Origin of the sequence: Actinoplanes solisilvae (assembly GCF_003999975.1) — a bacterium.
In the GTDB taxonomy this organism is placed as follows: domain Bacteria; phylum Actinomycetota; class Actinomycetes; order Mycobacteriales; family Micromonosporaceae; genus Actinoplanes; species Actinoplanes solisilvae.
Genome location: NZ_RJAC01000008.1, coordinates 57,672 through 114,665 on the forward strand (window position 1 = coordinate 57,672; position 56,994 = coordinate 114,665).

Genomic DNA, 56,994 nt, shown 5'->3' on the forward strand with positions numbered 1-56,994 from the left:
ATATCCGTCCGACCTGTCCGACGCCCGCTGGGCCCTGATCGCACCCCGGCTGACCGCGTGGCGCCAGGCCCGCACCGACGCCCGTACCAGACTCGGGATCAAGGGCCGCACTCCCACCCACGACCTGCGCGAGATCTTCAACGCCATCCTCCACGTCAACCGCACCGGTATCGCCCGGCGTCACCTCCCGCACGACTTCCCTCCACACGCGACGGTCTACGGCTACTTCGCCCTATGGAGCAAGGAAGGGATCTTCACCGAACTGAACTATCAGCTCACCGGACTCGTCCGAGACCACCACGGCCGCACCATCGAGCCGACAGCATCCATCATGGACACCCAGAGCGTGAAAACCTCCACCAACGTCCCCCTCGGCACCCAAGGAACCGACGCCGGCAAAAACCGTCGGCCACAAACGCGGCATCATCACCGACACCCTCGGCCTGCTGCTCGCCGTGATCGTCACCGCCGCCTCGCCCGACGACTCACCGACGAAACAACCCCAACCTGGCGAGAACCACAAATCACATAACACCGCAAAATACGTTAATCAGACGTCCTCTGAAGTCAACCGTCATTTTCGTTCTGTTCGCGGGCGACTCGTGACACGGCGAGGCGCGACATCTCACCGATCGGCGTGAACGAATTGCCGACGCCGGCGTCTAGGTGTCAGAGAACGAGGTGGAGGCGAGCGGTGTCGGATGTTGTGCCACTCGACCCTGACGCGGGCGCCAGGCGGCGGCAGGAGATCCGTGTGATGTCGTCGCGGACCTCGCCATCTTCGGCAAAACCCGGCATCCGCTCGCGCTACTCGACCCCAGCCACTTCACGGAGGTAATCACGTCGTGACCACGCCCTCGCTGATTCCGACACTGCCCGGCCACTACTACACCGACCCGGCTGTCTTCGCCGTCGAGCAGGCCCACGTCTTCGAGCAGATGTGGTTCTGCGCAGTCCGTTCTTCCGACGTCCGGACGCCCGGGCAATTCAGGACGGTCCAGGTGGGCCGGGAGAGCATCCTGGTCACCCGGTCGTCGTCCGGCGACGCCCGCGCGTTCCTGAACGTCTGCCGGCACCGAGGAGCCCAGCTCTGCGCTGAGGCCGAAGGCGAGGTGAAACGTACTTTCCGGTGCATGTACCACGCGTGGGCGTACGACCTGGACGGCAGGCTGGTGGCTGCCCCTAATCTGGTCAAGATGCCGGACGTCGACCGTGTCGAGTACGGGCTGCGCGCGGTACATGTGCGCGAGTGGCTCGGTTACGTCTGGCTCTCGCTGGCCGCCGAGCCGCCGTCCTTCGAGGACGAGGTGATGGGTGCCTGCGTCGAGCGCCTCGGTGATCTGGAGTCGATCGAGCGCTACCGGTTGGATGAGCTGAGTGTCGGGCGCCGCATCCGCTACGACGTGGCCGCTAACTGGAAGTTGCTCGTCGAGAACTTCATGGAGTGCTACCACTGCTCGACCATCCACCCCGAGCTGACGCATGTCATCCCGGAGTTCGCCGCCGGGTATGCGGCGCAGTCCTTCGTTGGGCACGGCGCCGAGTTCGGTCCGGCGATCGAAGGATTCACGGTCGACGGCCGCCCCGGGGTCACGGCCATCGACACAATCGCCGAGGCGCAGGACCGCCGCTACTACGCGATCACGATCAAGCCGCAGGTCTTCATCAACCTAGTGCCCGACCACGTGATCCTTCACCGGATGTTCCCGCTGGCAGCTGACCGCACCATCGTCGAATGCGACTGGCTGTTCCGGCCCGACGTGGTGGCCGCCGGCACCGATTTGGATGCGTCGGTCGAGCTGTTCGACCGGGTCAACCGACAGGATTTCGAGGCCTGCGAACGCTGCCAGCCAGGCATGTCCTCGCGCGGCTACCGGGCAGGCGGGGTGTTGGTGCCCAGCGAGCACCACATCGGCGCCTTCCACGACTGGATCAAAGCCCGGATCGAGCGACTGGTCCGGTTTGGGCAAAGTGAATCCTGATGTATCAGCGTCGGTGGGTCGACACCGGGTCATGCTTGAACCCGGCGTCGACCCGCGCTCCGGTGAACCGTCGGGGTGTGTTCGACGACTTCTCGAGCAAGCGTGAAGTAGTGGTGAGTGCCGGACGTCGACGGCAGGTCAGCGGGATTCCGGGTTGTGCCACACCCAGTCAGGGCGTTCGTACAGCCGGGTCAGGCCGGCTCGGAGCATGTTCGACATTGACGGGTTATGCCCGCCGGGCAGCGGCTGAAATGCCTCGCCGGTCAGCCATCGGCATCCCGCGGCGCGACCGGCCTCGGCGCGAGCGGCGATCAGGGCCGACTGCACGCCTCGATTGCGATGACTCTCCAAGGTTCCGCCGGCGCTTGTCGCGGCTATGTCACCGTGGATGAAGAGGTTACCCCCGCCGACGATGGTGTCGCCGTCCCAGGCGGCAAAGGGACGGAAGTTCTCCTGGTGAACCGTGCCCGCGAGCATCTCGGCGGTTTCACCCAGTCCGAGAGTGCCGAAGACAACGGCGGACCATGCCGTCGCGTCCTCCGGTGCGACCGGGGCGATCCGCAGTGTGGTCCGTCCCTGGGGGTTGATGGCGTCGAGTGGTCCGGCAAACTTGACCATACTGGCTCCTCGCACGAGCCCGTGGTCGTCGGCGATGTAGTCCCAGTCTGCCGGCAGCAGTGCAGGTGCGAACTGGAGCGTCGCCTTGTCGATTTCCGCTGTGCGGAAGCGGTTGATGATCTGCTCGACCAGGTCCGCGGTGACAGGTCCGGGAAAGCCGAGGGCCTTGTTGAAGAAGTGACTCGGGTCGTTACGGGCGTACATGATCATCCCGCCGGCGATGCTGTCGGTCTCGATGCCGAGACGTCGACGCACGGACGGTGCCGCCTGGGCGCCATAGGCTCGCATAAATGTTGCTTCGGCGGTCTCGGTCTCGGCCTGGGTAGGTGCCGTTCCGTTGGAGCCCGGCGCCGGCGTCGCGGCCGGCACAGTTGCGGCGGTGGCTGCGTCCCTCATACGACGTTGCTGTGACACGTCGTGTCCCTTCGTTTGCGCGAAGTTCCGTTCGTGGGCCAGACGTCGTGGCGAGCGAGAAGTTGACGCCGCCGCTCGCTATTTATCTGTGATAATGCTCACTTTTGAAGGCGGTCGCGGTCCGCAATCTCTGGCGTTGGAGGCGATCGGCCGGTTCCGGGCGTTGACCGAGCCCGGCTACACGGCACCGGCGAGCCCCAGTGTGTGCGTTCGATCGGGGATCCCGGCCGGGTCTGGATCGATGGTGTCCTGGTCAGCGCCGTGCCCGGCCTGCTGGCCTCCTACGACCTGCCCCTTTCGGACAAGGCGCTGCAGAACCTGGACCGGACCGTCATCGAAGCCACCCGCCCTCAGGGATACGGGCCATCCTCGCCAACAGCCAGGACCAGGCGGTCATCGACCGGTTCGCCACCCGCGGACTACCCGACCACCACACAGATATGTCGTGATGCGGCTGCTGGGCGTCGCCGTCGCCCGCGAACGGCAGCAACGGCACCGCGAACAAACGCGGACAAGACGACTTGGGTGGCATTGCGCTCCCTTACCACAGCGCAGCGCACAGCACTGGACGACGGCATCCAACTCGTCCGCCAGGCGATCGGCGCGTTCGCTCTCGACCGGGTTCGGGTCTACTCCGCCTCCGAGCAAGTTCCGTGCTCGCACGGCTTCTACAGCCCGCTCAGCGGCGACGTTGCTGCGCACGCCGACATTCTGCTCAACCGGTTCCGGCTGCTGGGAACACCGCTGCACGAGGCCGCCCACCGCGTCACCCACCGCGGCAGCGGCCGATGGCTGCCCTCGCGTGATTACGCCGACCGGTGCCGCGGCTTCGAGTAGACCCTCACCGATTTCACCGCCCTGCTAGTGCAACACCTGACCGACGGCGGTCTGCCCGCCGCTCCCCCGCAAGTGAATAACACGATGCCGGAAACCGGGATACGCACGCGCGCGGCCGATGACCCGGCAGTGCCGCTCACCCGCCGCCGGCTGGCCGACCAGCTTCCCCGCATCTTGGCCACCGGCACGTACCGCTCCGCCAAGGACCTGCTCGCGTCCGCCGCAGTGAGCTACGACATCTGGCGGACTCTGACCAAAAGTGGCCGGTACTGCGCGTGGAGCGGCGGTCACGCCTGGAACTACGACAAGGTCGCCCTGATCGCCGAAGCCCTCGGTCTACACCCACCCGTCGTGTGGCTGGGCTACAACCTGTGCGAAGGTCCGCTACACGGCCGGCTCCGGGAGAAGTGGGGCCACCCCGGACCGTGGGGCAACCGCATCCGCGAGACGACCCTGCGCGCGTGTGCCGACCTGACACTGCTCGGCGGCGTCTACGCCGAGCAAACCTCCGCCCTCGAAGCCCTAACCAGCGGCCAGGTTCCGGTGACACCAGCAGCGTGTCGATGCCCGTTCGCCGCGCCCGCGCCGGCCTGGAGCAAACGTGACTGAAGCTTCAACCGGCACGCCCGTTAGTCAAGTGTCGGATGTGACCGCTGGAATAGTTCGTGGGCTACGGCCCCTGTCCTCGGGGACCAAGACCGGGAGAGCTGGATATCTCAAGCTTCCACGCGGACATTGGCTTGGACAACCGCTGTTGGTGGTTGCACCGGCAACAAGGTGACCGAGTACGTGACAGTGCAAGAAATCAACGGATCGGAGGATCCGGCAATGACAGCAATGACGGATGGACGCTTCGCCGGCAAGGTCGTGATCGTGACCGGGGGCGGTGCGGGAATCGGCGCGGCGACGGCGCGGCGTTTCGCGGCCGAGGGCGCGACGGTGGTTGTCGTCGGGCGGACCCAGGAGACGCTGAAGCAGACGGCTGCGAACGCCGAGGGTGTGGTCGAGGTCGCGGTCGGCGACGTCTCGGACCAAGAGGCCATCACCGCGATCATCGACGGCGTGGCGGCGCGGCACGGGCGAATCGACGTGCTCGTCAACAATGCGGCCATCGCGGCGCTCGGGACCGTCGAACAGCTCGACGCCGCGACGTGGCGCCAAGTCATGGCGACCAATGTCGACGGTGTCTTCTTCTGCTCCCGGGCCGGGCTGCCGCACCTGCGCGCCGTGGGCGGCTGCATCGTGAACGTAGGGTCGGTGTCCGGGCTCGGCGGGGACTGGGGTCTGGCCGCCTACAACACGTCGAAGGGCGCGGTCACCAATCTGACGAACGTGATGGCGCTCGACCATGCGGCCGAGGGCGTACGGGTCAACGCTGTGCACCCGTCGCTGACCGTCACCGAGATGGCGGCGCCCAACCTGGAACGGACGGAAGTCCTCAACGACTTCATGGAACGGATCGCGATGCGCCGCCCCGCCCAGCCCTCGGACGTCGCGGGTGTCATCGCGTTTCTGGCCAGCGACGACGCATCGTTCGTGACCGGCGCGCACATCGTGGTCGACGGCGGGCTCCGCGCCTCCAGCGGGCAGCCGAACATGCGCATCTCCTCGCTCTTGGGATGAGTCGAGGGCGCCCGTCCCCGTCTACCTCAAGCCGACGGCTGCCGTGTCGGGCTCGCTCAGCATCGCAGCGATCGCGCTCATGGTGCCGACCGCGCTCTTGGTAATCCTCGCCCGAGATCACGCGTTCCCGCCTCAGAAACCGGTCAGCGCCTGAAGCTGGTAGTAGCTGAAGCCCTCTGACCCAGAGCCAAAGCAAAGTCGGTTGGTCACTGGGTGGTTGCGTTGAGTAGCGGGGGATGACCATCTTGTTGGCGTGGTGTCGTTCCATGATCTGTTTGATGCGGGTATGGCCGGCGAGGCGGATCAGGGCGATGGCGAGGTTGCGTAGGGCGGCCATGGTGTGGGCGACGTTGCCGAGGTAGGCGTGGTGGGTGTCTTCGCCGAGGAGGACGTCACGGATCCAGTGGACGCGGTTTTCGATTCCCAGTGTCCGCGCACGTGGGCGGCGATCTCGGTTGCGGTGCAGGTCCGGCTGGTGACGCCGTGCAGGATGTGTTTGCTGCGGCGTTGGCAGTCGGGGGCGTAGGTGTCGCCGGGATGCGGAAGACTTGGGCGGCGCCGGGAAAGCTGACGCCGTCGGCGGGTGCGGTCCAGATGGTGCGGGCAGTGTCGTGGCTGGGGTGTGCGGCGTCGGCGGTGATCGTCATGCCGGTGATGTCGATCGGGTCGAGCAGGGCGGCGATCTGGGTGACCTCGGTGGTGTCGGCCGGGACCTGGATCTGGGCGACGACCACGGCGGTGTCGTGGCGCATCGCGGAGAACAGTTGCACGTACAGGCCGGTCGTAGTGCCGGGGCGGGTGTTGCGGACGGTTTTGCCGTCCAGGGCCAGTCCGATGCCGGCGTGGGCGTCGAGCAGGGTGTTCAGCCAGATCCAGATCAGCCGGTCCCATGACGGCGGCGTCGATAGCCTCGCTCAGAGGGCACAGAGTGTCACGGCCGGGTGGGATCCGGATGCCCAGGACCGGCTGCCGGCGCGCCCCCGCGGCTTCGAGCAGGGCTTCCGGGAGTTCCGCCACCCGGTCGGCGGCCTGCCGGAAGTCACGGGCTCCGCACAACAGGGCCATGGTCAGGACCGTCAGCACCGCGGCGAGGGGATGCCGGATACCCTTCGGCTTACGCGGATCGCTGACCTGCGCGAACACTACGGCCAGCGCGGTGACCCGGCCGAGGTCGACCTCCCCAGCCTTGTTGGTGACGACATCGGTGACCGCATGCGAGACTGACACGAGCGGCCTTTCTGGTAGACGACGGTCAGCGAAGAGAACCGCCATCGTCTACTAAGGAAGGCCGCGTCCGTACCTGCGCTCATCAGGAACAACGAAGATCAACCAACTTTGCTTTGGCTCTGCCCCCTGATCCCGACCCAAACGCGCTCGCAGCCTCACACCAAACTGCATCCACGCCAGCACAGCTGAGCCGTTTTCCTGCTCACCGAGTTCTTTCAGGTCATCCAGGACGCCCGCCCATCGGAGGCGTATCTACGGAGAAATGCCATGGACGCCGTCACCGATCGTGGTCGGCCGCCGGCCGGTCTGATCGGGGACTGGGCCGACAGTCTGCGGCACAGTGTCTCCCCCGGCGTGCTGATCCTCGCGGCTCGGCCGGGTAGCCACCTGTTGGGCCGAGCCGCCAGACGATAGTGACCGTCAACCCCGTGAGCGCCTCCGCCGCGGGCTCTTCGTCCCGGCGAAGGCGTGCGCCGCGTCGCCGACCAGCACGGTCAGGATCGCACGCCCATAGTCGCCCAGCCACGCCGTCCAGGCCTGACCTCGCCCGCCTGGCGCGACGAAATACCAGCAGATCTGCCCGAGGAAGCCTTTCCCCGCGAATGCGGGCTCACCCGGCTCGGGACGACGGAGTCGATGCCGTCGGCGCCGACGGCATCGACTCCGTCGTACGTTCCCGCCTCGGTGACGCCCCGCCGAAGCGAACATCGGAGGAGCCGACCCCCTCGGGCAATAGCTGGTTCGGCAACGAGTTGCCAGCGGGATCAGTGAACCAGCGTGCTGATCCAGCCGCCGTCTACGCTCAGGAGTTGGCCGGTGACGAACGAGCTGGCCGGCGACGCGAAGAACAGGACGGCCTGGGCGATGTCCTCGGGTTCGCCCAGGCGACCCAGGGCGTACTGCGCGGTCAGCGTTTTCCTCAATTCGGGGTCGGCGAAGATGGGCGCCGACATGTCGGTGTTGGTCACGGCAGGACGGACAGCGTTGACGCGCACGCCCTTCGGGCCCCACTCGGCGGCCATCGCGATTGTCATTCCGTCGACCGCTGCCTTCGTGGTCCCGTACAAGGTCTGGTTGGCGATGGCCCGATCGCTGCCGATGACCGATGAGACGTTGACGATGCTGCCGCCCCCGCGCGACGCCATGTGCTCAGCAGCTCGGCCGGCCAAGATCAGAGGGGAGCGGGTGTTCAGCCGCCACAGGTCGTCCGCCTCGGCCTCGGTGAGTTCTTGACTTTGGGTGAAATTGAGAGCACCCACGTTGTTCACCAGGATGTCTAGATGGCCCAGGCTGGCGAGGGCAGCGTCGAAGAGGCGCTCCGTCTCACCGTCCCGTGACAGGTCGGCGGGGATAATCGCGGCGCCGTCCTTGAGGCTGTCGGCGATCTTACGCAGCGACTCCTCCGACCGGCCGGTCAGCGCGAGCCGGGCACCGGCAGCGGCGAACAAATTGGCGACGCTCGCGCCGACGCCGCGTCCACCACCGGTGATCAGAACGGTACGGCCAGCCAGCGGGTGAGTCGGTAGTCCTTCGTTCACTTTCTTCTGCTCCTCAATGAGTTGGTTCGGGGTGGGCGGCGGTAGGCGCCGTACCACCAGATGTGCCCGAGTTCGCGGGCGAACGCGGCGTCGCCGCCGCCGTCGTCGACTTCGATATGTCTGGCGATGGCCTGTCCCCCACCCCAGACGATCACCCGGCTCGCCGCAGCCGCGTCCAGGTCAGCCGGGGTCTTTCCCGAGTGCTGCTGCTCGACCAGTGTGCTGAGCACGGCCTGGTCGAAGCCCTCCAGATCGGCGGTGTAGAAATCGCGCACCGTCTGTTCGTAGCTCGCGACCTCCCGCAGCGCCGCCAGCATCAGGCCTTTCCTGCGGTGCAGAGCGATGACGTCGGCGAAGAAGCGGGTGTATCGGTCGGCGCCGTCCTCGCCTGCTGTGGGGTCCCATCCCTGGGCCATCTCGAGCAGCCGCTGCCGCAAATCGGCGGTCAACCGCACGATCAGGTCGGTCTTGTCCCGGAAATGCGCGTAGAAGGTCGCCCGGGAGACGCCCGCCTCGGCCAGGATCTGCTGCACCGAGATGTCGGTGTAGCGCTCGCCGCGCTCGATCAGGCGTTCCGTCGCGGCCAGGACTCGGGTCACGATCGTCGGCGTCTCGGCGTCCGCCTTAGCTCGCCGAGTGAACGAGGCCATCGATCTCGACCAAAACGTCAGCGAACTCGGCGGGATTCGACCAGAACGGCGCGTGGTTGCCGGGCACGCGGAACACCCGGTCGGCGCGGGCGGCCATCTGCTCGGCGATCGTCCCGGTCAGGGAGATGTCATCCGACGGGATGACATAGCTGTTGGGCACCTCGCGCCAGCCGACCCGAGTCACTGTCTCGAAATCGGCGCGGGCGCTCTGGGGAAGCAGCCGCGCGATCGCTGCGGCGGTCTCGGGGTTGGTCGGGTCGCCGTCGTAGAAGGCGAGGGGCAGGTTCAGGTCCGGGTTCTCGGCGGGGCGCAGGCCACCCAGCGAGTCCGGCGTCGGCACGCCGTGCGTGCCGAACATGCTTTCCCCGGTGTCGAGCATGTAGGCGGCGACGTAGACGACGTGAACGACCCCAGACTCTGCGGTGATCGCCTCGGTAACGGGTACCCCCGCGTAGGAGTGGGCCACTACGACGACGGGACCGGGGATCTCGGTGATCGCCTCCCGGATGACCTGGGCATCGTCGTACATGCTCGGATAAGGCTCGCCGGACGACGCGTCCGTCACCGCGGTCGGCAGCGTCACCGTGTGGGTGGCAAGACCACGCTCCGCCATAACTTTCTGCAAAGGGCCCCAAACCCACTCGCCATGGTGGCCACCGGGCACGAACAGAAAAATCGCGTTGCTCATGAAGGCTACTCCGAAGCTGGGGAAATCGAGCAGGACCCGAGTGTACGACGCGTCTATACATGATGTTTAGCCGTGGCCTGGAATTGGGATGTAACTTCGATCACGGCTTCAGAAAATAGCGTCACACCGAGGCGCGCGGGAAGCGCGAGACAACATCGGATCCACTGACGAAAGTTCATCGGCGAAAACTGAACATCGATGTCGAACCTGCGTCTGTAAACACGACTATGTCGAGAATGCCATTCTGCGAAAGCGACAAGTGCCTTCAGAAGACAACAACGACGGCGCAGCCGGCGTCGCAACACTGCTGATGCTTGCCGTCGGGCTGGCTTAGATACCCCGCTGACCGGCCTAGGCATAGTGAAAGTGGCTCTTTGAACCTGAGCAGGGTGCGCTGATCGGTCTGCCCCGGAGATAAGGGCTCACAGCCCTTCGGTGATCATCTGAGCGTCTAGATCGGATAGTCACAAGTAAAGAGCTGCGAGCATGGTCAACGATACGACCCGGCTGCTGGGCCTGGATGGCCTGATCGCCGAGCGGGTCGAGCTGCACCCGGACGGTTCCCCCGTCGTCCACCTATCCACCAACGATGAACAGGCACGATGCTGCGCGCAGTGCGGGATCCGGGGCACCCGGGTCAAGGGCTGGGTGCTCACCCGGCCGCGGGATCTGCCGGTAGCCGGACGCACCACCCGGTTGCGGTGGTGTAAACGCCGCTGGCATTGCGACCAGCCCGGATGCCCGCGCATGTCGTTTACCGAGCAGGTGCCACAGGTCCCCGCGCGGGCCCGGATCACCGTCCGGTTACGGCAGGCGTCCGGCGCGGCGGTCGCCGACGGTAACCGCACGATCGTGCAGGCCGCCCGTGACCTGGGCATGTCCTGGCCGGTCGTCGCGGCCGCGTTCATCGCGCACGCCGCGGCGGTGCTGCCGGCCGAACCCGAACCGGCCAGCGTGCTGGGCATCGACGAGGTCCGCCGGGGCAAGCCCCGCTGGAGCTTCGACGAGGTCACGCAGTCGTGGACCACCACCGTCGACCGCTGGCACGTCGGCTTCTGCGATCTGGCCGGTGGGCAAGGGCTGCTCGCGCAGGTCGAAGGCCGGACCGGTAAGGCGGTGACAGACTGCTCACCCAGCGCCGCGCCGTCTGGCTTCAACAGGTCCAGGCCGTCGCGATCGACATGTGCACCGTGTTCAAAGCCGCCGTCCGCGAGGCAGTGCCCCACGCGACGCTGATCGTGGACCACTTCCACATCGTCCAACTGGCCAACCGGGCCGTCACCGAGGTCCGCCCCCGCATGACGATGACCCACCGCGGCCGCCGCAGCCGGGCCACCGACCCGGAATGGCAGCAACGCAACCGGCTGACCAGGTCAGTCTCCCGCATGCGCGGCGAACCCGTCGATCGACTGACCGACACCCTGGAAAGCCTTCCCACCAAGATCGGCGCACCGATCCTGACCGCCCAGAACGCCAAAGAAGACCTGCTCGACCTGCCCGCCCTCGCCCGCACCCACCCGAACCGGGAGACCGCCGCCCGGCTGCTGCACCGGTTCTACACCCGGTGCGCCGACTCTGACCTGCTCGAACTCCACCGGCCCGCCACCACGATCGAGACCTGGTGGCCCGAGGTCCTCGCGTTCCTGCACACCGGTATCACCAACGCCAGCTCAGAAGGCACCAACCGTGTCATCAAAACCGTCGACCACGACGCCTACGGCTTCCGCAACCCGAAAACCAACGCCTCCGCACCCACGCGCCCACCACCCGCAGCCATCGCGGACACCTCAACCCCGCTTAGCTTCGAAGAGCCGTGAAAGTGCGGTCGAAACTCGCGGAGACTGATCAACGGGAGACTCGATCAATGGAGTCAAACTTCACGAGCCGCCGGTGTCGATGGTCGCGGGCACAGCCAGACGTTGGCTCGGTCAGCAGTGGACAGCATCTGGCAGAGGCCCTCCCCCACTCCCCTCAAGCCCCGGGGCTGCCTCGGTCGTTGAGCACCGCGCCGGAAATCCCGCACTCGATGCAAACGAGTTGCGAAGGCGGACATTCAGGCCAAGGTCCTTTTTGTTCTTAGCATCACCTCGCCCATCCATCGCACTGTCAAAGTCCGTAAGACAAATGGCAGGGCCCGACAGAAGGGTGAGGTTTGATGAAACGTCGTAGTTTTACGAGACTGGCGCTGGCATCGGGTGCAGTGGCGGCAACCGGCTTTGGAATGATGAAACCCGCGGAGGCAGGTACTAGCGCTCTTCGGAACATCGTTCTGGTGCACGGCGCGTACGCCGACGGGTCGAGCTGGTCCGAGGTGATCCCACGGTTGCAGGCTTGCGGCCTCTCGGTGACGTCGGCGCAGAATCCGCTGACATCACTTGCCGATGACGTCGCCGCCGTCCGACGGATCCTTGATCTCCAGACCGGGCCCACATTGCTCGTCGGGCATTCCTGGGCCGGAACAGTGATCTGCGAGTCAGGCACACATCCCCAGGTGGCCGCGCTGGGGTTCGTCTCCGCCCGCGGACCGGACGCCGGCGAGGATTACGGTGCGCTGGCCGGCCAGTTCCCGACCCCTCCGGCGAGCGCTGGCGTCGTGCGTCAGGGAGGCTTCGCCTGGCTGGGGGAGGAAGCCTTCCTCCACGACTTCGCCAACGGAGTGGACAGAAACCGTGCTCGCGTGCTGTACGCCGTCCAGGGCCGCATCGCCGACTCCCTGTTCGCCTCGCGGACGACAGTCGCGGCCTGGCGGTCACGTCCGACCTCCTACCTGGTGACAAGCCAGGACCGAACCACGGCGCCGGAGTTGCAGCGATTCGTGGCCCGCCGGATGGGCGCGCGGACGACCGAAATCGCGGCCGGGCACCTCTCGATGATCAGCCATCCCGTCGATGTCACCAACTTCATCCTGGAAGCCGCGCGCCGCGGCGCCCCGAAGTAGGCGATCGCTGAGGGTGGCGCCGGGCCACCGGCAAGAGGAGCCGGGTATGCCACTCACCCGTGGCGGCATACCCGGCTGCACGCCATCGATCAAAATCGCGATATTCTAGAAGCTACGAACAAAATACGGCCACCTCCGCAGATGTTTGATGAAACGTTCGCTCAGTCCGTTGGTGAGAAGGTATTCCTCCGTCACCGGCGTCTTCGGGCTTTCGTACTGCGGGTGCTGCCTCACTTGAAGAGGAAAATCCCGCCGAAGGATGCCGGCCCTGCCGATCAGCACGAAGTCGCATCCCTCATCCAACAACTGCCCGACACGTTGAGCACTCATGATCTTCCCCGCCGTACCCACACGCACGCCTCGGCGAGGAAGACTGGTAAAGACACTGAGCATGGTTTGCCCGCGAAACGCGCCCTCCTGAACAATCTGAGCGGAATCCCACAGCGCCAGGTCGAGATAGTCGATCAATTCCCGGTCAAGGATGTTCGCTGCGATTTCCCGCAGCTCCTCCAGACGAAGCCCATAGCGCTCGACCGAGATGCGCCAACCGATCTGGAAGTCGGGGCCACAAACCCGCCGAATTCCCTCGATGACCTCGAGGGTAAGCCGGGCCCGATTCTCGGTGCTACCGCCATATTTGTCTCTACGATCGTTCAGCAGCGGGGACAGGAATTCCGACAGGATCCACCCGAACGCGCCGTGGAGTGATACGCCGTTGAATCCGGCCAGTTCCGCTCGCCTCGCGGCTGCGATGAAGCTGTCCCGGATCCGCTCCACCTGTTCCGTGGTCAGAGCTCTGACGCCCGGCACCGTGAAGCTGGAAGCGGGAGCTGGAATTCCGCCAAATCTAGGATCGGCGCGGTGCCCGGCGTGGTGCAGCTGCACCGCGGAAAGCGCGCCCCCCTCGCGGATCGAGGTGGCCATCTCGGTCAGTCCGGCCACCTGGGCATCGCTATGAATACCCAGCTGGCGCTCGTATCCGATTCCACCGGCCTCGACGTAGGTGGCACCAGTCTGGATCAAGGCGTATCCGCCCTGCGCCAGCTGCCGCATCCAATCTTGATCGAAGATCGACGGTGAACCGTCATGCCCGCTTTGTTGATTGACGAGCGGTGCCATCATGAAACGGTTCCGCATCGGCGGACCATGCAGGAGGGTAAGCGGTTCAAACATTTCTGCGACAGACATGAATCCTCCTGATAGGAATGACGGCGAGCACATCGGCGCTGACTAGCTTTGGGGCGTGACGCCTCGGCTGCAGCCATCGGCGGACGTCGATTTTCCACCCCAGCGCGACCCGGGCCAGGGCATCTTGGACTTGACGGATGCCGTGCAGCGCTATGGGGCCCGGATCCCCCGCTGGCGGTGTCAACGGATCACAGGTCCGTTCAAGTCGTGCGCTGGGCGATCCAGCCACTGACCGGCCTGCGGGTCGGGAAGGCGTGGCCGTAACCGAAGATCGGCGCGAGTGAGGTGTAGACGATGGTGTGCGTGGTGATGGGTCCCGCAGTGAACAGAGCGATCACGGCGGGACCGGCAGGCGTTCCGCGGACGATGAGCGCGGAACGTCCAGTTGTGCGGCGGACACGGGGCTTCCTCATCTGGGCGGCGCTCGGCAGGCGCTTGCGGCCCCTGCCGAACGGAACAGTCGCGATTGCGGCGGCTCGACTATCGTCCAACCTTCACATTTGTGTCATGGCAAGTACGATGAGGCGCAGGTCACGCAGGTCGAACGGATCCGCAGCCCATTCGGCGCCGCGCTGACCATCGAGATCATCCGCGGGATGTTGCCCTGCCCCGCGGAGGCGACGAGCTCGCAGCATCCCGTGACGCCTGCCACCTCGGCTGCGCTCGAGGTCCACGGGGAAGAACGCATCGAAGTCTTCGAGCTGAGTTGAAGATCGCATGTTCTCGCGCATTGAGCGGATAGCAATCAAGGTGCGGAGTGGGCCGGTCCCACGCCGCACCTTGATGGTCAACGACAGCCGCGTGAGATCACAGGCGCGACGGCCGGAGATCTCCGGAGCCCTCCTTCACGACCTGACCTCGTTCCCGTCCAGCAGCGTGAGGGCCCCGGCGGTCGCGGCGTCGGCGGAAGACTGCCGTCCGGTGGCTCGTGCAATGACGAACGCACCCTCGACGACAGCCAGGAGAGCAGCAGCGGTCTGCGCCGGATCCAGCTTCGACGACAGAGAGCCGTCTTCCTGACCTTCTCGAACAACGCTCTCAAGAAGATCGGCCAGCTCGATGAACGCGGCACCGAGAGGCTCCTTCAAGGCAGGTTCGGCGAGGACCCCCGCGTCGTATGCAAAGCCACCGATCTGGCATCCGCTGAGCGCATCGCCGGCCGACCCGAGGAACGCGACCAGGCGGTCGCGACCGGTCGCCAGCCCTTTCATTGCCGCGCGTACGGATGCGATCAGGTCGCGGCCGTTCTCGCGGATCACCTCCTGGCCGAGCTCGGGCTTGGTCGGGAAGTGGTGATAAAAACTCCCTTGTCCGACACCTGCATCAGCCATCACCTGCTTCGGGCTCGTCGTTGAGTACCCGCGATGCCAAAAAAGCTCCTTGGCTGAGTCGATGATCAGCCGCCTGTTGTCCATGACACAAGACTAGCAAGCTTCATACCTAGAGGTAGGGTTGCCTCCATACCTCAAGGTATGTATGGTTGCACTCGTCCGACAGTTGAAGAAGGGATCGCCATCATGACCACCACACCGTTCGTCCCTGTAGTGCAGTACAAGACCGAAGACCTCGACGGCTTCGAGATGTTCTACCGAGAGGCCGGCCCCGCCGACGCGCCCGTCGTGCTTCTCCTGCACGGCTTCCCGACCTCCTCGCACATGTTCCGCGACCTGATCCCGTACCTCGCAGACCGCTTCCACGTCATCGCGCCCGACCTGCCGGGCTTCGGGCAGAGCGCCGCACCCGACCGCGCCGAGTTCTCCTACACCTTCGACAACGCCGCGAAATACGTGCAGAAGCTGCTGACCAAGCTCGGCGTGACCAAGTACGCCGTCAACGTCTTCGACTACGGCGCACCCACCGCCTGGCGGCTCGCCCTCGCGAACCCCGACGCCATCACCGCGCTCATCGTGCAGAACGGCAACGCCTACAACGAGGGCCTGGACAACGACTTCTGGGCACCGATCAAGCGCTACTGGGCCGACAAGACCCCCGAGAACCGCGACGCCCTCCGCGGCCTCGTCACTCTCGACACCACCAAGTTCCAGTACACCGACGGAATGGCCCACCCCTCGCGCATCTCACCCGACAACTGGATCGCCGACCAGGCCCTGCTCGACCGACCCGGCAACGACGAGATCCAGCTCGACTACTTCCTCGACTACGGCACCAACCCCGCGCTCTACCCGCAGGTGCAGGAGTGGCTGCGCCGCACACAGCCGCCCACCCTGATCGTGTGGGGCGCCAACGACGTCATCTTCCCCGCCGAAGGCGCACACCCCTACAAGCGCGACCTCAAGGACCTCGAGTCCCACCTCTTCGACAGCGGCCACTTCCTGCTCGAGGACCGACCCGACGAGGTCTTCCCGCTCATCCACGACTTCCTGACCCGCAAGCTCGGCTGATCGAAGCCGTTCGTGGGAGGCCCGGTCGCGACATCTGCAGCGGCTGGGCCTCACAAACCCTCAACGCTGTCCTGGACGTCCTCATTTGAAGTAGCCGATGCCAACGACGTTAGGCGGTGTAGAGGATCGCGGCGTGATTGTCGCGTCCTTCGTCAGGAAGGTCGCTCGCCTGGCAGGCAAGACCCGGTATCGAAAACTCCGACCGAGACGGTCCCTCTGAGGATGGGGTCGTTGCACACCTATTCCGCACGATCAAAGGAACCCCCATGTATACCGTCAACCCGTCCATCGATCGCCCTACCGTCGTACTTGTGCACGGCGCCTTCGCAGACTCCACAAGCTGGAACGGGCTGATTACCCTGCTTCGCACGGAAGGCTTCCCAACAATCGCCATGGCCAACCCGCTCCGCGGTGTTGCGCACGACGCGGCGCACCTGCGGGCGCTTCTCGAGACCATCTCCGGAGACATCGTGCTGGTCGGACACTCGTACGGCGGACTGGTAATCTCCGAAGCTGCCGACGGGAACGCTCAAGTCAAGTCTCTGGTCTTCATTGGCGCCTTCGCCGCATTGCCAGGGGAGAGCGCTGCGGACCTCTCTGGCAAGTTCCCAGGAGGCACTCTGGGCGAAACTCTCATCCCAGTCGCTCTCCCCGACGGTGCGACCGATCTTTACATCGCCCAGGACAAGTACCACTCGCAGTTTGCGGCGGATTCCCCGACGGAGGTCGCCGCCGTGATGGCAGTAACCCAGCGGCCTATCACGGAATCGGCGCTGAATGAGCCCGCGCGCCATGCATCGTGGAGGTCGAAGCCCTCCTGGTTCCTCTTCGGCTCCGAGGACAAGAACATCCCTGTCGAGAGCCACCGATTCATGGCAGAACGCGCGAACTCCCGTGGGACGGTAGAACTGGCTGGCGGCTCCCACACCGTGGGGATCCCCGAGTCTGCCCAGGTGGTCGAACTTATCCGAGAAGCAGCGGCCGGGTCGACCCGATGATGCGCTCCTAACCTCGGCGCTTCGTTAAGAGCTGTCCAAGGACTGGGCCGATCACCGAAGGAGTCCGGGAAGCCATCCGGGCCGCGCCCGGCTGGATCCCCGCCATCGACACCGACGGCGAGCTGCGGGACCATGCCGAGGTCTGCGAGATCACCGGATCGTTCGACGCCGCCGGCTGGCCGGAAGGCACAAGGTTTCTCGTCCGCCGGGAACGCCCGCACCCCGCCGCCCAGCTGTCGCTGTTCGACACCATCGAAGGGTGGCGGCATCAGGTCGTCGCCACCGACACCCCGCCCGGCAACGGCAGCATCCAATTCCTGGAGGCCCGGCACCGGGCCCACGCCCGCGTCGAGGACCGCATCCGCTGCGGCAAGAACACCGGCTCCGGCCGGTTCCCGTCCCGCATCTTCGCGATCAACCAGGCTTGGCTCCAGTTGGCCCTGACCGGCATCGACCTGCTCGCCTGGACCCAAACCCTGTTCCTGAACGGCGAGCTGGCCACCGCCGAACCCAAGAAACTGCGCTACCGGCTGCTGCACGTCGCCGCCCGGATCACCCGCACCGCCCCGGGATCAGAGAGCGAAGGAAAGCACGCATGAGTAATAGCCAGCAACGAGAAGAATGGCACGCCGGTGAGGAAGCGATGCACCGGCTGCTTCACGTGCCGCACGGTAGAAACCCGACGATCCACGGCCTGCCACAGGCATACGGGCAGTGGATGGCCGAAAGCCCGCTGCTCGCCCTGGGAGCCAGCGACCGCGACGGCCGGGTCTGGACGACCGTGCTCGGCGGTGCGGCGGGCGTCACGCGTCCGGTCGCGCCAGGGGTGCTCGTGGTGAGTTCGGCTGCGCATCTGACGTCGACTTCTGCAGAGCGGGGACGGGGATGGATCGGCCACGATCCCGTCCTCGAAGCGCTGTTCACCGATGGCAGCGCTGCGGCTGTGCAGAGGGACACGGAAGCAGGTGACCCGGACGGTCACCGACTCGTCGACCACGGGAAGAGGGGCAAACTCGTCGCCGGCCTCGCGATGAACATGGAGGACCGGACGCGGGTGAAGCTCGCCGGGCGCATGATCCGAGGCATCGTCCTCGACGGTCCGCAGGACGAGACCCGTGAGGCGGAGCCGGACCGGATGGACGTCCAGCTGGCCGTTGCCATCGATGAGACGCTCGGGAACTGCCCGAAGTACCTCAACCGGAAGGTACTCTGGCCCCACGAAGCGTCCCCGACACTGGTCGGCGATTCCCTCCCCCTGCCGCCCGAGGCGCTCGCCCTCATCGAGAAGGCGGACATCTTCTTCCTCTCGAGCCGGCACGGCGATGAGAGCATGGACACCAACAACCGGGGCGGATCTCCTGGGTTCGTGCGCGTGTTCAGCAACTCCGTCGAAGAGGGTGTGACGCTCATCTACCCCGAGTACTCCGGGAACCGGCTGTTCCAGACCCTCGGGAACCTGCACACCGACCCGGCCGTCGGCATCACGTTCCCTGATTTCGAGACGGGCGACGTCCTGTACCTGACAGGCGCCGCCGAGGTGCTCGTCGGCGCCGACGCTGCGGCAGCCCTGCCACACAGCTCGTTGGCCGTACGCGTCCGCGTCGAGGCCGCGCGCTTCGTCCGCGACGGCCTCCCCTTCCGGGGGCGGCTCCTCGACCCGTCGCCGTACAACCCTCCGGTGCGCCGGCTCGCTCGCGAGATCGAGGAGTCCGGGCAGGTGCCCCTGCGAACGACGGATGCCGAAGGTGGTGCGGCCGCTCTGGCGATCGCGACTCTCGTGGACAGCATTCGGATCGCACCGACGGTCTCGCGCCATACGTTCCGCCTTTCGCCGGCGCCTCGGTCGTCGGGCTCGGACCTCCCGCACTGGAGAGCGGGTGAGCACGTAACGATGGACTTCTCCGGTCACCTCGACCGGGGCTGGTCCCACATGCGCGATCACGACCCGATCTCGCTCAACGACGACTTCATCCGGTCGTTCACCATCTCGAGTGCACCGTCGGACGAGAGGGACGAGCTCGCGATCACGGTTCGCGATCATGGTCCGGTCACCCGACTCCTCGCGCGGTGGAGCCCAGGCACTCTGCTGCAGGCATCCGTCCTCGGCATCGACGCAGGAGCCGCGTCCCGAGCCGTCAACGGCGGTCCGGAATCTCCGGGCGGGGGCGATGACCTGGTCGTGGTTGCCGGCGGCGTCGGAATCACCCCGGTGATCGCCACCGCGCCGGCATTGCTAGCCGCCGGGCGCAAACTCCGAGTGCTCTGGAGCCTGCGAGCGGATGACCTGCCGCTGGCCGTCGACGTCCTGGATCGGGTCGAGGGGCTCGCCGCCGTGACGTCGCTGTTCGTCACGCCTGACGGGCGTGGATCGGTGACGTGGGACGAGCACACTCGTCTGCCGTCCGGAGTGGTCGTGCGGAACCGCAGGCTCGAGGAGGGCGACGTCCTGAGCGCCGGCGATCCTGCGCGGCGGAGGTTCATCGTGTGCGCGGGTCCCGCCCTTCGGGCTGCCGCCCTGGAATGGACGTCGGCGGAGGAAGTGGAGCTCGAGACCTTCGATCACTGACCGACTTGACATTCACATTGATGTGAATCTCTAGCCTAGAACAGTGACCTCGACATCCGACGAATCCCGCAGCCTAGCAGGCCTGACCGCGCCCCAGGCGGGCCCGCATCCGGGCATGGAACGTGCCTTCCGGCCGGGTGGCATGACGCTCGGAGTGACAACCCCGCTGGAGGGCTTCGCCGGCGCTTTGCCGCACATGAGTCGGCACGCCGAACTAGTGGAGCAGGCCGAGAAGGCAGGCTTCGCGACGGTATGGGTGCGCGACGTCCCGCTGGTGGACCCGAAGTACGGCGACGCGGGGCAGATGTTCGACGCGTTCACCTACCTCGGCTACCTAGCCGCACGGACGACGACGATCACGCTGGGCACGGCGGGCATCGTGCTGCCGCTCCGGCATCCGATCGACGTGGCCAAGGCGGCGGCGAGCGTGGACCAGCTCTCCGGCGGACGCCTGCTCCTCGGCGTGGCGACCGGCGACCGCGCCATCGAGTTCCCCGCTTACGGCGTGGATTACGCAAGCAGGGGCGAGCTTTTCCGCGAAAGCGTGAGCTGGCTGCGCGAACTCGCCGGGGACCATCCCCGCATCTCGTCGACGCTCGGGCGGATGGACGGCACGGACCTCGTGCCGAAGCCGTTCGCTCGCCGGATGCCCCTGTTCATGACCGGACGCGGTCAACAAGACATCGAGTGGATCGCAACCAACACCAACGGGTGGCTGTTCTACACCGTGCCCATCGAGCAGCAGGCACTCAACATCAAACGATGGCGCCGGCTAACCGGAAGGGCCGACGGGATCTTCAAACCGTTCCTGCAGGCAACCTACTTCGACATCACCGATGACTCGACGGCGAAGCCCCAGCCTATCCAGCTGGGCATGCGCCTTGGCCGTGAACCGCTGCTCGAGCTCTTGCAACGGTGGGAGCAGATTGGCGTGGATCAGCTCTTCATCAACTTCAAACAATCCACACGCCCAGTAACCGAGGTGCTCCACGAAATTGAAGAACACATCCTGCCACACTTCCCCGCCGGGCAAACCGCCGCGCTCACGCGCCCCATGCCGTGAACGCCTGAAAGGGGCCTCCCATGGCCGTATCGGATCTCTTCGAACCCCTCACGCTCCTGCATGGGCGATCGGCATCTGAAGCTCGGGGACACACTCGACCGACAGTTGAGCCATATGCCGCTCCCCCGCCTCACGCACGGTCATCCGATCGCTGTACGATGTTCCGGGCATCGGGGAATCGCGGTGCGGTGCCAGTGGCTCGTTCGATGATGCGGGCGATCATCTCCTGCGTCGTGCTGTTCTCGCCCGGCACGTTGGGCTTGCCGTCTCCGTGGTAGTCGCTGGCTCCCGTGACGATGAGGTCGTGCTCGTCCGCGATCGCCTGGAGCATGGCCTTGCCGTCGGGGGTGTTGTCCCGGTGATCGATTTCGAACCCGCCGAGTCCGGCCTCGATCAGCTCATCGATCTCTTTCCGCGAAAGGAAACTCTCTGGCCCGGAGGTCACCGGGTGAGCAGCGATGGCGACGCCGCCGGCGTTCGTGATGAGCCGGACTGCGGTCAGAGGGTCAGGGGCGTAAAGCGGCTCATAGTAGCGCGAACCAGGATCGAGAATCTCGGTGAATGCTTCACCCCGGGTGGATACGATGCCGCGCGCGACGAGCGCGTCGGCGATGTGGGGGCGGCCGATTGTCGCACCTTCGGGCGCCGCACTGATCACATCGTCCCAGCGGATGTGGTGGTCCTTCCCTATCCTGCGGACCATCCTTTGAGCACGCTCGACGCGATCGCGACGGATGCGGTCAGCTTCTGCGCGCAACGGCGCATTGTCGGGATCGAACAGGTACGCAAGCATGTGCAACGTCCGTAACTCGGTCTTCATGGAGAGCTCCATCCCTGGGAGGAACGTCATCCCCAACCCGAGCGCGGCACCGGCAGCCTCACTCCACCCCGAAATCCGGTCATGATCGGTGAGCGCGGCCGTGCGCACCCCGTGTGCGAACGCGCAACGCATCACTTCCGCCGGCGATTCTGTCCCATCGGAATGCACCGAGTGCAGGTGCAGGTCCGCCAAACCCGCGCTCCTAAACGGAGAATCACCGCCATCGCTTCGGACCGACTGCGAGCTCATCACCATATCTGCATTCCTTCTCTCACCCGGCCATCACCGTCGCCGGTAAGCTATTCTGAAACCTTCACATCCATGTGAAGTCAAGTTATACGAGAAGTCGTGATGACGATTAAGGAGTTGTCCGAGCGGGTCGGCATGAAGGTCGGGCTGGAGGCCGCCGTCGTTCTCTGAGACGCGAGAGGCTTCCGCGCCTCATCTGGTTGTGGGACACATGCTGGTCGTCGCCATCCTGCTCATCGCCCGGGCACAGCAATACGTCACGTCCGACCTCAGCAGCATCTACAACGCGACGCCAATCATGGCAGCGGTCATGGCTGGCGTGATGTTCCGGGTCGAGACGCACACGAAGACGCAGATCCCCAGGGTGATCCTCGGGATTCTAGGCGTCGTCGTCGTTGTCGCGCGCTGACCAGGCCTGCTCGCCAGAATCGACTGCGGAGCCGCCGTCGCCGCGACGACCCAGCAAAGATGCGCCCCTCCCCGCTGTGTAGGCCGATCAGACGCTGCCAGGTCGGACGAAGTACGGCCAGCCCCGCAGGTGATTGATGAACCGTTCACTCAGCCCGCCCTCGCGAAGGAAGCCTGCTGTGACCGGCAGTTGGGGGCTCGCGTACTCCGGATCGGCGGCAAGTTTCTTCGGGCACTCCCTGTCCAGGATGCCGGCGCGACCAACGAGGACGAAGTCGCATCCGTCGTCGAGCATCTGCGCGGCGCGACGAGCGCTGGTGACTCTGCCTGCCGCCCCGACGCGGACGCCCTTCCGAGGAATCTCGGTGAACACGCTGAGCATCGTCCGACCTCGGTACTTTCCCTCGTCGACGATCTGACCGTAATTCCACAGCGCCAGATCGAGGTAATCGATCATCTCCCGGCGAAGAATCTCGGCGGTGATCTCCTGCAACTCCTCCAGACGAAGCCCGTACCGCTCGATCGAGAGACGCCACCCTATCTGGAAATCCGGACCCGTCTCCCGGCGAATGCCCTCTATCACTTCCATGGTGAATCGCGCCCGGTTCTCCATGCTGCCGCCGTACTGATCGGTGCGATCGTTCATCAGGGGGGACAGGAACTCTGACAGGATCCAGCCGAACGCCCCATGCACCGAGACACCGTCGAAGCCCGCTCGCTCGGCCCGTTTCGCCGCCGCGATGAAGTTGTCGCGGATGCGCTGCACCTCTTGCGTCGTCAGTGCTGCGACTCCCGGCAGTGTCCGGCTGGAGGCAGGTGCGGGCGTCCCTCCGAACATCGGGTTCGCGCGGTGCCCGGCATGGTGGAGCTGGACCGCGGAGAGTCCGCCACCGTTGCGGACAGATGTCGCCGCCTCAGACAGACCGGGCAGGTGGGCGTCGCTGAAGATGCCCGGCTGCCGGGCGCAGGCGATGGCGCTCTCCTCGATGATCGTGGCGCTCGTTTGAATCAGACCGTAGCCGCCCGTCGAGAGTTGACGGATCCAGTCCTGGTCGAACGAGGAGAGGAAGCCGCCGACCTCGCTCTGCTGATTGGTGAGGGGCGCCATCATGATGCGGTTGCGCATCGCCGGGCCATGAAGAAGGGGCAGAGGGTCGAATAGATCCGAAACGGTCATCGGGTAGTTCTCCAGTTCATGGGGAGGAGACGAGCACCAACACGGGCTGGACCATCTCCGGTGGCCGCGCCTCAACCAGAGTGACACCTTCACATCAATGTGAATGCAAGCCGTGATTCCTGACCGAGCCTCTGCCTGCGGGCGTTCTGCCGCAGACGAGCCAGGCACTCGGGTCTCCGATTCGATCGCCGGTCAAACCGTAACGATCTACGCACCTACCACCATGCTGACCGCGATCTCCTTCTCCGTTTGGACGAGCCACTGGCCCCGACGGCACCTTCTCATCGTGGCCTTCGGCGGATTCCTCATCGCGAACTTGGTGACGGCGATTTCGCTCGATTGCACCGTCACGATGATCGCCCGTTTCATCGCGGGAGCCGCCTCCGGCGTCACCTGGAGCATTCTCGGCGGATACGCACAGCGCATCACCCGGGCGCCCTGAAGGGACGGGCGCTGGCATTCGCCTTTGCCGGCACCCCCGTCGCACCCTCCCTCGCCGTCCCACTCGGTGCCTCGCCCACTGCCCGTCGGTCACGTCGCTGGGACACGACTTTCGCCACGCCAGCCAAACTTCACCGGCAAGCGGTTGGTCGTGACCGGGATTCGTCTTTCGGCCGCTGCTCGACTCGGTCCGGGTCCGCCGGGCGTTGATGATCATGGCGTCGGCGTCCGGAACGCCGGTGCCCTCGATCGCGCGGCTGGTCGCGGCGCATGAGGACACCGTCCGCGACGTGATCCACTTGTTCAACGAGATCGGGTTACGCGCGCTGGAGCCTATTGGGCCTTACGAGAGCCCTTCACATCGCTTCTTGATGTTGCTGCGGGAGACTCGGGCGGTAGCCGCTGGCGGGTGAGCACTCTTGGACCCTGGACGTTGAGTCCTGCACTGAGTGGGTGTTTTGGAGGGCTTCGGTTCGGGCTTGGCGGCGGGCTGGTCCACCGCGGGTGAGGCGGCGCAACATCTGGTTGATCGCGGCCCAGCGGATCAATTCTTCGCACACAGTCGGGTCACGTTCGTAGTCGCGCGCTAGACAACTTTCGAGTTGGGGGTCTGGCGCGATTCCATTGTGATGCTTGTGGGTGATCGTCTCGGTGGGCTGGTGTCGGGTCTGCTTGATCGCATGCGATATGGCGACGGTGGTGGCGTTGACCAGGCAGAACGAGAGCGACGAGGCTGTGGCGATGGCAGATCCCGTACGCGTGCGGCGGCTGAGCGACCAGGAAGGTCAGCAGCTGCTGCGCATCACTCGCAGAGGTACTGGTTCACCGATCCGATTACGGCGGGCGATGGTCGTCCTCGCGTCGGCCGGCGGGAACACCGTGCCCGCGATCGCGCGTCTCGTGCAGGCCGACGAGGACACGATCCGGCAGGTCATCCACCGGTTCAACGAGATGGGGATGGCCAGCCTGGACCCTCGGTGGGCGGGTGGCCGTCCCCGCCTGATCAGTCCCGATGACGAGCAGTTCATCGTCACGACGGCCAACACCCGCCCTGAAACCTTGGTGCGGCCGTTCACCCGGTGGAGCGTGCGCAAGCTCGCCGATCACCTCGGTTCGCAGGCCGCTCGCCCGATCACGATCGGGCGGGAACGGCTGCGGCAACTGCTGCTCAAGCACCAGATCTCCTTTCAGCGGACCAAGACCTGGAAGGAATCGAACGACCCGCAGCGGGACGCGAAACTTGCCCGTATCGAGCATGTGACCAGCCAATTTCCGCAACGGGTGTTCGCGTTCGACGAGTTCGGGCCCCTGGTGATCCGTCCGCAGGCCGGTTCCGGCTGGGCACCTCGAGGCCACCCCCGGCGGTTGCCCGCGAACTACCACAAGCTGCACGGCGTCCGGCAGTTCCACGGCTGCTACAGCGTCGGCGACGACCAGCTCTGGGGCGTCGTCCACCGGCGCAAGGGCGCCATGAACACCCTGGCCGCGCTCAAGTCGATCCGCCGGCAACGGCCGGACGGCGCACCGATCTACGTCATCCTCGACCCGAAGAACTGGCGTTCACAGCGCCTACGATGTGACCTTGAGCCGCTGCGACACGCTGTTGCACCTGGTGGCAACCGGCGTCTACCTGGACCGCGACCGTCAGCACGACAGTCTGTGGGTATGGGTCGTAGAGCAACTGATGCGCACCCGCCAAACGCCGAACGGCAGGATCATCCGTTGTGGGCGGTGCTCGATCCTTTGCCGGCCCTGCTCGCGCTCAAGGCCGGGAGCCTTGCGGCGGTCGCCGCTGGAAACGACACCCTGCTGCTGCGGCTACTTCGCGAACCCACGCGGCGGGATCCCACGTGGCCGGATCGCGTTGCCGCGCTGGATGTCCTGCACGATGCCGGGTTCTCGACCACGACGTGATCAACCTGCTGATCGCCGCCGCTCCCGTCGTCCGGCCATCGGGCGGACAACCCGAGTCACGAACGGTCGCGACGGCCCGTCCGAAGCCACAGAGATCAAAGAAGGCTCGGCGACCCGCGGGCCAACGGGCAGCGACCGCGCGGCGACGGTCGGCGAGCTGATGGCAGCGCAGCAGTTCACGGAAATGCTGCACCAACTGCCGCAACATCAAGCCGGTGCCACACTCAAACGGGCCACCGACCAACAGCGACCGGCCCTGGCGCCAAAGAGACAAAACAGCGCTGCCGGGCCGATAATTCGACCGGGCAGCGCCGTGGCGACGAAACTCACTCAAACTGAACCCGGGGCAGTCCCGTCACCCGGTCCTGGCTTTCTTGCATGCCTTGAACGGCGACGGGTGCTGACTTGCCGCCGAGTTCAAGTTGGCGTTTCAGTGCTGGGCGGGGACGATCAGGTCGGCTGCCTTTTCCGCGATGGCCAGGACGGTGGCGTTGTTGTGGGCGGAGATGGGTGTCGGCATGATGGAGGCGTCCGCGATGCGCAGCCCGCTCACTCCGATGACCCGGAGGTTCGAGTCGACGACCGCGTCGGCGTCATTGCCCATGCGGCAGGTGCCCGCTGGATGCCAGAAGGGCTGAATGCTGTCGCGGAGGTAGACGGCGCATTCTTCGTCACTCCGAACGTCGGGCCCGGGCAGTAGTTCTTCCTCGTGCCAGGCCATCCGCGCGGTGATCCTGCGTACGGTGCGCAGAATCTTGATCATGCGGTCGATGTCCGAAGGGCCGCCCAGGTAGTTCGGATCGACCAGGGGCTGGGTGTCGATGTCGCGCCCGGCGAGCCGGACGGAACCGCGGGCCGAGGGTGTCATCAATGCGAAAGCCACGGTGACACCCTTCTGCGGTGCACCGCCGTCGGCTGAGGGAAGCGGGTAGTCGAGGAACACGGCTTCGCCGTCCGGGTCGGGTTCCGCGGGGTCGGTGCGGAAGCGGAGCACGAACCGGTCCACCAGCCCGGGGCGGCTGGGAGCGGGACCCGACGGAGAGGTCCGCACGACGTGCAGCGCCTGAGGGTGCTCATGGAGGTTGGCTCCGACACCCGCGACGTCGGCTCGTACCTCGATGCCCATCTCGCGCAGGTGGGCGGCGGGGCCGATGCCCGAGACCATCAGCAGGTGCGGGGAGCCCAACGCTCCTGCCGAGAGCACCACCTCTCCGGCGGTTTCTGTCCGTGTCGGTTGCCCCTTCACGGTGAACTCGACTCCGCTGCAGCGCCGGCCCTCCATGACCAGACGGTGGACAAGTGCGTCGGTGATCACGGTCAGGTTGGGACGGTCGAGGTGAGGCCTGATGTAGGCGTCTGCGGCGCTTTGCCGTCTCCCTTCGATGCCGGTCAGATCGTGCCAGCTGACGCCGGTCATGTCGGCTGCGTTGAGATCGGCACTCACCGGGTGTCCCTCCGCCACGGTCGCGGCGAACGCGGCGTCCAGGAGCATCCCCGTCCTGGCCGGAGGGGTGACAAGCATGGGTCCGTCGGTGCCGCGGTAGGCGGCGTCCCGGCCGGGCGCGGACTCACTGCGTTTGAAGTACGGGAGGAGGTTGTCGTAGTCCCATCCCTTGGCTCCCGCTTCTACCCACTTGTCGTAGGTCGCGCGATGGCCACGTACGTGCATGGAAGCGTTGATCCCGCTCGAACCGCCGAGGACTTTGCCCCGCGACAGCAGGAAGACGGTGTTGCCTGCAGACCGCTGCGGGACGGTACGGGTGCCCCAGTCCACCTCCGAACCCAGAAGCCGGCTCCAGGCCCGCCAGTCGGCCATCTCCGGCACCGCGTCAGCCGGGCCGGCCTCCAGCAGGAGCACCCGTCGCGCGGGGTCGGCCGACAACCGATTGGCTAGCACGCAACCCGCGCTGCCTGCCCCCACCACGATGTAGTCGTACACGACAAATCCCCCCAAATTTTCCCTACGATCGAAGCTTTGACGAGGCTAATCCGAACCAAATGGTTTGGCAAGTAAACTTGAGGCATGCGTGCAGCAGGAGAGGCCACTCGCCAGCGGATCCTCGCGGAGGCCAAGAAGGAGTTCGCCGAGCACGGGCTCGCCGGAGCCCGGATAAACCGCATCGCTACCAACGCACAGGCGAGCAAGGAACGCCTCTATGCCTACTTCGCGACCAAGGAGGAGCTCTTCGACGCCGTGTGTGTCGAAGTCATTCAGTCGACCGCCGACGCGGTGCGGTTCAGTGCCACCGACGTGCCGGGCTTCGCGGGGCGCCTCTTCGACCACTATGTAGCGGAACCCGACACCGTCCGCCTCTACGATCGCATCAGCCTTGACGGAAGCGGCGACTTCCGCCTTCACGCTGCCCGCGTCTACCAAGACAAGGTCGAGGACCTGCAGCGCGCCCAGAAAGCCGCGGACATCGACCAGTCCTGGGATCCGACCATCCTGCTCAGCATGCTGCTCGGGATCGTCCGGCTGATGACAACCGAACGCCGGCTGCCGGGATCAACCTCCGAGGCGCGACCGAACCGCCAGGAGCTCCGAGCGGCCGTGGTGCGCGCCGCAGAAAAGCTCGTTCAGCCTATGGCTGACGTCGCTCCGCCGCGGGACTGTCAAGAAAACGGCTCTGGCGCTCTTTCGGTGGCGAGCGTGGGTGATCTCAGTTGAGGAGGATGCGGTGGCGTAGCAGGTTGAATCCGGCTCGGCCGTGCATCTGACGCATGATCCGCTTGGTTTTGGTGTTGACGCCTTCGATTCCGCCGTTGTGGTAGGGCATGGTCACGGCGGCGTGGACGGCGTCGTGGTCGAGTTCGAGGCCACGGGCAAACGTGTGCAGGTGGGGCAGGTCGGCCGCCCGGACGGTGTCGATCTATGTGTCCAGGCGTGCGCTGTTGGCTTCGCCTGGTTGGAGCAGGGCGGCGAACGAGTCGACGAGACCGGTGAGTCGATCATTTCGGAGCAGGCGGTGGTCAGCTGGTGGCGGTGTTCGCGCTGGTTGGTGAGGTGATCGGGGTGGGTCAGTACGAGGCTGGTCAGCCGGCGTGGCGACATCGGTGGGCGGTCGCCTTCGACGCGGCCTTGGGTGATGTAGCGGACGAGCAGGTTCATGCTGCCGGCATATCCGAGGGCTTTGATCTCCTTGAACAGTTGCAGGTTGCCGATTGCGGGTTCTTGTTCGCGGCGGCGGCGCAGGTGTTCTCGATACGGGTCGACCAGCGTCGGTCGGTATTGGGGAGCTCGTTGCAGGCGTTCGGGTTCGGCGGCGCGGGCGTAGCGTTTGACGGTGTTGAGCGACACGTTCAGCCGGCGAGCGCACTCGAGAAGGCCGACGTTCTGATCGAGCAGGGCGTGGATTTGCTGCCAACGCTCCCGGGTGCTTTGAGCCCGAGGTCCGTCCTGCATGCGGCCGGCCTTGGCCCAGCACACGCTGTGCGCGGCGACCTCTTTACCGGCGGCTTCGCCCAGGCCATGCCACAGATGCCACCGGTCGGCGACCTGGATCGCGTCGGGCAGGGCCCGGCGGACGGCTTGGCGTAGGCGCCGGAACGGTCCCGGCAGACCACCTCGACGCCGGGGTGTTCTCGAAGCCAAGCTTCCAGGGTGTCGGCGTTGCGGTCGGGTAACATGTCCGCCCGCCGCCGTGTCTGCGCATCGATCAGCACCGTGGCATAGCGCTGTCGCCGCCGCAGCGCGAAATCGTCGACCCCCAGCACCCGCGGGACCTGCAGCGCGTCACGGGGCATCCGCAGCAGTGCCCGCAGGCTGGCATGCCGCGACAACGGCATCGACAGCTTCGCCAGCAACCGGGCCGAACCACGCCCGGCCAACTCACGCGCCACCACATCCACGAGAGCCTGAAGACGTGGGGTCCGCCGTTGATATCGCTGCAAGACGCCCGGGACCTGCTCACGAAACGTCCGGCGGCATCCGGATGTCCGGCAGACCAGCCGCCGCACAGAAACCACGATCTGCACCCGCCGCCCGTCGACGGGCACATCACCCACCGTTCGCTGATGCAAGCTGTGCACCCGTTCGGTCGACGCGCCGCAATCCGGACATGCGGCCGCTACCCGCCCTCACCATGATTCTGTCGCCGGCGTCCTCGATCTTCTCCATCACCAAAGGCGCCAGCCCACCGAACACCGTCCCTACAAGATCATCACAGGCACACCGACATAACTATCCACCATGGACGCGAGCGCACTGCGCTACCACCGAAAGAGCGCCAGAGCCGTTTTCTTGACAGTCCCGTGTGCCGCCCAACGTTGGCGTTGCTGCTAAAGAACTCTCGCAAGTGGCGGGTGGGGATGCGGCCCTTGATGTCGAGGCCCGAGGGTGTGGTCACCGCTGCTCGGCGGTGACCACACCCTTAGGGACAGCCTTATCGTGTGAATCGGGTGTTCGACAATACCGATCAGCCCGTCGTGCACTGCCAGGTGTCGGTGACGCAGAGCGTGATGTTCACGATATGGTCGGCTGAGCGACGGAAGCCGAACCCATTACTGACCGACATTTCGCCTTGAGTGGTCGGGCCGGTGTGCCACCAGACCGTTGCTGGCCTGCCGGTGGAGTTCCCCATCGACACGTAAATGCCGCCGAGGGCCGGGTCGTTCTCGTAACGTGCAACAATCTGGCCGCTGGCGACCCTGACCTCTCCACCGTCTTCGGCAAACGCGGGCGAGGCAACTACTGTCGAACCGAGCACGGCGGTCACTGATGCCACCACCGCACCAGCAATAACCCTGCGTTTGATCTTGCTGGCCATCGATTACCTCCAACAGGTCGAGGGCTGCCGCCTCAGACGAGGCGAGCCTGCCCTTTTCATAGACAAACGTGACGGACGGCCATGCCTTCAGTCCGAATTGTTGAAGCGTCAGACACATGGAGCTTTTTTGTCCTGCGTAGTGGGTTGCTTCGATGTGGTGCAGGAGGAGGATGGATTGCACGATGGTGGTCGCTGGCGTGGCAGTAGCGCAGCTTGGCCAGGATTTCTGAGTCTTGAGGAATGTGATCGCGCGTTCGCCGCGGGCGTGGTTGACGGCCTTCTGTCGGCGTGGCAGCTTCGGCCGGAACCGGCGCCGTTCGAACGGGGTTCGCATACCGCCGCCGTCTCCATCAAACCCGGGGCGCGCCGAGTTCTGCGAGTGAGGCTGCTAGTGGATGTGGTTGGCCGGTCAGGGCGGCGAGCGCGGCGGCGACGGCGGGCAGGTTGGCTTTGATGTATTTGGTGGTGGGCGCGCTTTTCTTGTCGGTGTGCCCGGCGTAGGCGCGGGCGATGCCGTAGCCGAAGTTGCGTTCGACCCAGGTCAACGTGGTGTGGCGTAGTCGTCGCCTCCATGCATCTCGGTGCGCTGGCCTGGTTCGTTCTGGAGCAGACGACTGAGCAGCGCGAGGCTCGGCCCCGTCCGTCGAACGGGGCCAGCCCAGCTGGCTTCGAGCGAGCCATTCAGTCGGAGGCTTCGACTTCGGAGAGTGCATTTGTCGGACGCGCGAGTGGGTGGGTGCCGCCGAAGACTTGGGTGAAGGCCCAGGCGACGTCAGTCACGCCGTAGGGCGCGATGTAGGTGGCCGTGGCCCCGAACTTGTTGAGTCGGTGACCGGCGAACGCCGCCGCGAGCACGGGCGAGCGGGTGACACGTTCGACGTTGGTGATCGTCGTGTGTCGGAACCAGTGCGTGCTCAGGCCGACCTCGTCAGCCCACGCCACGTTGCGGTGTACACGCTCCCACAGGCCATCGAGCCTGCGCCGGGTCCACGAGTAGATCGGGCATGAGGGTTGCAGTAGGTATTCCATCATGAGCTGGGACACGGGTTGTTCGCGTACGGTGCTGCCCTTTTCGTCGAGCAGGACCGTTTGGCGAGCGGGGTGCAACTTTTCAGGAGTTAGGTTGAGTAGCCCTTCTCGCCGGCACGCGGTTTCGAGCAGGAGTCGGAGCAGTCCGGTCTCCTCGTCACGTACCGCGTTGAATACGTCGGCTACCTGATCGTCGGTGAGCGCCGTTCGTCGGCTGTCTCGCCGTGGTGGCTTGTGGACGGCCCTGGCGGGATTGTGCAGAAGGTGCCCGTCGGCGATGGCGGTGTCGAACAGACGACGGCAGGCGGCGATGGCGTGTTCCCTGGCGCTGGCTCCGTTGACCGAGGTGCTGCGCCTGATCGCCATCGCCTGAGCCCAGACGCCGAGTTCGGTGATGTCCGAGACGGCGAGTTGGTCGATTTTGCGGTGGCCGTGCCGTTCCGCCAGCAGCTGCAGGTAGTAGGCGTAGAGGTCACGGCTGCGTGGTGCGAGGCCGACCAGCGCTCTCGGGATAGCTTCCTCGACCGACGGGACTCGCCTACGCATCGTGGCTCCCAGCGAGGCTGACGTCGACGGTCGTGCCCGCAGGCCACGGCAACGGCCGGTCGAGGCGGCCGTCCTCGCCGATGACACGGCGCACGGACATGCCGCGGATGGCGGGCAACGCCCTCGGCCCCTGCCGGCCGGCGGGCCGCTCCGGAGCGATCGCGCCCTCGGACGGGCGCGCTGACACCTGTGGTGGTTCGAAACGAGTCATACCGATCTCGTCGGTCACCGCTGAGCGGCAACGTAGGTTGCCGACCGGTTGCCATGCGTCCCCGCAACCCGCTCGAACACGGAAGCGTGTGACGGATGCGCCAGAAACGTGCCTCAAGCGGCGCTCTAACACAAAAAATCGGGTCTAAGCCTTCGCTTAAACCCGACATTTGGTACAAAAGTGTCCGGAGGGGGACTTGAACCCCCACGCCCGATAAAGGGCACTAGCACCTCAAGCTAGCGCGTCTGCCATTCCGCCACCCGGACCTGCATGTTTGGACCGTTGAGGGCCGACTTCTGTCGGCGTCCCAGCGGGCCGCACAGGAGAGAACTTTACACGGCCCTCCGGAGGGGTTGAAGCAGGGGTGGGGGTGGGACATTCCGGGGCATTCGTCGGGGGTGCCGGCTGGGGTCTGGTGTTGGGTTCCGGTTGGGGGCAGCATGGCCTTCGTGTCGGAATCGTCCCCGCTCGCGGCTGTGTGGCAGCGGGCCCATGCGCTGGTGTCCGCGGGGGATCTGGCGGGGGCCCGGGCCGTGCTCGAGCATGGGGTGGAACTGGGGAGGGTCAATCTTTCCGAGGATGATCCGGGTGTTTTGCGTACGGCCTTCGAGCTGGGGGTCGTGCTGCAGCGTGGGGATGATCCGGTGGGGGCTCGGCGGGTGCTTGAGGAGGCGTACGCGGCTGGGCAGTGGCGGTTGGGGGACGCTGATCCGCTGATGGTGCGGATCTCGCACGACATCGGGGTCGTGGCCGAGGAGCTTGGGAATCGGCATGAGGCTCGGAAGGCCTTTTCGCGGGTTGCGGAATTCGGACCGGCGGTTCTTGGGGATGAGCATCCGGCGGTGGTGAAGGCTCGGGCCTACCTGGGGGCGGACACGACGGGGCGCGGCGGGAGCCGGTCGGGCGAGGGCCAGGTGGCCACTCCCCCGGTGTCGCGGTTCGGCGGCGAAGAGCAGATCGGGCCCGTGGGGAGCGGCAGGGCCGGCGGGACGGCGCGGGAGCGGCCTCTGCCCCTGGTCGTGGGACCGCCTGCTGTCGAGCAGCGTGTCGGGGTCGGTCCGGTGACAGCACCGCTCAGAGGGGCGCTTGAGGAGCCGACGGTTCTGCAGCCGGTCGTCGTGCCGCGTCTGGGGGCGGAGAGGGGCACGCACGGGCAGCGGAAAGGGCTGGGCGTGTTCGCGGCTGTGGCGGCGGGGGTGGCCGCGGTTTTTGCTGTTGCAGCGTTGGTGGTTGTGCTGGCTGGTCAGGTGGGGGGCTCGGGTGGGGAGTCCGATGTGCCAACTCTTGTGGGGGACGCGCCTCTCGACGTGAGGCTCAGCGACAGGGGTTCGGCGATCGGGGTGTCCTGGAAGGATCCGACGGCGGGGACTGTGTCGTTCATGGTCATCATGGGGCGGCCGGGGGTTGAGCTGAAGCCCGCGGGGACGCTGGGACCTGGGCAGACGTCGTTCGAGATGAGCGGGTTGAATCCGTCGTTGGATTACTGCTTCGCGGTGGTGGCCGTGTACCAGAGGGATCGGTTCGCCACGTCGCCGCAGACGTGCACACGGCGAGCCAACGCTACTCCGCGATAGTTCGCGTTCACCCACAGCGAAGCTTGATCACTTAGCGCGACCGGGGTTATCCACAACCGTGACGGTCCGGGTGTCGGCATCCATCGCCATCCCCCTATGATGGCCAGCGTCCTTGACCACCAGGTGCCACACCTCACGGGGGAGGGAAACGGCCGTGACCAGCCAAGTTGAGCAAGTTCCGCAGCGCCGTCGGTGGCGCCGGGGCTACCTGGTCACGATCGCTACCGTCCTGAGCCTCGCGGGCGGGGTCGGGCTGACCGTGCTGGGCCTCGGGTCGGCCGATCAAGCGGTGGCCAGCTTCGACGCGGCGTCGTGGGTGTGGAGCAGGTCGCAGGGCGAGGCGGCGCGCATCAACGGGGTGACCGCCAAGGTGGACACTCGGGTCGACGTGGCCAAGGCCCGTGGGCATGACCTTCAAATCGTGCAGAACGACCGGTTCGTGATTCTGCGCGACGTGAACACGGGCGCGGTCGGGTCGATGGATCTGACGACCCTTCAGGAGTATTGGAACGCCTCCACGACCTCGGGCATCGGGGTGCGGGTCGCGTTGCACGAAGACTCGGTGTTCGTCATCGACGCTGTGCAGGGGCAGGTGCAGCAGCTCGACCCGCGTACGTTGGGGGCGCTCGGCGGTCCGTTGCGGTTCGCGCCGGGCATCGCGGGTGGCGTGTTCGACGGTGAGGGCAAGCTGTGGGTGGCGGCGCCCAGCGAGGGCACGGTCACGGCGATCACGCCGGCTCCGACCGCTTCGGGGGCTCCGGCGGCAGGTCCCCAGCGCGTACGGACCGAGTCCGTGGCCGAGCCGTTCCATGATCTCGCTCTGAGCACGTTGGACGACGGCGTGGCGGTCCTCGACCGTACGACCAATGCGTTGCACACCGTGCGCAACAGCCAGAAGGGTAAGACCAGCGTCACGCTGCCGCTCGCGGGGCCGGGGACGCTGCCCGCGCATGTCGACGGCAAGCAGGTGCCGGTGACCGTGCCTGACTCGCGTCATGTGTACGTGGTGGGTGACGAGGGGCTGCGCGGCGAGTTCGTGGTGCCGGGCGAGAGCGACGGCATGCAGCCGGCGGTGGCGTGGCAGGGCTATTTCTACGTGGCCGACGCTGACGGGGCCGTGCGCGTGTTCGATTCGGCGGGTAAGCGGCAGAAGGACATCACGTTCCCGTCGCCGGGTGGGCCGCTCGAGCTGGAGGTTCGTGAGGGCTACCTGTTCATCAACGCGCCGGGGTCGTCCACGGCCCGGGTCGTGGACGGGTCGCACGGGGTGCGCACCGTGGACAAGTACGCCGATGACGTGCTCGGGGGCGATCCGTCGCCGGCTCCGCCGAAGCCGCCGGAAGCGCCGCCCAAGCCGAAGAAGCCGGTGGTGAGCAAGCCGAGCGCGCCGCGGAACGTACGGGCGGCGGCCGGCAACGCCGAGGCGCGGGTGACGTGGCAGGCCGCACGGGACAACGGGGCGGTCGTCACGCGCTATCTCGTGGCGGGGGCGGGGCGGACGTTCCAGGTCGGCGCCGACCAGCGGGCGCTGACCGTGACCGGTTTGGTGAACGGGGAGACGTACGAGTTCTCGGTGCGGGCGGTCAACCGCAAGGGCGAGGGGCCGGCGCGTACGAGCAACTCGGTGCGGCCGACGGCTGAGGTGCCTGACGCGCCGACGGCGGTGACGGCGGAAGCACGGCCGGACGGGTCGGTCGCGGTGAGCTGGCCGGCGGCGAACGGGCAGGGGCTGAAGATCCGGCGGTACACGGTGACGGCGATCTCCGAGGGCGGCAGCGCTCCGATCGGTGAATCGGCCAAACCGGGCCTGGTCGTGAAGGACCTTAAGTACGGCAAGCAGTACGCGTTCACGGTGGTGGCGGTCAACGAGCGCGGGGCCGGGTCGAAGGCGTCGCCGGTCAGCGACAGTGTCGTGCCGTTCACGAAGCCGGGACAGCCGGGCGGGGTCGACGCGGCGACCGTGGGCGATCAGGCCGGGACGATCGCGGTGGCGTGGGAACCGGCCGACGACAACGGACGGCCGATCACGAAATACGTGGTGAGCGCGGGCGGGAAGACGACCGAGGTCACCGAGGGCACGTCGGCGACGCTGAACGGGTTCGGGGCGGGAACGACCGTCGCGGTCGAGGTGCGGGCGGTCAACGAAGCCGGCGAGGGCGAGGCGGGGCGGGCCACGGCACGGACGGTGGCGGCGCCGCGGGTGACGGTGACCGGCGTGAACCCGACGTTCAACACGGCGACGGTCTCGATGAGCGTCGACGCGGGCGGCGGCACGGCGACCTGCTCGGTGGTTGCCTCCGGCGGCGGGGGCACGGCGTCGGGCAACTGCACGAGCCTGAAGGTGGCGAAGCTCAAGCCGAGTACGCGGTACACGTTCACGGTGACGGCCAAGAACGCGGCGGGGGAAGTGACGGCCAAGCCGGTGGCGACGACCGATGCACTGTTCGGGACGGCGACCTGCCGTAACGGCGAGAACGGGGACACGGCTACCTACTGCGACGAGGACCGGTCCGGGCGCAACGGCAACGAGATCTTCAGCGTGACCCGGCAGGACAACGACCGGCAGGTCGGCTGGGCCAAACCCGGCACACGGCTGCAGGCGTACTGCAAGAAGGCCGGCGAGGACGTGGACTCGTACATCTACAACAAGCAGAAACGCAGCACCTGGTGGGTGCAGGTGAACTACGGCGGCAAGAACTTCATCCCGTGGGCGTGGCTCAACCTCGACGGCGGGGACGACCTCGACGACCTGCCGGCCTGCTGAGGGTTGATCGTGACGGAACCACTGCCGCCGCACCACATCCGCGGCTTCGCTGAGGTGGCGGACGCGCTGGCCGAACGGGTCGGCGCGGTCGTGCTGGGCAAACCCGAAGTGGTGCGGCTCGCGTTGACGGCGTTGTTCGCGCAGGGGCACGTGCTGCTCGAAGACGTGCCGGGGGTGGGCAAGACGACCCTGGCGCGGGCCCTGGCGGCGTCGGTTCAGGGGCAGTGGCGGCGGATTCAGTTCACGCCCGACCTGCTGCCGTCGGACGTGTCCGGGGTGACGATCTTCAATCAGGCGTCGCGGGGGTTCGAGTTCCATCCGGGGCCGGTGTTCGCGAACATCGTGATCGCCGACGAGATCAACCGGGCGTCGCCGAAGACGCAGTCGGCGCTGCTGGAAGTCATGGAGGAGCGGCGGGTCACCGTCGACGGGGTGCCGCATCCGGTGCCGCAGCCGTTCCTGGTGGTGGCCACGCAGAACCCGGTCGAGATGGACGGCACCTATCGGCTGCCGGAGGCGCAGCTCGACCGGTTCCTGGTGAAGCTGTCGGTCGGCTACCCGAGCGAAGAGGTCGAGGTCGAGGTGCTGCGCGGGGCGGCGCTGCGCTCCCCCGACACGATCGAGCCGGTGACCGAGACGGCGGTGATCGGCGAGATGGTGAAGATGGCCACGCGGGTGCACATCGCGGACCCGCTTTACGCGTACGCGGTGCGGTTGGCGGCCGCGACACGCAACCATCCGCAGGTCAGGGTCGGGGTGAGCCCGCGCGGGGTGATCGCGCTGACTCGGGCCGCGTGCGCCTACGCGTTGATCAACGGGCGGGGCTACGTTCTGCCCGAGGACCTCAAGACCCTCCTGGAACCGGTCTTCGCCCATCGGGTGCTGCTGTCGGCGGACGCGCAGCTTCGCGGGGTGACGGCGGAAGAGGTTCTGCGGGACGCGGTGCGCTCGGTGCCGGTGCCCCTGCCCGACAGCAACCGAGCACCGGCCGGGGCGTGAACACTCCCCCGGCCGACGGAGAGCCGCCGCTGCCGGTCGGCAGCGCTCCGCCGACCGGCGGCGGCCCCTCCACACCCGCGCCCAAGATCGGCCGGGGTGGGGGCGGTCAGAGCGAGGGCAGCCCGGGCAGAGGTGGGGGGAACGCGCGGAAAGTTGCCCTGGCCGCGCTGCGCAGGTGGCGGCGGGCGGCTGGGATCACCGGGCGCGGCTACGGGATTCTGCTGGCGACGGTCCTGCTGACCGGCGTCGGGTTCCGGTACGGGTATTCGGAGCTGGCCCTGTTGGGGGCGGCGGCCGGGGTTGCGCTGGGTTGTGCGGTCGGGTTCGCGTCCTGGCGGCCGCGGCTGAACGTGGAACGGGTCGCGGAGCCGGATCGGGTCGCGCGGGGCGAGCCGGCCCGGATGACAGTCACCGTACGGAATTCCAGCCGGATGCGCGGGGCCGATCTTGTTGCCTCGGACCGGGTCGGCGAGCGGGCGGTGGACGTACCGTTGCTGCGGTTGCGGCCCGGGAAGGACACGACGGTCGATTATCCCGTGCCGACCAGCCGGCGCGGGATCGTCGAGGTCGGACCGTTGCGGGTCACCCGTGGGGACCCGTTGGGGCTGGTCACTCTCGCCCGGTCGTACGGGGGGATCTCGGAGGTCTGGGTGCATCCGCGGATACATCTGCTGCGGGCGGTGCCGGCGGGGATGGCTCGCAGCCTTGACGGGCGGATCGACAAGGTGCCGCACGGGACGATCACATTCGACTCGTTGCGCGAATATGTGGTCGGCGACGAACTGCGGCGGGTGCACTGGCGGTCGAGCGCCAAAGTCGGCGAACTGATGGTGCGCGAGCAGCTCGACACGTCTGAGCCGACCATCGTCGTGCTGCTCGACGATCGGGCGGCTGCTCATCCGGATCCGGAGTCGTTCGAGTCGGCCTGCGAGGGTGCGGCGTCCATTGTGGCGGCGGCGGTTCGCGAGGACCTGCCGGTCAGCCTGCACCTGGTGTCGGGCGACGGGAACGGGCCCTACCTGGACGTGCTGACCGAGGCGGGCCTGCGGGCGGGCGATCTGGCGGCGACCTTGAGACACGTACGGGCTCAGCGGCTCGGCGACACGCTGGTGTTCCTGACCGGGCCCGGGGGTCGCGACGATCTGGGTGCGGTGAGTGCGCTGCGAGGGGCGTACGCGGTGGTTCTGGCCGGGCTTTTCGGCGATCGGGACGGGGCGCCGGTGTCGGGCGGCGGGAACGGGCTGATCGTCGTCGAGGCGGCCGACGGGGAGGAGTTCGCGGGCGCCTGGGACGGGGTGCGCGGATGGTGAAGTGGGTGCTCGCCGCCGCACTGGCCGGGATGATCACGCTGGCCGGGGTGGCGCTCGGGCGGATCTTCGTCGGGGCGCTGCTGGTCGAGCTCATCGCGGGGGCGGCGGTCGCGTCGGTCGGGGTGAGTCTCGCTTGCCGGCGACTGCCGAACTGGGTGGTCGCGCCGCTGTCGGCCGTGCTGCTGGGCGGGTACACCGTGGCGGCGTTGCGGATCGCGGCGAGCCGGGCCGAGATGATCGAGCCGCTGGCCCAGGTCGTCCGGGAATCGGTCGTGAACGGGATCCCGCGGCTGCTCACGGCCATGATCCCCGTCGAGCCGACGCCGGAGACGGTTGTCGTGCCGGTGATCGCGGCCTGGCTGGCGGGGCTGGCGGGGGCGGAGGTCGCGCTTCGGGCCGGGCGGGTGCTGCTGGGACTCGTACCGGTGGTGGGGCTTTACGCCGGGGCGCTGTATGTCGTCGGGCCCAATGCGGGGTCGGCCGTGGAGACCACGCTGGGGTTCGCGGCGCTCGCGGTGGTAACGCTGGCGGTCGGCTCCGCGCGGCCGGCGGGTAAGGCGCCGAAGCGGTGGAGAGCAATCGGGGGCACGACGGTCGTGCTCGCGCTGGTAGCGGCCGTGGGCCCGTGGATCGGGAGCCAGGTCGGGGCGGTGCCGGTCGACCCGCGGCGGTATGTCGAGCCGCCTCAGGTGGACAGCCTCGACGAAAGCCCGCTCAACCGGATCTCGGGGTGGGCGCTGACTCCGAAGTTGCCGCTGCTGAAAGTGTCGCCCGCGGCGGCGCCCGGGAAACGGGTGCGGTTGCGGCTGGCGGTGCTGCCCGACTACGACGGGGTGACGTGGCGGGTCGGAGCCATTTATCGCAACGCCGGTCGGGTGCTGCCGGCCCCGCCGAAGCTGCCGGACGCGCAGGTCACCGAGGTGCGCCAGACGGTCGTCGTCGAAGGGCTGACCGGGCGGCTGCTGCCTGTCGTGCCGACGCCGACGGGGGTGGACGGGGCTCGGGTCGCGTTCGACGCCGCTACCGGCACGATGATCCGGCCGGAGGGATTGCAGCCGGGACTGACGTACGCGGTGAAGTCTGAGCTGCAGACACCGGATCTGAACCTGTTGCCCAGCGCGGAGGTGCCCTCGGGAGACGCGGTGGCGCGCTATCTGGCGGTCGGCGGGGCTGAGGTGCCGGAGCAGATTCAGCGGCTCGCGGATCAGCTCGCGCAGGACAACGGGGCGGCGTTCGACCGGGCGGCGGCCATCGAGGAGTTTCTGGGCGAGCACTACCGGAAGGTGGCCGACGCGCCCAGCGGGCACGCGTTGCCGAATCTGAGCTTCTTTCTGTTCGGGGCACGGCAGCAGGGCGGGCAGGTGGGGACGTCGGAGCAGTTCGCGGCGTCGTTCGCGCTGCTCGCGCGGCTGACGGGGTTGCCGAGCCGGGTGGTGGTGGGGTTCGACGCTCCGGCGGCCGGTGGGATCGTGACGGCGGCTCATGCGCTGGCCTGGCCGGAGGTGTTGTTCGACGGGCTGGGGTGGGTGGCGTTCGACCCGATGCCCGAGAGCAAGGATCCGCGGCCGGTCGAGGAGGACTTCACTCCCGAGCCGACCAAGCCGCCGTCGCCGCCGTCGGAAGCGCCAACGCCGTCGGCTTCGGTCGCGTCGTCGCAGGCGGCTGCGGCGCCAGGACCCGAGGCGAAAGGCGGGCCCTCGGCGGGGCTGATCGCGGGAGGGGTTCCGCTGGTCGTGCTGTTCGCGGCGGCCGGGATCGTCGTGCTGTTGCGGGGATCGCTACGAAGGCGGCGCCTGACCGAGGGCGGGCCGGACGAGCGGATCGCGGGGGCGTGGGCGGAGTTCCGGGACGCGCTGCGGCTCACGGGACAGCCGGTTCCAGCGCATTTCGCGGCGACGGAGGCGGCGGCGTACGCCCAGCAGGCCGCACCGGACGATCTGCCGCCGCTCGACCACCTCGTCGCGGGGATCAACACGGTCGGGTTCGCGCCCGGAGCGGCCGACGACGGTCAAGCAGCACGCGCGGGTGAACAGGCCGTCGCGTACGCGGAAGCGCTTCGCTCCCGTCGATCGTGGTGGCGGCGACTCTGGTGGAGCATCCACCCAGGACCGCTGCGATGGCGGCGCTAGACGTCGACGACCAGAGCCCGGTGATCGGAGACTTCCGGCGCCGCGAGGATCTCGAAGTGCTTCACGGCGGCCACGTCCGAGACGAGCAGATAGCTCGCGTGCCGCACCGGCTTGCGGTAACGAGCCGTACGCGTGTCGGCCTCTCCCACCAGGTCGGTCAGCCCGGCCTCAGCCAGGATCGCGAACGTCTCGCTGCCCGGCAGCAGATTCAGGTCGCCGCCGAGCACCACGAGCTCACCCGGCCGGCGGACACGGCGCACGAACGAAGCCAAGCGCGTGGCCTGCGCCCGCCGCGCCGCGGTGTCGCCCTTCCCGGCCGGATCCCGCAGCCCGTGCGCCTGCACGACACAGACCCCCGGCACGTGCACGGCCAGCGCGTTGCGGGGCCGATCCCCGGTCGGCCATTCGTCATGGTCGGTGAATTGCCCGTGGACGAACGCCGAGTCGATCCCGATCACCGGCAACCGCGGGGCGACCAGCGTCGCCACCCCGAAGTCCTGCCGGTGGCGTCCTCCCCCGGCGGCGTCGAACACCGGACCCGAGTCGCTGGCCACGAAAACCGACTGGTAGCCCGGCAGCGCCGCCCCGACGTCAGCGACAAGTGAGGCGCGCTGGGGCAGCGCACGCTCGCCGTCCTCGAACCGCGTCCAGCCCGTCAGACCCGGGGTACGCGTCATTTCCTGCAGGCAGACGACATCGGCCCCGCTCGTCGGGAGCCAGGCGACGAGCGGGTCGTGCAGGGCGCCGCCCCAGGCATTCAACATCATGATGCGCACGCGGCAATTATTCCTACGGTTCCGTCAATCCCCGCCGATGGGGCGAGTTGGCATGCCCCACTACTCTGGGCAGGCCTAAATCACGGGGACGGAGATTCATGCGTACTCTTCTCGCCGGCACCCTCGCCGGGGTCACCACCATCGCCCTCCTCGGCGGTTGCGCCGCCAAGGAGATCCAAGCGCTCGAGCCCAAGCTCGAACTGCGCAATGCCGCCCAGCAGCTCGCCGACGCGAAGCAGGCCGGGTTCACCCTCAAGCTGTCCGGCAGCGTCGACGACCTGATCGCCGCGGCCAAGGCCGACGACCCGTCGTTCAAGGCCGACGACGAGAAGATCATGAAGCAGATCTTCAACTCGTCGATCACGATGGCGTACGACAAGGCCGGCGACGGCGCCGAGGACGACATGTCGAGCCTGTCCGCGACTGTCGACGGCGTCACCGGCACCGAGATCCGCTTCGTCGGCGGGCTGCTCTACGCGAAGGCGCCGGTCAGCGAGCTGGCCAAGAAGTTCGGCGCCTCCGACAAAGACCTCAAGGAGATGACCGGCGGCGGGGGCGCCAACCCCGGCTTCGACGCCTTCTTCGGCGGCAAGTGGGTCTCGCTCGACACGAAGCAGCTCACCGAGATGGCCGAGCAGGGCACCGGCACCGGCACCACCCCGGCCGAGCAGCAGAAGGCGCTCGCCGAGCTCACGACCAGCGCCACCAACCTGCTCGAGGGCGCCGACGTGGTCCGCGACAGCGCCGACGACAAGCACCTGATCGTCACGTCGTCGACCGCCAAGGCCGCCGCCGAGGGGCAGCGTCTGGTGAAGGCGATCAACCCGGCCCTCGCCGGTGAGCTGCCGACCGAGCAGCCCAAGGACCGTCCGGTCGTACTCGACCTGTGGCTCGACAACGGCAAGCTGACCGCCGCCGAGATCAACGTGCTGCAGTTCGTCGACGGCGCCAAGGGCCGGGTCGCGGCCCGCATCGAGGTCACCGACGGCGCGAAGATCACCGCTCCGGAGGGCGCGACGAAGATCGACCTGTCGGGCCTGGCCCCGCTGCTGGCCGAGGCCGGCGGCGGTAAGGGTGTCGGCGCATAGCCAGTAGGCGCGTAAGCAACCGGGGGCGGGCCACATGGTCCGCCCCTTCAACATTTGAACTCTGGCCTTTAGGCTCGGCCCGTGGCAACGGTCTCGATCATCGGCGGCGGCGTCATCGGCCTGACCGTCGCCCACGAGCTCGCCACCGACGGCCACGACGTCACCGTCATCGCGGCCCGCGACCACCACGCCTCGGTGTCGTCGGTCGCCGCCGCGATCTGGTTCCCCCACGCCGTTTCGGCCACCGCGCGCGTGCTCGCCTCCGCGTCCACGTCCTACGACCGCCTGGTGGCGCTGGCCGACGACCCCACTTCCGGTGTACGGCTCCGCCACGGCACGGTCGTCCACCGCACCCCCGATCCCGACCTGAGCTGGACCACCGCGCTGCCCGACGTAGCTGCCACCCCCACCGGCGTACGTTGCCTGCTCCCCCTCGCCGTGACCGACGTCTATCTGTCGTGGCTTCGCAAGAAAGATCAAGACCTGGGCGTACGTTTTGAGGCCCGCCCGGTGTCGTCCGTTTCGCTCGACGAGGTGCCGGGCGACGCGGTGGTGGTGGCCGCCGGTCTGGGTTCGGCGGCCCTGGTGGGCGGCGACGACGAGCTGTACCCGATCCGCGGCCAGGTTGTGCGCCTGGCCAACCCCGGCCTGACCGACTGGCTCCTCGACGGCGACAACCCGGCCGGCCTCACCTACGTGGTTCCCCGCGACCACGACGTGGTGTGCGGCGGCACCGACGACGTCGGCTCCTGGGACGAGACGATCCACGACGACGTCGAGGCCGGCATTCTGGCCCGAGTGACCGCCCTGGTCCCGGAACTCGAGGGCCAGGCGATTCTCTCCCGCGCGGTCGGGTTGCGTCCGGCCCGCTCCGGCGTACGCCTGGAACTCGTGCCCGGACACCCCCGCCCGGTGATCGCCTGCTACGGCCACGGCGGCGCCGGTTTCACCCTCTCGTGGGGTGAGGCCGCCGACGTAGCCGCACTGCTCAACCGATGACGACGCGGAAGCGTTCCTGCGCCCCGTCGGCGATCTGTGCCCCCACGCCGGGTTCCTCGCTGCCCCACACCCGGCCGTCCTTGACCACCGGCGGCACGTGCCGATGCCGGGCAGCAGAAGCGTGGTGAGCCGGGCGCGGGACATGTTGGCCGCGGCGGCCTCGAGCCACTCCCAGTCGGTGTGCGAGCCGGGCCGTAGTTGAGGCTGCCGCCCGCGAGGCCGTCGCCGTGCGAGACCTCGATGCCGTCGACCCGGGCCGCGTCGAGCGCCCCGACAGATCGACAAGCGTTTCCCGTACGGCGCCAGGGCCGCGGGCGTAGTCACGCCGCCGACCCGGCCGCCCCGGGCCGGTTCGTCCTGTCGCCGAGTTCCGGTAGGCGGAATCGGGTGGCGTTTCCGCACGCGGGCACGATCTTGGAACTCTCGGGCAGAAGCTGCCGCCCGGGCCGCCGTTCTGGTTGAGTGGCACCATGACCAACCACGTGTACCGGCTCAGCGAGGTCGTGGGGAGCAGCCCGACCAGCATCGACGACGCGATCAAGACGGCGCTGAAGAAGGCGTCCCGGACAGTGCGCAACATCGAATGGTTCGAGACCCAGGAGATCCGGGGCCAGGTCGTCGACGGCGACGTCGCGCACTATCAGGTCCGGCTGAAAATCGGCTTCCGCGTCGAAGACTGAGGTCAGACCGCGGGCGCTGACGCCGTCAGGTCGCGGGCACGGGCGTCGGCGCGGGCAGCGGGTGGCGGCGCAGGAGCCACGCCTGCTGGCCCAGGGCGAAGATGTTCTGCGTGGTCCAGTAAAGGACGACGCCGATCGGGAAGATCACGCCGGAGACGAGCAGCGACAGCGGCAACCCGTACAGCATCAGGGTTTGCACGAGACGCTGCTGAGGGTCGTCGGCCGGGCCGTTCTGCGCCATCGTCATGCGGGTGGTGAGGAACGTGGTGATCACCATGGCGGCGATCAGGGCGGCGGAGACGAGCATGACCACGGTGCCGCCGCTGCTGAAACTCGAGGCGAGAGGGGCGCCGAGCAGGGTGGCGTGCGAGGCGTCGTGGAACTGCTCGGCCGTCCAGCCGTACAAGGTCTGAGTGCCGGGGTCGGTCGTGCTCGGCTTCAGGTGGCGCAACACGTGGAACAGGCCGAGGAAAACGGGCGCCTGCAGAATCAAAGGCAAGAAGCCCGCGTACGGGCTGACGCCCTCGCGCTTGTAGAGAGCGGAGACGGCAGTGGCGAAGGCCATGCGGTCGCCCTTGTGCTCGGCCTGAAGCGACTGGACCTGGGGGCGTAGGCGTTGAAGGGCGCGCTGAGAGCGGAACTGCCGGACGAACAGCGGCAGAAGAGCAAGCCGGACGGTCAGAACGAGGAAGACAATGCCCAGCACCCAGGACCAGTCGCCGGGCAGGGCCTGCCAGACGGACTGCCAGAACTGCAGAAGCTCGGAGATGCCGGTATAGATCAGGGACATGATTTCGGACATGGCGGGACCCCTCGGGGTGAAGAGGACTACTGACGGGCAGGCGTCAGCAGCAGCCGCGTGTGCTTGTCCGGTTCAGCGCGCGAAACGGCTGGCTCAGCGCTCGTTGGCTGGCTCAGCGCTCGTTGGCTGGCTCAGCGCTTGAATTCGCGCGCTATTTGTCCGGGTTAGACGGCGGCCGCTGCGGGCCGCGCGGTAGGTCCTCTTGGGCGCGTGCGCCCGGGGGCGTCAGGGTCGCGGTGACGAGGGACGCCGGCGCTGTTGGCTCGGGTGCGCAGGGCCAGGCCGGAGTGGGCGGGGCGGTCTGCGGCGGTGCGGCGCAGGAGCAGCAGCACGGCTGCGGCCAGGGCGGCAATCAGCAGCAAGCCCGAGAATGCGGACGGCGTGGCGCCGGTCAGGGAACCGATCACCTGCCATAGCGCATCCAGCCACGTCACGCTCAGAAGCGTACACGGCCTTTTTGACAGTGACTGATTCTTACGGTGGGACGGCTGAGGCCGTGGCGGCGGCACCCGGGCCACGACGGAAGCGGGCATGGCAAGCAGGAGGGTGACCAACAGACAGCCGCGAGCGGCGGAAGCGGGCACGGCAAGCCGGGCCGACAGGGGTGGGGCAGACTGGGAGGTGTGACGAGCGTTGGGTTGGTTCGCAGCTTTGACGTTGCCGAGGGGTGGGGCGTCATCGATGGGGACGACGTGCCGGGTGGGTGCTGGGTTCACTTCTCGGTCGTCGCTGCGGACGGGTACCGCGAACTGACTCCCGGCCAGGCCGTCTTCTATCGCGCCGAGGCGGCCGAGCAGGACGGGTTCGGTTACCGGGCGATCAAGGTCTGGACCACTGACGACGAGCCGGCCGACCAGCGCCTGTCCCCCGGCGCCTCCGCCGCATACCGCAGCACGCTGAGCCTCACCTTTGATCCGCCGCCCCGGGGTGGCGCGCCGGCCTGATCCGGCTCGCCTTGGACGAACACGGCGAGGTGGGGAACCTGGCCCGGGTCCGCGGTGTCACTCGGGTATGAAAAGGGTCGTTCTCGCCTCTTGCCTGCTCCTGGTTGCGGGCTGCACGGCTGCTCCGTCTTCGCCGGGTGCGGTTCCTGTGTCGCCGGGGTTGGCTTCCGCGGCGCCGTCGGGCGCGTGTGGGTCGGCGGTGCGTGCCGACGCGCTTCCCGAGTGGGCTCGGGGCGGGTTCAGTTGGGACGGCAGCGGGACCAAGCATGTGTACGGCGAGCGGGGCGACATCATGGCGATCCTGTTCGGGTGGCCGTTGACCAGCCCGCCCGCGCCCGACCGGGGCAACAAGATTCTCTGGGTCTCTCGCGAACCGGTGGGGCTCGGCGATCAGCTCAAGATCACGGCTGTTCTTGACGGCACCGACGAACGTGCTGAGCAGACCGTGGCCGGCGGGCCCGGGCCCTCTCTGGTCGATCTGCCTCGTGCGGGGTGCTGGCACGTCACCCTTGCCTGGTCGGGCCGGACCGACACGATGGATCTGATCTATGCGGGTTGAGCACCGCTGATCCGGATTGGCGACGGCGGAGCCTTGCGATCAGGCGCGAGTCGGCCCGGCGGGCCAATCGCGCACGTGGGTCGTGGCCAGTGCTCGCCAGCGGGCCGTGCCGCCGCGCAAGGGGAATGCGCGGGTGATTCCGTACGCGGTCTCCACGGTCTTGAGGGTTTGGGCCAGTCTTTGGTTGACGGCGGCGAGGGCGTCGGCGGCTCCTGGTGCGCCTGCGGCCACCTGGCGTTCTAGGGCTCGCTTGTTCTGACGTAGCGGGTGAGGGCGTCCTCGCGGTCTCGGGCGACCTGGTCGGCGTTGACTGAGGAGAGGGACAGCAGCAGGGGTTTCAGGTTCTCGGCCAGGGCTGCGACCAGGCGACCGTGGCCGTCGAGCAGGACGTAGCAGTCGAGGCCGCTGATCCACCACAGCAGGATGGGTGCCAGAATTCCGTCCTTTGCCTGTTTGCGGTAGGCCTTGACCCGGCCTGTGTACGGGTCGGCGAGGGGGCGCATGGGCAGGATCTGCCAGGCTCCGCTGTGGGTGAACCAATCCATGTAGTTCCGGCCGGACGGCAGTAGGAGCTCTTCCCAGCGCCCTGCCAGGGTGGTCGCGTCGAAGGTCGCTCGCAGGTGGGTGGCCTCGGTGGTGATCGCCCAGCGACCGGTGTGCAGCGGACCCCGCGATGATGCGGTCACGGCGGTGGCGAAGTGGTGTGCCCAGCGCGATCGCTGGACCCCGCCCGGGTCATCGATGCCGAAGGATGCCGCTTGAGCAGCGCGGATCGGCGGGACGGGCGATTGGAACCGGCCGGTCGACGCATACTCGACGCCGCAGTGGTCACTGTCGACCTGGGCCATCAGGACGACCGTGTCGTTCTGGCGCAGCACCAGCGAGCCTCGGCCGGCGACCTCCACTCGCAGTGCGGGGCGGGCGGGCAGGTCCACATCGAGGACGAGCGCCTCCCCGGGCATGGTGCCTGCGGCGTTTCGGCGCGTCACGCCCTCATGGTCCGGCAACGCGGGCTGTGCCGGCTCTCCATTTTTCGTGGACGCGTGCCGATGAACGTTGGTGCGACGGCGGCGACACGACAGACGCGGAAACTCGCGGGACGCGCGACTCGGTGACACGGCACGCGGGCGAGCTTCCGAACGCGCGACGCGGTGACACGGCACGCAGGCGGGCTTGCGGGCGCGCAACGCGGTGACACGGCACGCGGGCCGCTTCCGAACGCGGAATTCGGTTACCCGGCGGGCGCGAGGGTGGGGCACGTGACGGCGGGGGCGCGGGGAGGCGGCTGACGCGTGGCAGGGGTGGGGCGGGTGAGAGGCGGGGGCGGTCGGGATCGAGGGGACCGCTCATCCGGGGACGGTCCTCGCCTCGTATAGGAAAGAGTCTTTTCAGATTGAAGTCTGTTTATGTATGGTCGGGTGATGCGCATCACTCGACTTGCTGCTGTTCTTGCTTGTGCGCTGCCGTTGATCGTCGCGTCCGCTCCTGCCGCTCTAGCCGCGCCCGCGGCCGTGGGGCTGGGCAGTGTGATTCCCGCGCCGATTGAAGTGCATCCGCATGGGTCCGCCTTCAAGATCACGAAGACTACGGTCATCGAGGCGCCGCGGTCGGCGTTCGACGTGGCCGACCGCCTCGCTGAAGCGTTGAGGCAAACCACGGGCTATCGGCTTCGCGTCGTCAGTCACGCTCCGGGTCACGCGAAGGTGATCTCGCTGCGAACGGGGGCGCGGCTGGGGCCCGAGGCCTATCGGCTGAGCGTCCGCCGTGACGGCATCTCGCTTCAGGCGCGCGACAACGCCGGGCTGTTCGCGGGGGTGCAGACGCTGCGTCAGCTCGTGCCGTTGCGAGGGCCGTTCACCGTGGCCGGCGGGGACATCGCCGACAAGCCGCGGTTCGGTTATCGCGGGGCGATGCTCGACATCGCCCGTCACTTCCACACGCCGGCCGAGATCAAGCGGTACATCGACGAGATCAGCCAATTCAAGGTCAACTACCTGCATCTGCACCTCTCGGATGATCAGGGGTGGCGTATTCAGATCGACTCGTGGCCGCGGCTGACGACCGTCGGCGGGGCTGCGGGTACGGGCGTCGACGGGGTGGGTGGCGGTTTCCTGACCAAGGCCGACTACCGCGATCTGGTGCGCTACGCGGCGTCGCGCTACGTGACGATCGTGCCGGAGATCGACATGCCGGGGCACGTGAACGCGGCGCAGGTGGCATACCCCGAACTGACCTGTGACGGGGTGGCGCCACGGCCGCGCACGGATATCGACGTCGGTTACAGCTCGCTGTGCATCGGCAAGGAGATCACGTACCGGTTCGTCGAGGACGTCATTCGTGAGCTGGCCGCGTTGACGCCGGGGCCCTACCTGCACATCGGCGGGGACGAGGCGCATGCCACGACCGAGGCCGACTACATCGCGTTCCAGCAGCGGGTGCTGCCGCTGGTGGCCAAGTACGGCAAGAAGGCGTACGGATGGAACGAGATCACGCAGGCGCCGGCGGCCCACAACGCCGTCGCGCAGTACTGGGGGTTGAGCCGGGAGAACGCGTCGCTGGCGGCGGCGGTCGCGCAGGGCACGAAGGTCATCATGTCGCCGGCGAACCTGGCCTACGTGGACCAGAAGTACGACCCGTCGACGCGGCTCGGGCTGAGCTGGGCGGGCTTCATCGAGGTTCAGAAGGCGTACGACTGGGATCCTGGGACGCACGTGGCCGGCGTGCCGGAGAGCGCCGTCCTCGGCCTCGAGGCGCCGTTGTGGTCCGAGACTCTGCGCAGCATCGACGACATCGAGTTCATGGCGTTCCCGCGCATCGCCGCGCTCGCCGAGCTGGGCTGGTCCCCGTCGCGTGACTGGGAGTCCTTCCGTACGAGGCTCGGCGCCTACGGCCCCCGCTGGACCGCTCGCGGTGTCGACTTCTACCCGTCCCCACAGATCGACTGGGCTCGATAACAGTGTGGCGCTCCCCTCTTACTCTGGGTGTCCATTGAGTACCGAGGGGGGTCGATGCGAAACCGGCAGTTCCTGCGTTCGCTCCTGACCGGCGATGTGCTGCTGCGCATGGCCGCGGTGGTCCTGGCCGTCCTGATCCTCGGTCGCGCGCTCTTCTCCGGCTCGTCCGGCTGGTGGGCGGTCGTGGTCGTGGTGGCCGGGACCGCCGCATTGTGGGGCGTGCTCTGGATCGTGGGCCGGGTGCGCACGCTGATGGCCCAGCCGAGCGCGGGCGCGGACGATTCGCGGCTCACGAAGTGGCTGGTCAACCGGTCACGGTCGCGGCAGGTGGCCGTGCTCGCGCTGCTGGTGCTGGTGGTGCACGCCGCGATCACCGGCTACATCGGCATCGGCACGATCCTGGTGGCGGTCGTGCTGGCCGTCGTCGCGGTGCTGCTGAGCAACGACCTCAAGCTGGTCGCGCTGCTCGGCGGCACGGCGGCGATCTTCGCGCTGGCCACCGTCTTCGTGGCCGAGATCTTCAGCGGCAGCACCGAGGCGCGGGCCCTGGGGGTCTCGCTGATCGCGATCGTGCTGCCGATCATCATCTCCGACAAGATCGTCGCGGTCATCAAACAGCCGGCGCTGACGACCACGCACCACGCCGTGCTGGCCGCGCTGACCCTGTTGCTGAGCTTCCTCGGCTGGACCCGGGCCGAGTGGCTGCCCGGCGTCGTGAACACCTGCTACACGCTGCCGACCTCGACCGGCATCACCGTGCTGCGGGCGACGGCCGACGGCAACCGCTGCTACGGCCTGCTCGACACGGCCGACCCGGGCGTGTTCGCCGCCCCGGCGTTCGGCCGTGACCCGGTCACCAAAGAGTTGCAGCGGCGCATCCTGGAACGCAACGAACCGCTGCGCCGCGGCGATCTGACCGTGGTGTGGCTGGGCGCGCTGTCCTGCGACCCGCTGCCGGCCGACCCGGCCCGCTGCGCAGACGGCCGTGACTACCCGTCGGAGCGCGACCAGTTGCGCGCGATGCTCTACGCCCAGTCACACCTGGCCGCGACCACCGGCCACCGGTTGCACGTCGTGATCGCCGACGCCACCCAGGACGTCGCCCACGCCGACGACATCGCCAAGCTGATCCTGGAGAAACGTGCGGCGCTCGGCTCGCGGGTGGCGGTGATCGGCGGCGGTGACAGCCGGGACATCACCCAACGCGCGATCAACCGGCTGCTCGACGCGGGCATCCCGTTCATCGCGCCGAACCTGCTGGCCGACCTGGGCGCACCGAACCGCCCGTTCGTCGACCGGCCCGGTTATCTGCAGCTCGCGCCGGACAACTACGACTACGCCGTCGACACCGCGAGACGGCTGAACCACGCGTACAAGGATGGCTTCCGGCTCGACATCTACCAGCATCCGAACCCGACCGACCAGTACACGACGTCGCTGGTCAACGACCTGCTCGCGGCCGTCAGGAAACCGGCGACGGCCCGGCACCTGCCCGTGATGGACCGCATCGACACGACGATCTGCGAATCCGACAGGAGCACCCCGCCGGCCGTGCTCTACTTCGCCGACCGGTGGACGCGTTTCGCCGAGTTCGTCGAGCGGGTCAACCAGGTGTGCGGGCACTCGCGGCCCCGCCTGGTCATCGCGGACGTGTCGGTGAGCCGGTTCATGGCCAACTACCAGTTGCGGGCGGTCAGCAACGCCGACTGGGCGGTCAACTACAACGTCGGCGGGCCCAGCTGCGCCGATCTGACGCTCCCGGCCTACGAGGTGCTCTCCCGCCAGGTCGAGAAAGAGCGTGATCTCGTACGGCTGGCCGGGCCGTTCGCGTGCGCCGACCGGACGCGCGGCGTCGTCGACGGGCAACTCAAGGACGCGTGCCCGCTGGACGCGGCGGCCAAGCTGACCAGCCAGCCGTGCAACCCCAACGATCTCGGCACCTATCTGATCCCGGTGTGGGACGCGGTGATGCTGGCCGACGCGCTGCTGCCCGAACGGCCGACCGCCGGGCAGGACTACCTGACCAGCCTGACCCTGCCCCACCTGACCCTGTCGACCGGCAACATCGCGAAGGTCGAAAAGGGCCGGCTGCACCAGCACACGATCGACGTGCGGATGTGGCACGGCAACCCGCTCAACGACCCGCGGATCAGCTGGGAGCTGCCGACGCGCGAGCTGCGACTGCCCGACGACCCCGCCCCGGGCGGCGGCGACCCGCAGGGCCGGCCCACCGACTGAGCGTGAGCCGTGGTCGGCGGCCACGGGCCATTGCCAGCCGTCGGTGAAGACGTTCGCGTCGCCTCCATGTGGCTCGCCTACGGGGCCGTCTCCAGGGCGGGTCGGTCCCACTTCGCCAGGTCGGCGGCGGCGACGTACGTGGCCCGCAGGAACTCGGTGAGGGTCGCGTCAGGGTCGGCCGCGGTGGCGACGGCCTCGTAGGGCAGCAGGAACTCGTGCATCGTCGTGTCGTAGTAGGCGCCGACGGGCCCGGCCGGGCGCTCGGCGTAGCCGTCGGGCTCCGGGTAGGCGTACGCGTAGAAAGCGCCCTGCTCGCCGCCGCCGGGCCAGAAACCGAAGCTGGCCAGCTCGTGCGAATAGCCCTCGCGCATAACCCACGGCGGGCAGTTGGGCGCGCCACCGGGATGCGGTGGGGCGGTGCGGCCCGAGAAGCGGGTGTACGCCAGGTCCATGGCGCCCCAGAAGAAGTGGACCGGGCTCTGCTTGCCGACGAAGTCGGACCGGAACCGTTCGAAGACGCGCTGGGCCTGCAGCAACTGTTGCCAGAACAGTCGCGCGGCCTCCCCGTCGTACGCGTGATGTTGCTCGTCCTCGGCGAACGGGATCGCCGGGTCGACCTCGTTGGGGACGGCGTGGATGCTCGGTTCGACGCCGAGGGAGGCCAGGGCGTCGAGCGTCTCGCGGTAGAAGGTGGCGACCGACTTGGGTTCCAGGGTCACGTCGCGGCTGCGGCCGTCGCTGGAGCGCAGGTGCAGGCGGTGCTCGACGAAGTCGAACTCGAGGTCGAAGACGCCGGTGCCGTGCGGGACGGCCGAGGTGGTGAGGCCGCGCGCGCTGGGATAGAGGGTGACGTGCCACCAGTGGTTGACCGGTGGGGCGTACGCCATCCGGATCTTTCCGACGATCTGGGTCCACATGTGCAGCGTGTCTCGGGTGCCGGCCCAGTCCTTGACGTTGAGGCGGGGCCAGGAGCCGGTCTTCTCGTCGTCCATCGGTCAAGAGTGCCAGGCCGAAAGGGAAGAGATCAGCGTCGCCCGGAACTGCCGCCCCTTCGGTGATCTAGCGTCTCCCTGGAAGTCCTCGCACCCGCAGGAGCCCGCCGGCGACCAGGACGACAGGAGCGCTCGTAACTCTCCCCGGCTAGTTGTTACTACAACCGTCGCCTGGGTGACGACGTTGTAGCAACAGCTACTCGGACTTGAGCAGCGCCCACACGATCTTGCCGTCGGCCACCGGGGTGGCGCCCCAGTGCGCGCAGAGGGCCGCGACGACGCGCAGACCGCGGCCGGACCCCGGCCGCAGCAGCGCGCTCGCCGCCGGCAGCATCTCGATGACGCGGGGCATGACCGCGCTGCCGTCCTGCACCGCGATGCGCAGGTAGCGGCCGGTGTGCACGACCGTCAGATCGAACTCGGTGCCGGCATGCAGGATCGCGTTGGACGCCAGCTCGGACGCGACCAGCCGGGCCTTGTTCCGCAGGTCCGGCAGCCCCCAGGTCAGGCACGCCTCACCGGTCACGGCCCGCGACTCGAAAGCGCTGGCGGGATCGTTCGGCAGATGCCGGCTGATCCAGCGGGGCACGTTCGCGTTCACCGCCAGCGCCGCCTGCGCCCGGTCCTCGTAAAGCGCTACATAAGTGCGGAAGGCCCCCAGGCCACGACGCAGCTCGGGGCCGGCCGCACAGAGCAGCACGGGTACGCCCCAGTGCAGCTGGGCGTCGTGGGTGACCGTGGCGAACACGGTCAGCTGCGGATCGTCGTCGTGGTCCAGCCCGGCCAGGTCGACGACCACCGCCGCGGGACACTCGGCCGCCGCCTTCGCGATCACGGTGCGTACCTCGGGCACGTTGCCCGGAGTCAGTCCGCCCGCGAGACGAACCGTGGTGACCCCGGTGTCGAGATTCCGGTCGATCGCGCTCTTCACCATCGCAACCCTCTGCTCACACCTCCCCGCCTTCGCGCCCTTCACCAAACGCGCCCCGCCCTCCCCGCGCAATCCCTGGTCACACGCCTATCGCCCGATCGGCGGACGACCTTTCAAGAAGCTTTCCCGTACGTCGACCGGCCGGCTTCAGTACGTTGCCCGGCCGCCGCTGATGTCATAAACGGCGCCGGTCGAGAAGCTGACGTGGTCGGAGGCGAGCCACGCGACGAGCTCGGCGACCTCCTCGGGCCGGCCGACCCGGCGCATCGGGATGAGCCCGGTGATGCGGGCCAGCGCGGCCGGGTCGGTGGCGGCGTTCATCGGTGTCTCGATGACGGCCGGGGCAACCGCGTTGACCAGCACCCCGCTGGTGGCCAGCTCTTTGCCGAGCGACTTGGTCAGCGCGATGACCGCCGCCTTGGAAGCCGAATAGGGAGACATGCCGGGATTGCCGTCCTTGCCGGCGATGCTGGCCAGGTTGACGACGCGACCCCAGCCCCGCTCTCGCATGCCGGACACGAAGGCGTGGCACATGTTGAAGGTGCCGCGGACGTTGACGGCGAAAACCCGGTCCCAGTCGCCGGCCTCGATCTCCCACAGCGGGGCGGCGGGTCCGACGATCCCGGCCGAGTTGACCAGAATGTCGACCGGCCCGACGTCGGTGGCGGCCGCCCGCACCGCCGCCGGATCGGCCACGTCGGCACGCAGATCGGCGCCTTCGGCCAGATCGAGCGTCACGACTCTGACACCCTCGGCCCGCAGCCGCACGGCAACCGCGGCGCCGATCCCGCTCATGCCGCCGGTGACCAGGGCCGTCCTCATCAGCGGATCGTCCATATTTTCCATTGTGGACCCGCGGGACAGGAGCGGGGAACCGGCAGTAGAGTGCCGCTGTGGATCAAACCAGCGCAGCGCCCGCCGGTCTCGACCCGACAGTGGCGCACCCCGCCCGGCGTTACAACTACTGGCTCGGCGGCAAGGACAACTTCGCGGCCGACCGGGCCTCGGGCGACGAGCTCGAGAAGCACTTCCCCAAGGTGCGGCTGGGCGCCCTGGCCAACCGGGCGTTGCTGCAGCGGGCCACCCGCTTCCTGGCCGCCGAGGCCGGCATCCGCCAGTTCCTCGACATCGGCACCGGCCTGCCCACGGCCGACAACACCCACCAGGTCGCGCAGCGGGTCGCCCCCGAGTCGCGCATCGTCTACGTCGACAACGACCCGCTGGTCATGGTGCATGCTCGCGCGCTGCTCAACAGCAGCCCCGAGGGGCGTACGGCGTACATCGAGGCTGATCTGAACCACCCGCGCGACATCCTCGACAACGCCGCGCTGCACGAGACCCTCGACCTCGGCCGGCCGGTCGGGTTGATGCTGATCGCGGTGCTGCACTTCATCCACGGCAACGGCGCGGCCCAGCCGATCGTCCGCGAACTGCTCGACGCGCTGCCCTCCGGCAGCTACCTGGTCGCCACCCACGCGACCTCCGACTTCGGCACGCCTGAGCAGCAGAAGTTCTACCAGCAGCTCATCGCGCAGGGAAAGTCCGACGTGTGGACGCGCCCGAAGGACGAGTTCACCGCCCTCTTCGACGGCCTCGAACTGGTCGATCCGGGCGTCGTGCCGGCCAGCGAGTGGCGTCCCGCGGCGGGCGCGGAGATCCCCGAGCGTTCCGACATCAACGTGTGGACAGCGGTAGGCCGCAAGCCGTAGGCGTCACCACGGGACCGGGCCGGCGTCGTCGAAGAACGCGCCGGTCGGGCCGTCGGCGGGCAGGGTTGCCAGGTGGATGGCGATCGCCGCGCCCTGCGCCGGGGTGCGGTAGCCGCGGAAGCCGTTGAGATCGGTCGCGACATACCCCGGGCACCCGGCGTTGACCAGGATGTTCGTGTCGCGCAGCTCCTTGGCGTACTGAATGGTGATCGCGTTCAGGAAAGACTTCGAGGGCGCGTACGCCGCCGACACCGGCCCGGTCGCGTCGGTGTTCGCGGCCTGCATCGTCAGCGAGCCCACGCTGCTCGACATGTTCACGATGCGCGGCGCGGCCGAGCGACGCAGCAACGGCAGCATCGCGTTGGTGACCCGCAGGACACCCAGCACGTTGGTGTCGACCACCGTTCGCACCGTCGCGAGGTCGACGCCGGTGGGCTCCTGAGGCATCCCGCCGGTGATCGCGGCGTTGTTCACGAGCACGTCGAGTTTCTCCAACCGAGCAGCGGCGGCGGCCACACTGTCGTCGTCGGTCACGTCCAGCGATACCCCGAAGGCATCAATGCCGTCCGCTCGCAACTTATCCACGGCCGCCTCGCGCCGCGCGTCGTTTCGTGCTCCGACGCCGACGGCCCACCCCAGTGCGCCCAGCCCGGCCGCGATCTCGTACCCGATTCCCTTGTTAGCGCCGGTGACCAGCGCAATCGTCTGCTCGCTCATGCATCGATCCTGGCCGTGGCCGAGCGGCACGGCCAACACCGTCTGGGTGGGCAGCGATACCTTGAAGGTATGGAAACACGGGAGCTGCGCTACTTCGTCGCGGTCGCCGAGGAACTGCATTTCGGTCGAGCGGCCCTCCGTCTAGGTATCGCGCAACCGCCGCTGTCCCGCGCCATCAGTCAGCTCGAGCGGCGATTAGGCGTACAACTGCTGCATCGCTCGAGCCGCGAAGTGACACTGACCGAGCCCGGAGCCGTGCTGCTGCGCGAGGCGCGGGCGGCGCTGGAGGCGGTCGAGGCGGCCGAACGACGTACGCGCCGGGCCGCGCAGTCGCCCGGCCTGGTTCTGGCGTCGAAAGCGGCCGCTGCCGGAGAGCTGCTCGCGAAGCTGCTCGACGCCTACGCCGCCGAACCCGGCTCGGTCCCCGTCGACGTCGTGCTCTGCGGGGTCGCCCAGCAGGAGCGGCTACTGCGCGAGGGCCACGCCGACGTCGCGTTGCTGCACCTCCCGTTCGACTCGACGGCCGGCTTCGACAT

51 protein-coding genes, 1 tRNA gene and 6 pseudogenes (2 of these 58 running past the window's edge) are annotated in these 56,994 nt (G+C 67.6%); 32 read left to right on the forward strand and 26 right to left on the reverse strand.

The features are described 5' to 3' along the window. Both EER30_RS21370 and EER30_RS21375 read left to right on the forward strand, forming a co-directional pair. Nucleotides 1-473 (forward strand): annotated as a pseudogene (locus EER30_RS21370) (transposase) (its annotated part extends 17 nt beyond the left edge of the window); the annotation flags it as partial. Between the two features lie 372 nt (nt 474-845). Then, nucleotides 846-1,982 (forward strand): aromatic ring-hydroxylating oxygenase subunit alpha, encoded by a 1,137-nt coding sequence (locus EER30_RS21375; protein ID WP_240670208.1) that lies wholly within the window; start codon nt 846-848, stop codon nt 1,980-1,982. Nucleotides 1,983-2,120: 138 nt separating this feature from the next. On the opposite strand, the gene EER30_RS21380 is transcribed toward EER30_RS21375, so the two are convergent. Further along, nucleotides 2,121-3,014 (reverse strand): GNAT family N-acetyltransferase, encoded by an 894-nt coding sequence (locus tag EER30_RS21380; RefSeq protein ID WP_127502287.1) that lies wholly within the window; start codon nt 3,012-3,014, stop codon nt 2,121-2,123. A gap of 525 nt (nt 3,015-3,539) precedes the next feature. On the opposite strand from EER30_RS21380, the gene EER30_RS21385 reads away from it, so the two are divergent. From EER30_RS21385 to budC, 3 genes are all read left to right on the forward strand, one after another. Beyond that, nucleotides 3,540-3,851, forward strand: coding sequence for a hypothetical protein (locus EER30_RS21385; protein WP_127502288.1), 312 nt, complete (start codon nt 3,540-3,542; stop codon nt 3,849-3,851). 27 nt (nt 3,852-3,878) lie between these two features. Then, nucleotides 3,879-4,460: a hypothetical protein gene (locus tag EER30_RS21390; RefSeq protein ID WP_127502289.1), complete on the forward strand. Its 582-nt coding sequence runs from the start codon at nt 3,879-3,881 to the stop codon at nt 4,458-4,460. Nucleotides 4,461-4,679: 219 nt separating this feature from the next. Beyond that, complete coding sequence (gene budC / locus EER30_RS21395) at nt 4,680-5,474, forward strand: meso-2,3-butanediol dehydrogenase (RefSeq protein ID WP_205650342.1); 795 nt, start codon at nt 4,680-4,682, stop codon at nt 5,472-5,474. Between the two features lie 303 nt (nt 5,475-5,777). On the opposite strand, the gene EER30_RS49980 is transcribed toward budC, so the two are convergent. The 4 genes from EER30_RS49980 to EER30_RS21415 form a co-directional block, all read right to left on the reverse strand. Then, the gene (locus EER30_RS49980; RefSeq protein ID WP_127502290.1) at nt 5,778-6,746 is read right to left on the reverse strand and encodes a transposase family protein; all 969 of its coding nucleotides are present in this window, start codon (nt 6,744-6,746) and stop codon (nt 5,778-5,780) included. Between the two features lie 719 nt (nt 6,747-7,465). After that, nucleotides 7,466-8,296: a glucose 1-dehydrogenase gene (locus tag EER30_RS21405; protein ID WP_164842429.1), complete on the reverse strand. Its 831-nt coding sequence runs from the start codon at nt 8,294-8,296 to the stop codon at nt 7,466-7,468. After that, a complete protein-coding gene (locus EER30_RS21410; RefSeq protein ID WP_127502292.1) occupies nt 8,236-8,889 on the reverse strand; it encodes a TetR/AcrR family transcriptional regulator in 654 nt (217 codons plus the stop codon). Before EER30_RS21410 ends, EER30_RS21405 begins: the two co-directional genes overlap by 61 nt. Next, nucleotides 8,864-9,577, reverse strand: a complete 714-nt coding sequence (locus EER30_RS21415) for an alpha/beta hydrolase (RefSeq protein ID WP_127502293.1) — start codon at nt 9,575-9,577, stop codon at nt 8,864-8,866. The genes EER30_RS21410 and EER30_RS21415 overlap by 26 nt, the downstream gene beginning before the upstream one ends. Before the next feature lie 486 nt (nt 9,578-10,063). Between EER30_RS21415 and EER30_RS49985 the strand changes: the two are divergent. Continuing rightward, nucleotides 10,064-11,378: pseudogene (locus EER30_RS49985) on the forward strand (ISL3 family transposase). A gap of 354 nt (nt 11,379-11,732) precedes the next feature. After that, the gene (locus EER30_RS21425) at nt 11,733-12,515 is read left to right on the forward strand and encodes an alpha/beta fold hydrolase (RefSeq protein WP_127502294.1); all 783 of its coding nucleotides are present in this window, start codon (nt 11,733-11,735) and stop codon (nt 12,513-12,515) included. A gap of 105 nt (nt 12,516-12,620) precedes the next feature. Here EER30_RS21425 and EER30_RS21430 read toward each other — a convergent pair whose 3' ends face one another. Both EER30_RS21430 and EER30_RS47205 read right to left on the reverse strand, forming a co-directional pair. After that, the gene (locus tag EER30_RS21430; RefSeq protein ID WP_127502295.1) at nt 12,621-13,703 is read right to left on the reverse strand and encodes an NADH:flavin oxidoreductase; all 1,083 of its coding nucleotides are present in this window, start codon (nt 13,701-13,703) and stop codon (nt 12,621-12,623) included. A 200-nt stretch (nt 13,704-13,903) separates the two neighbouring features. Beyond that, nucleotides 13,904-14,041, reverse strand: a complete 138-nt coding sequence (locus EER30_RS47205; RefSeq protein ID WP_164842430.1) for a hypothetical protein — start codon at nt 14,039-14,041, stop codon at nt 13,904-13,906. A 162-nt stretch (nt 14,042-14,203) separates the two neighbouring features. On the opposite strand from EER30_RS47205, the gene EER30_RS21435 reads away from it, so the two are divergent. Further along, nucleotides 14,204-14,413 (forward strand): MerR family transcriptional regulator, encoded by a 210-nt coding sequence (locus EER30_RS21435; protein WP_127502296.1) that lies wholly within the window; start codon nt 14,204-14,206, stop codon nt 14,411-14,413. 135 nt (nt 14,414-14,548) lie between these two features. Here the strand turns inward: EER30_RS21435 and EER30_RS21440 are convergent, their stop codons facing one another. Beyond that, nucleotides 14,549-15,118 carry a TetR/AcrR family transcriptional regulator gene (locus EER30_RS21440; protein WP_127502297.1) on the reverse strand — a complete coding sequence of 190 codons (570 nt, stop codon included), beginning with the start codon at nt 15,116-15,118 and terminating at the stop codon, nt 14,549-14,551. A 102-nt stretch (nt 15,119-15,220) separates the two neighbouring features. Here EER30_RS21440 and EER30_RS21445 point away from each other — a divergent pair, with 102 nt between their 5' ends. The 5 genes and pseudogenes from EER30_RS21445 (at nt 15,221) to EER30_RS21465 (ending at nt 20,732) form a co-directional block, all read left to right on the forward strand. Next, entirely contained in the window at nt 15,221-16,105 is an 885-nt protein-coding gene (locus tag EER30_RS21445; protein ID WP_127502298.1) for an alpha/beta fold hydrolase, read from the forward strand. Between the two features lie 266 nt (nt 16,106-16,371). After that, complete coding sequence (locus EER30_RS21450) at nt 16,372-17,103, forward strand: alpha/beta fold hydrolase (protein WP_127502299.1); 732 nt, start codon at nt 16,372-16,374, stop codon at nt 17,101-17,103. A gap of 50 nt (nt 17,104-17,153) precedes the next feature. Further along, nucleotides 17,154-17,669 (forward strand): annotated as a pseudogene (locus EER30_RS21455) (transposase); the annotation flags it as partial. Between the two features lie 29 nt (nt 17,670-17,698). Further along, on the forward strand, nt 17,699-19,669 hold the full coding sequence (locus tag EER30_RS21460) for a pyridoxamine 5'-phosphate oxidase family protein (protein ID WP_127502300.1): 1,971 nt from the start codon (nt 17,699-17,701) through the stop codon (nt 19,667-19,669). Between the two features lie 43 nt (nt 19,670-19,712). Continuing rightward, nucleotides 19,713-20,732 (forward strand): LLM class oxidoreductase, encoded by a 1,020-nt coding sequence (locus tag EER30_RS21465; RefSeq protein WP_205650343.1) that lies wholly within the window; start codon nt 19,713-19,715, stop codon nt 20,730-20,732. A gap of 130 nt (nt 20,733-20,862) precedes the next feature. On the opposite strand, the gene EER30_RS21470 is transcribed toward EER30_RS21465, so the two are convergent. After that, nucleotides 20,863-21,744 carry a PHP domain-containing protein gene (locus EER30_RS21470; protein WP_164842432.1) on the reverse strand — a complete coding sequence of 294 codons (882 nt, stop codon included), beginning with the start codon at nt 21,742-21,744 and terminating at the stop codon, nt 20,863-20,865. A gap of 268 nt (nt 21,745-22,012) precedes the next feature. Here EER30_RS21470 and EER30_RS21475 point away from each other — a divergent pair, with 268 nt between their 5' ends. Beyond that, a complete protein-coding gene (locus tag EER30_RS21475) occupies nt 22,013-22,210 on the forward strand; it encodes a hypothetical protein (protein WP_127502301.1) in 198 nt (65 codons plus the stop codon). 87 nt (nt 22,211-22,297) lie between these two features. Here EER30_RS21475 and EER30_RS21480 read toward each other — a convergent pair whose 3' ends face one another. Beyond that, complete coding sequence (locus tag EER30_RS21480) at nt 22,298-23,386, reverse strand: NADH:flavin oxidoreductase (protein WP_127502302.1); 1,089 nt, start codon at nt 23,384-23,386, stop codon at nt 22,298-22,300. A gap of 223 nt (nt 23,387-23,609) precedes the next feature. On the opposite strand from EER30_RS21480, the gene EER30_RS21485 reads away from it, so the two are divergent. The 3 genes and pseudogenes from EER30_RS21485 to EER30_RS21495 all read left to right on the forward strand — a co-directional run bounded on the left by EER30_RS21485 (nt 23,610) and on the right by EER30_RS21495 (nt 25,741). Further along, the gene (locus tag EER30_RS21485) at nt 23,610-23,828 is read left to right on the forward strand and encodes an MFS transporter (protein ID WP_127502303.1); all 219 of its coding nucleotides are present in this window, start codon (nt 23,610-23,612) and stop codon (nt 23,826-23,828) included. A gap of 181 nt (nt 23,829-24,009) precedes the next feature. Next, nucleotides 24,010-24,162, forward strand: a pseudogene (locus tag EER30_RS49740) (helix-turn-helix domain-containing protein); the annotation flags it as partial. A gap of 406 nt (nt 24,163-24,568) precedes the next feature. Beyond that, nucleotides 24,569-25,741, forward strand: coding sequence for an IS630 family transposase (locus EER30_RS21495; protein ID WP_240670237.1), 1,173 nt, complete (start codon nt 24,569-24,571; stop codon nt 25,739-25,741). 430 nt (nt 25,742-26,171) lie between these two features. Here the strand turns inward: EER30_RS21495 and EER30_RS21500 are convergent, their stop codons facing one another. After that, on the reverse strand, nt 26,172-27,680 hold the full coding sequence (locus EER30_RS21500) for a GMC family oxidoreductase (RefSeq protein ID WP_127502304.1): 1,509 nt from the start codon (nt 27,678-27,680) through the stop codon (nt 26,172-26,174). An 84-nt stretch (nt 27,681-27,764) separates the two neighbouring features. Here EER30_RS21500 and EER30_RS21505 point away from each other — a divergent pair, with 84 nt between their 5' ends. Beyond that, nucleotides 27,765-28,409, forward strand: coding sequence for a TetR/AcrR family transcriptional regulator (locus EER30_RS21505; protein WP_127502305.1), 645 nt, complete (start codon nt 27,765-27,767; stop codon nt 28,407-28,409). On the opposite strand, the pseudogene EER30_RS21510 reads toward EER30_RS21505, so the two are convergent. The 7 genes and pseudogenes from EER30_RS21510 to EER30_RS21535 form a co-directional block, all read right to left on the reverse strand. Continuing rightward, nucleotides 28,402-29,858 (reverse strand): annotated as a pseudogene (locus EER30_RS21510) (ISL3 family transposase). The gene EER30_RS21505 and the pseudogene EER30_RS21510 sit on opposite strands and share 8 nt — an antisense overlap. Before the next feature lie 298 nt (nt 29,859-30,156). Beyond that, the gene (locus EER30_RS21515; protein WP_127502306.1) at nt 30,157-30,507 is read right to left on the reverse strand and encodes a hypothetical protein; all 351 of its coding nucleotides are present in this window, start codon (nt 30,505-30,507) and stop codon (nt 30,157-30,159) included. A gap of 130 nt (nt 30,508-30,637) precedes the next feature. After that, a pseudogene (locus EER30_RS48795) lies at nt 30,638-30,865 on the reverse strand (IS5/IS1182 family transposase); the annotation flags it as partial. Beyond that, a complete protein-coding gene (locus tag EER30_RS21520; RefSeq protein WP_205650344.1) occupies nt 30,858-31,052 on the reverse strand; it encodes a hypothetical protein in 195 nt (64 codons plus the stop codon). The gene EER30_RS21520 and the pseudogene EER30_RS48795, both read right to left, overlap by 8 nt. A 136-nt stretch (nt 31,053-31,188) precedes the next feature. Then, complete coding sequence (locus tag EER30_RS21525) at nt 31,189-32,082, reverse strand: tyrosine-type recombinase/integrase (RefSeq protein ID WP_127502307.1); 894 nt, start codon at nt 32,080-32,082, stop codon at nt 31,189-31,191. After that, nucleotides 32,075-32,293: a hypothetical protein gene (locus tag EER30_RS21530; RefSeq protein ID WP_127502308.1), complete on the reverse strand. Its 219-nt coding sequence runs from the start codon at nt 32,291-32,293 to the stop codon at nt 32,075-32,077. The genes EER30_RS21525 and EER30_RS21530 overlap by 8 nt, the downstream gene beginning before the upstream one ends. 181 nt (nt 32,294-32,474) lie before the next feature. Beyond that, a tRNA-Leu gene (locus EER30_RS21535) sits at nt 32,475-32,559 on the reverse strand. Between the two features lie 174 nt (nt 32,560-32,733). On the opposite strand from EER30_RS21535, the gene EER30_RS21540 reads away from it, so the two are divergent. The 5 genes from EER30_RS21540 (at nt 32,734) to EER30_RS21560 (ending at nt 41,069) form a co-directional block, all read left to right on the forward strand. Then, a complete protein-coding gene (locus EER30_RS21540; RefSeq protein WP_127502309.1) occupies nt 32,734-33,867 on the forward strand; it encodes a fibronectin type III domain-containing protein in 1,134 nt (377 codons plus the stop codon). 154 nt (nt 33,868-34,021) lie between these two features. Then, a complete protein-coding gene (locus EER30_RS21545; RefSeq protein WP_240670212.1) occupies nt 34,022-36,631 on the forward strand; it encodes a fibronectin type III domain-containing protein in 2,610 nt (869 codons plus the stop codon). Between the two features lie 3 nt (nt 36,632-36,634). Then, on the forward strand, nt 36,635-37,630 hold the full coding sequence (locus EER30_RS21550) for an AAA family ATPase (RefSeq protein ID WP_432417560.1): 996 nt from the start codon (nt 36,635-36,637) through the stop codon (nt 37,628-37,630). Nucleotides 37,631-37,824: 194 nt separating this feature from the next. Continuing rightward, the gene (locus tag EER30_RS21555; RefSeq protein WP_205650355.1) at nt 37,825-38,940 is read left to right on the forward strand and encodes a DUF58 domain-containing protein; all 1,116 of its coding nucleotides are present in this window, start codon (nt 37,825-37,827) and stop codon (nt 38,938-38,940) included. Beyond that, nucleotides 38,934-41,069, forward strand: coding sequence for a transglutaminase TgpA family protein (locus EER30_RS21560; protein ID WP_127502310.1), 2,136 nt, complete (start codon nt 38,934-38,936; stop codon nt 41,067-41,069). The genes EER30_RS21555 and EER30_RS21560 overlap by 7 nt, the downstream gene beginning before the upstream one ends. Here EER30_RS21560 and EER30_RS21565 read toward each other — a convergent pair. Then, nucleotides 41,066-41,836 (reverse strand): endonuclease/exonuclease/phosphatase family protein, encoded by a 771-nt coding sequence (locus EER30_RS21565; protein WP_240670238.1) that lies wholly within the window; start codon nt 41,834-41,836, stop codon nt 41,066-41,068. The genes EER30_RS21560 and EER30_RS21565 overlap by 4 nt on opposite strands. Before the next feature lie 107 nt (nt 41,837-41,943). On the opposite strand from EER30_RS21565, the gene EER30_RS21570 reads away from it, so the two are divergent. From EER30_RS21570 to EER30_RS21585, 3 genes are all read left to right on the forward strand, one after another. Beyond that, complete coding sequence (locus tag EER30_RS21570) at nt 41,944-42,933, forward strand: hypothetical protein (protein ID WP_127502312.1); 990 nt, start codon at nt 41,944-41,946, stop codon at nt 42,931-42,933. 81 nt (nt 42,934-43,014) lie between these two features. Next, nucleotides 43,015-43,932: an FAD-dependent oxidoreductase gene (locus EER30_RS21575; protein ID WP_127502313.1), complete on the forward strand. Its 918-nt coding sequence runs from the start codon at nt 43,015-43,017 to the stop codon at nt 43,930-43,932. Nucleotides 43,933-44,402: 470 nt separating this feature from the next. Continuing rightward, a complete protein-coding gene (locus EER30_RS21585; protein WP_127502314.1) occupies nt 44,403-44,612 on the forward strand; it encodes a dodecin in 210 nt (69 codons plus the stop codon). Nucleotides 44,613-44,637: 25 nt separating this feature from the next. Here EER30_RS21585 and yidC read toward each other — a convergent pair whose 3' ends face one another. Then, nucleotides 44,638-45,414: a membrane protein insertase YidC gene (gene yidC / locus EER30_RS21590; RefSeq protein WP_240670213.1), complete on the reverse strand. Its 777-nt coding sequence runs from the start codon at nt 45,412-45,414 to the stop codon at nt 44,638-44,640. 164 nt (nt 45,415-45,578) lie between these two features. Continuing rightward, the gene (locus EER30_RS21595) at nt 45,579-45,848 is read right to left on the reverse strand and encodes a DUF6412 domain-containing protein (RefSeq protein WP_240670214.1); all 270 of its coding nucleotides are present in this window, start codon (nt 45,846-45,848) and stop codon (nt 45,579-45,581) included. Between the two features lie 189 nt (nt 45,849-46,037). Between EER30_RS21595 and EER30_RS21600 the strand changes: the two genes are divergently transcribed. Both EER30_RS21600 and EER30_RS21605 read left to right on the forward strand, forming a co-directional pair. Then, complete coding sequence (locus tag EER30_RS21600; RefSeq protein WP_127502315.1) at nt 46,038-46,358, forward strand: cold-shock protein; 321 nt, start codon at nt 46,038-46,040, stop codon at nt 46,356-46,358. A 199-nt stretch (nt 46,359-46,557) separates the two neighbouring features. Continuing rightward, a complete protein-coding gene (locus tag EER30_RS21605; RefSeq protein ID WP_240670215.1) occupies nt 46,558-46,917 on the forward strand; it encodes a hypothetical protein in 360 nt (119 codons plus the stop codon). A gap of 239 nt (nt 46,918-47,156) precedes the next feature. Here the strand turns inward: EER30_RS21605 and EER30_RS21610 are convergent, their stop codons facing one another. After that, nucleotides 47,157-47,906, reverse strand: coding sequence for a ParB/Srx family N-terminal domain-containing protein (locus tag EER30_RS21610; RefSeq protein WP_127502317.1), 750 nt, complete (start codon nt 47,904-47,906; stop codon nt 47,157-47,159). 432 nt (nt 47,907-48,338) lie between these two features. Between EER30_RS21610 and EER30_RS21615 the strand changes: the two genes are divergently transcribed. Together EER30_RS21615 and EER30_RS21620 are read left to right on the forward strand one after the other, a co-directional pair. Continuing rightward, nucleotides 48,339-49,871, forward strand: coding sequence for a beta-N-acetylhexosaminidase (locus EER30_RS21615; protein ID WP_127502318.1), 1,533 nt, complete (start codon nt 48,339-48,341; stop codon nt 49,869-49,871). A 54-nt stretch (nt 49,872-49,925) separates the two neighbouring features. After that, nucleotides 49,926-52,109, forward strand: coding sequence for a type 1 periplasmic-binding domain-containing protein (locus EER30_RS21620; protein ID WP_127502319.1), 2,184 nt, complete (start codon nt 49,926-49,928; stop codon nt 52,107-52,109). Between the two features lie 77 nt (nt 52,110-52,186). Here EER30_RS21620 and EER30_RS21625 read toward each other — a convergent pair whose 3' ends face one another. From EER30_RS21625 to EER30_RS21635, 3 genes are all read right to left on the reverse strand, one after another. Next, the gene (locus EER30_RS21625) at nt 52,187-53,101 is read right to left on the reverse strand and encodes a DUF5996 family protein (RefSeq protein WP_127502320.1); all 915 of its coding nucleotides are present in this window, start codon (nt 53,099-53,101) and stop codon (nt 52,187-52,189) included. A gap of 196 nt (nt 53,102-53,297) precedes the next feature. After that, nucleotides 53,298-54,035, reverse strand: a complete 738-nt coding sequence (locus tag EER30_RS21630) for an STAS domain-containing protein (RefSeq protein ID WP_127502321.1) — start codon at nt 54,033-54,035, stop codon at nt 53,298-53,300. 144 nt (nt 54,036-54,179) lie between these two features. Next, entirely contained in the window at nt 54,180-54,869 is a 690-nt protein-coding gene (locus EER30_RS21635) for an SDR family NAD(P)-dependent oxidoreductase (RefSeq protein ID WP_240670216.1), read from the reverse strand. 56 nt (nt 54,870-54,925) lie between these two features. Between EER30_RS21635 and EER30_RS21640 the strand changes: the two genes are divergently transcribed. Continuing rightward, nucleotides 54,926-55,741, forward strand: coding sequence for an SAM-dependent methyltransferase (locus EER30_RS21640; RefSeq protein ID WP_127502323.1), 816 nt, complete (start codon nt 54,926-54,928; stop codon nt 55,739-55,741). 3 nt (nt 55,742-55,744) lie between these two features. Here EER30_RS21640 and EER30_RS21645 read toward each other — a convergent pair whose 3' ends face one another. Beyond that, entirely contained in the window at nt 55,745-56,458 is a 714-nt protein-coding gene (locus EER30_RS21645) for an SDR family oxidoreductase (protein WP_127502324.1), read from the reverse strand. 69 nt (nt 56,459-56,527) lie between these two features. Here EER30_RS21645 and EER30_RS21650 point away from each other — a divergent pair, with 69 nt between their 5' ends. Beyond that, a protein-coding gene (locus EER30_RS21650; RefSeq protein WP_127502325.1) for a LysR family transcriptional regulator crosses the window boundary here: on the forward strand, nt 56,528-56,994 show its 5' portion. Its footprint extends 370 nt past the window's final position; the window shows 467 of its 837 coding nt (coding positions 1-467); the start codon lies at nt 56,528-56,530; its stop codon lies beyond the right edge, outside the window.

Coding starts and splice junctions, on each gene's coding strand:
- budC (WP_205650342.1), top strand. CDS start 4,680: ATGACAGCAATGACGGATGGACGCTTCGCCGGCAAGGTCGTGATCGTG.
- EER30_RS49980 (WP_127502290.1), bottom strand. CDS start 6,746: ATGGCGGTTCTCTTCGCTGACCGTCGTCTACCAGAAAGGCCGCTCGTG.
- EER30_RS21410 (WP_127502292.1), bottom strand. CDS start 8,889: ATGGCCTCGTTCACTCGGCGAGCTAAGGCGGACGCCGAGACGCCGACG.
- EER30_RS21415 (WP_127502293.1), bottom strand. CDS start 9,577: ATGAGCAACGCGATTTTTCTGTTCGTGCCCGGTGGCCACCATGGCGAG.
- EER30_RS21425 (WP_127502294.1), top strand. CDS start 11,733: ATGAAACGTCGTAGTTTTACGAGACTGGCGCTGGCATCGGGTGCAGTG.
- EER30_RS21430 (WP_127502295.1), bottom strand. CDS start 13,703: ATGTCTGTCGCAGAAATGTTTGAACCGCTTACCCTCCTGCATGGTCCG.
- EER30_RS21440 (WP_127502297.1), bottom strand. CDS start 15,118: ATGGACAACAGGCGGCTGATCATCGACTCAGCCAAGGAGCTTTTTTGG.
- EER30_RS21445 (WP_127502298.1), top strand. CDS start 15,221: ATGACCACCACACCGTTCGTCCCTGTAGTGCAGTACAAGACCGAAGAC.
- EER30_RS21450 (WP_127502299.1), top strand. CDS start 16,372: ATGTATACCGTCAACCCGTCCATCGATCGCCCTACCGTCGTACTTGTG.
- EER30_RS21460 (WP_127502300.1), top strand. CDS start 17,699: ATGAGTAATAGCCAGCAACGAGAAGAATGGCACGCCGGTGAGGAAGCG.
- EER30_RS21475 (WP_127502301.1), top strand. CDS start 22,013: ATGCTGGTCGTCGCCATCCTGCTCATCGCCCGGGCACAGCAATACGTC.
- EER30_RS21480 (WP_127502302.1), bottom strand. CDS start 23,386: ATGACCGTTTCGGATCTATTCGACCCTCTGCCCCTTCTTCATGGCCCG.
- EER30_RS21485 (WP_127502303.1), top strand. CDS start 23,610: ATGCTGACCGCGATCTCCTTCTCCGTTTGGACGAGCCACTGGCCCCGA.
- EER30_RS21495 (WP_240670237.1), top strand. CDS start 24,569: ATGGCAGATCCCGTACGCGTGCGGCGGCTGAGCGACCAGGAAGGTCAG.
- EER30_RS21505 (WP_127502305.1), top strand. CDS start 27,765: ATGCGTGCAGCAGGAGAGGCCACTCGCCAGCGGATCCTCGCGGAGGCC.
- EER30_RS21515 (WP_127502306.1), bottom strand. CDS start 30,507: ATGGCCAGCAAGATCAAACGCAGGGTTATTGCTGGTGCGGTGGTGGCA.
- EER30_RS21525 (WP_127502307.1), bottom strand. CDS start 32,082: ATGCGTAGGCGAGTCCCGTCGGTCGAGGAAGCTATCCCGAGAGCGCTG.
- EER30_RS21530 (WP_127502308.1), bottom strand. CDS start 32,293: ATGACTCGTTTCGAACCACCACAGGTGTCAGCGCGCCCGTCCGAGGGC.
- EER30_RS21540 (WP_127502309.1), top strand. CDS start 32,734: ATGGCCTTCGTGTCGGAATCGTCCCCGCTCGCGGCTGTGTGGCAGCGG.
- EER30_RS21560 (WP_127502310.1), top strand. CDS start 38,934: ATGGTGAAGTGGGTGCTCGCCGCCGCACTGGCCGGGATGATCACGCTG.
- EER30_RS21565 (WP_240670238.1), bottom strand. CDS start 41,836: ATGATGTTGAATGCCTGGGGCGGCGCCCTGCACGACCCGCTCGTCGCC.
- EER30_RS21570 (WP_127502312.1), top strand. CDS start 41,944: ATGCGTACTCTTCTCGCCGGCACCCTCGCCGGGGTCACCACCATCGCC.
- EER30_RS21585 (WP_127502314.1), top strand. CDS start 44,403: ATGACCAACCACGTGTACCGGCTCAGCGAGGTCGTGGGGAGCAGCCCG.
- yidC (WP_240670213.1), bottom strand. CDS start 45,414: ATGTCCGAAATCATGTCCCTGATCTATACCGGCATCTCCGAGCTTCTG.
- EER30_RS21615 (WP_127502318.1), top strand. CDS start 48,339: ATGCGCATCACTCGACTTGCTGCTGTTCTTGCTTGTGCGCTGCCGTTG.
- EER30_RS21620 (WP_127502319.1), top strand. CDS start 49,926: ATGCGAAACCGGCAGTTCCTGCGTTCGCTCCTGACCGGCGATGTGCTG.
- EER30_RS21625 (WP_127502320.1), bottom strand. CDS start 53,101: ATGGACGACGAGAAGACCGGCTCCTGGCCCCGCCTCAACGTCAAGGAC.
- EER30_RS21630 (WP_127502321.1), bottom strand. CDS start 54,035: ATGGTGAAGAGCGCGATCGACCGGAATCTCGACACCGGGGTCACCACG.
- EER30_RS21635 (WP_240670216.1), bottom strand. CDS start 54,869: ATGGACGATCCGCTGATGAGGACGGCCCTGGTCACCGGCGGCATGAGC.
- EER30_RS21645 (WP_127502324.1), bottom strand. CDS start 56,458: ATGAGCGAGCAGACGATTGCGCTGGTCACCGGCGCTAACAAGGGAATC.